The following is a 57,671-nucleotide window of genomic DNA, read 5'->3' on the forward strand; positions in this document are numbered from 1 at the left end:
ATTTTATAATGGCTTATTTCATAGAAGCGGAAGATTGCATAGCTTGCGGCGCATGTGAACCGGAATGCCCTGAGGGCGCTATTCATGAGACAGATGATGGCGTATACGCTATCGACCCGGATAAATGCACTGAGGATGCTAATTGCGTGGAAGTATGTCCGGTAGACTGCATACATCTGGCTGAATAAACAAATTCCGTATATTAACAATAGCGATAAACAGTTAACTGTTTATCGCTATTGTTTTAATCTCTAATTATTATTCATCTACTAATTGTGCTCTATCGTTAAAAAATGCCCTATAGCTCCATATAACGAATAAAATTACGCTCAATGACACGCTGCCTAATATGCCTAACATTATGGCTATCTGATATTCTATAGCTGTCAGAGGAGACGTGCCTGACAATATTTGCCCGGTCATCATACCGGGGAGAAATACTATGCCCATCCCCATCATTTGATTGACAGTGGGCAGTATAGCTGTTTCAAAGGCATTATCCCCTATTTGTTTGGCAGCCATTTTAGGCGTCGCACCCAGCATTAACGCCATTTCTACCTGCTCTTTTTTAGTGCGCATACCATCTAGCACACGGTCGGCACCAAGCGTTATACCGGTCATTGAATTACCTATTATCATGCCTCCTAGTGGTATGAAATACTGCGGATTATACCACGGTTTTACACGCACAACACCTAAAACGAAAAACAATAGGCTTCCCATAGTGCCTAATACCAGTGAAACCGCCATTATCTTTTTAAGACGAGGATTTAACTTAACCTTTATGCGCTGATACGCATTGTATACCGCGAACACCTCCATAACCGCAAGTGCTGCGAAAGTATATGCAGGATTGGCATGCTCGAATATATAGGCCAGTATATACCCTACAGCTATAAGTTGAATGGTCATGCGTATAGCCGATATAAGGATTTCTTTCTCACGCCCTATACGCCTGCTCCACACTATCCATACAACTATCAGTACGAATACATAAGCTGAAAGCATTTGCCATATACCAAGATCAATTATACCGCTCATCATATCGCACCTTCTTTCTGCTCCACATCGCTTACACGCCCTTTGTCTATGGTAATTATAACATCGCCATATCGCTGAGCTACTGACTTGCTATGCGTAACCATAACCACCGTCTTGCCGTTATCCTTAGCATAAGTCACGATATTGTTCACAACTAAATATTCCGTATCTTCATCCAACGCCGATGACGGCTCGTCCAGTAACAACACCTCCGGTTCCAATACCAATATCCTTGCCAGACATAAACGCTGTTTTTCTCCACCAGAAAATTTATCAATACTCTCATCCAGACCTTTATTTAAATGTACCAAATCCATCCAGCGCTTCAATACATCATCATTTACCATCGGTTTTTCGGAAAACATTAACCCTATTATTAGATTATAGCGGACGTTCCCATTAAATACTACAGGGTTTTGCGGAGCCATGACAACCTGCCGTCTTAAGCTTATAGGATTCATACTCTCTATATCCACGCCTTTGTAAAGTATCTGCCCGCTGTCCTGGCTTATAAGGTTATTCAAATGCCGAAGCAATGTGGTTTTACCGCTGCCGCTTTCGCCCACTATGCAAGTAATTTTTCTATCAGGAATATTAAGATACTCTACATTCAAAATGCTTTTATATTTTAAGTTTTTAATTTCAAACAATTCTATCCCCTCCGCAATATCCACATCACAGCCATCGTTTAAGCCAATCATACGACTTGCGTCCGCTAATCTGATGCCTACCCTCGAATATATCCCTATCCAACTTATCATCAGCCTTTAATAAAGTGTAAGCATCTTTAACGTGATTATAGGCAATATCCACCGCCTTGATAGGAAATATATCATCATGAGTACCGCTTTCAACTAGAAGCGGTCGCGGTGCTATCATGCAAGCTATATCATACATCTCGGCGTATTTCAAAATACCAGGTATATAATTACACTCACAATGGTTTACAGAGAGAATAGAATCCTTAAACGTACATAAATAACCGCTGATTATAGCAGCCTTTATGCGCTCATCAAGTGCCGACGTAAACAACGTCGTCGTCCCTCCCCCTGATATACCCATACATCCTATGCGCCTATCATCTACCTGCGGTAACATTTGAAGATAATCTATGCAGCGCATTATATCCCATACACGCATGCCCACCGCTGTTTTGCCTAGCATCTGTGCCCAAAAAGCCAGTTTGCGACAAGAGCTCGTGTTATAACCTTTTTCACTATCTTCAAGCTCGCGCCGTTCTCCAAAACCCATCTGATCTGGTACTATCACGACCATGCCCCTTCTTACTATCTCCAGTGCGAAATCTTTCTGATAACCATCAGGTACCGAACGTTCTGTGCCATCTTCCCATAATCCTACCAAATCATTTTTGCCGTATCCATGTCCATGCACGGCCACAACACCAGGTACTTTATCATTTACATTCTTAGGTAACAGTACATATGCAGACACGTCTATGTAAGGAGCGCTGTGAAACAGCACTTTTTCCCTTATATAGCCATTAAATTCTTTTTCCTCCAATACTTGTGGTTCCAATGGTACTCTATCCGGAAATTCTCCTATAAGTTCTATGATTTTATCCTTTAGCTGCACGCGCCATTTTTCGAAATCCGATAAGTTAGTTAGATCAAAGCCCATAGAGCACGCAGATGTATCATATAACCGTTCCAACGAGTACAAAGGCCTAAGCTCGTCCGTCATAATACTTTCCTTTCCATCTTTCGATTAAATATGTCACTTTACCAATGCAAATAACTTTGCCATTTCATCTAAACGCATAATAAAATCCTCATCGCCTTTTATTACACAACTATACATTTCTTATTTTTTCAATAAATCTCTCGGCATTAATTTCATTATCAAACCAAGTAGAGAACAAGATGCCTTTACCTCCCACTTCTCGCAATACATTTGGTATATTATCTTTATTATCAAATGATTGTAAAACTAAAAGTTTATTCTTGGCCAATATTTTCTTATACATTGGAAACCACTCCGGGGAATCGCATTGATAATTACCATCGCCAGGAACCCATTGGATACCGGTCAACTCTGGAATATCCAATAATATATCCAAATGAGGTATTTCTCCGGGGCCGTCAAGATGATAAATGCTATAATCCAACCACTCACATTGCTTTCTTAAATAAGGCGCCACAAATCTTTCAAACATTTTCGGAGATATCATTGCGGAAAAATCACATTGCAGAGGATACCATCTTTTAGGGCACCATATGCCCATCCATGCGGAAGTTCCATCCTGATATTTTTCTGTTATATTATATAAGTCGCTATAAACCTTAAACCATGCTTCAAGTATTTTTTCCGACATGTCAAATATCATGTTAGGCTCTTCTATCAAATCTACCAGAAGGTTCTGCGCCCCTCTAAAAGATGAAAGAACATCAAGAACCCCGCCTATATCCGTAGTTCCTACTATAAATTTATCCTTACCCCTTTTTGCAGAAAGCTCAGTTATATATTTAGTATATTTCCACCATTCATTATCCTCCTTAAATTCCAATGCTTCTACTTTTTCCCACGAACGTGGGCTCTCAAACCATGCCGTATTATTCTCTCGATCAAATTTAAGAAAGCCTGTAAAATATGATGCCAATGAACCGGGGCCTAAGTTCATCCAAATATTCGGAAATGCCTCGGCTCCAAAATATATATGTTGGCAACTTTCCTCAAAGATATCCAAAGCTTTCTCAGGGCAGCATTTATATTGTAAAAATTCCCACCCATTATAGCTCGTGTATCTTGTTCCTTCTTTAGGGCTAGTCACCTGCAACAACGGATAATCCAAATCTTTATTCCACCAAGCCTCGTATGCCTTCTTGACATTTCCCCAATCCTGCTTATATAACATATATTTTCCTCCTTATATCTAATTCTCCATATATACTTCGTCGGCTATGTTTTTATGTGCTTTACTCCCAACATACTTGAAAACATCATCTATATTTCCCGGTTCATCGGACAATTCGTATTTCTGCTTTAGCATCACTATGCGCCTAACCGATTGATCGATACGTTGTTGGCTTATACGACCATCATTAACGGCTTCAGATATAGCTTCAATAGCCTCTATCTGGTTTTTATAGGTGTGGCATACCAATATTATATCGGCACCAGCCTCTATGGCCTTTACAGCAGCATCGCCTATATTGTAATGTTTAACTATTGCGCCCATCTCCATGTCATCTGTGATAACCACGCCATCAAAGCCCATATCATCGCGCAACAGATTGGTTATAATCACAGACGATAACGAGGCTGGTAGGCCTGATTTATCTATTTCGGGTAATTTTATATGGGCCACCATCACTATATCGGCTCCCTGCTCTATGGCTTCGCCAAAAGGTAAAAGTTCAAATGACTTTAGTTGCTGCAAGCTTTTATATGATATCGGCAACTCCATGTGAGAATCCACAGTGGTATCGCCATGTCCTGGGAAATGTTTTGCTACCGGGATCACGCCCGCTGATTTTATACCTTTCATAGTAGCAATTCCCAATCGACCTACCGTATATGGATCCTTCCCGAAGGAACGGTCGCCTATTACAGTATTTTTAGGATTGCTGAATATATCCAGCACTGGCGCAAAATCAAGATTAAAACCGTAGGCCTTCATTTCACTGCCCAACACCGACCCTATTTTTTGAGACAATTCGGTAGAGTCCTTTTTGCCTATTGCCAAATTGGGCGGAAAATCCGTAGCTCTTCTCGGCAAGCGCGATATTCTTCCACCTTCGTGATCAGCAGATATAAAAAGAGGCAATCTGTTGTTTTTGTTAAGCGATTTCAGCTCATTGTTAAGCTGCACTAATTGCTTATCGCCTTGCACATTCCGATTAAACAGTATTACGCCTCCGATGTTACGATCTTTTATCATGGTTACGACTTGGGTATTAACTTTATACCCATCAAAGCCTATTATAAGCATTTGACCTATTTTCTCATCTAGCGACATGGTGGAGATAAGTGCTTGTATCTCATCTTCTTCCGTATTCGCCGGCGGTTCATTCTCATTGCTGCCGGAAGACTCGGTGCCATTATCAGATGAACCGGCATCACTGTCTTGATTCTGCACAGAATCAGTTCGTTTTTCAAGACCATCAGTTTGTGGTTCGAGTTCTTGCCCCAGCTGACCGGCCATATTACTTCCCTGCAACTCAGCCAGCTTACTTTTAATAACATCGACATTTGCAGCGGCAGCTATCGAAATTATAACCGCAAGTAGAATAATCAAGGCAATTATGCCCCCTGAAGGCTTTGGCTTTTTAGCATGTTTCCCTCGCATAACAATACTATACCTTTTCTAATAGCAAATACACTATAACATTAGTTTATCATCTATCAGCTCAAATACAAAAGCAGCAGACTTCTAATCATGCCTTTTAGGATTACAGAATTTTAATCCGGCCGCCAGTGGCTCGTTTATCACTGCCTTTATACCAATGGCCTCACCGCTCCATAGACCTTTCGATATTTCTCATAAATCTCCATATATCTTTCATGCATTTCAACTTTAGGCTCATATATCTTTGTCTTTTCTACCATATGCCACGCGGCATCTTCCAAATCTTTGGCGCTGTTCCTTTCCTCTTGGATCTGTATACAGCATAGCCATCGTTTACACTCACACACCTTAATTATCCTCTTACAAGTATATTTGTATTATATCATTATATATGGCATCGTCAAGCCATTGTCTTAAACCTTCAGGCATTTACGCAAGTTATCCTCGCCTGAACTGCGAAGGGGAAACGCCATAAGCTTCTCGAAACGCCTTGCTAAAATGAAATGGGCTGCAATAACCCAGCCGAAATGCTATTTCATTTATCGACAGAGGGGTGTTCTTCAATAATTCTTCCGCTGTATCAAGGCGAATGGATTCAATAAACTTTTTAGGCTGTTGCCCCACGATGCTTTTAAAAACCTCGCGGAACCGGCGTTCACTTAATCCGACCGCATCTGCCATAGCCTTTATCATAACATTATCACCGGGATTAGCTTTTATATAAGCGATGATATTTTCAATAGCCGCCTGATGCGGGCTTTTATGCCCGTTGTTGTTATACCAATTCACCATCCATCGATGAAGTAACAAACTGAATGTAGCGGAAGCTACCGATTTTGAGGCATAATTGTCCATACGAAGCATTTCCAGGCATACCTTGAAATGCCGTATTTCGTCATCAACAGCATCAAAGTATAGCAGCCTATTTAACGGCAATTCAAACGCGTCGTTTACAACAAACTCAAACCACCAAAAATCCCACATTTCATCGCTGCAGTAATATCGGCGTATATCCCTATGCTTGCAGAAAATCAACGTCCATGGCGTTACTGTTATTTCTTCGTAACCTTCGATTTTAATCTTGCCCTCCCCAGCCAACGTCCTCAAAGCAACCATATCATTTCCGCTAACACCAGATTTATAAACATCATAGGTTGGATCGGCATACAGTACATAAACAGTATTCAATGCTACAGACACTGTTGATGTAGGTTTATTCGTCTTGGAAAAATCAAAATCCATAGTATCCTCCCGGTTTCTTAATTTGCATCTTTATTATACAACATTATTGCCGTAATTTATATATTTTCGTCCGTATTTTGCATTTATTTTGCGTTAAATGTATGTTATATATATAATAGTTGAAAACCTGAGTTTTATTATGATGGAGGCAAAGCAACATGGAACAAGCAATTGTAGAAGATGGCATTCACGGTATGGTACCTAAAGAAAAAATGAGCGAAGGAGCGCGAAAGCTGCGGGATTTCTATGAAAAAAGGCCCGATGCGCCGATATATCAATGCGAATTCGGATTTTATTCTCTTGAGCATTGGATGAAGGAAGGGTATATAAACGATAATACCGATTTGAGCAAGCTTTTCGGCTACGATGAACCTGGGAATTTCAGCTTAGGCGGCCTTGGTTGGACTGAAGCGGCTTTTTGTCCTGCTTTTGAAGAAAAAATTATTGAAGATAGAGGTGATTACGAAGTAGTACAGGATTACGCAGGCCGCCATGTATTGTTCTTTAAGGGGCGAAGGGATGGTTTTATGCCCGAGTATTTGACTCATCCCGTAAAGGATATGAAAACATGGGAGGAAAATTGCAAATGGCGGTTAAACCCCGATACTCCCGGACGTTACGATGATCTTGAACAAAAAATGACCAAGGCCAAAGAATGTGCGGGTAAAGGAATGATCATAACGCAAAATGTAATTGGTGCCTATATGTATCTGCGCAGCCTGATGGGACCGGTAGACCTGCTTTATAAATTCTATGATCAGCCAGAATTGATCCATAGCTGTATGGAAACATGGTTTAATCTTGCTGACAGCATAATAGCAAAGCATCAGCAATACGTAACCATCGACGAGTTTTATATAGGTGAAGATATATGCTATAATCACGGACCATTGATTTCGCCGGATATGATAAAAGAGTATCTTTTCCCTTATTATCAACAGCTTATCTCAAATATAAAGGCACGGCAAATCGATAAAAACCGCCATCTGTATTTTCAAGTCGATACCGATGGATATGCTGCCTCCGTTATACCCCTCTACAAAGATATCGGAATGGATTACATGAGTCCTTTTGAAGTCGCCTCTGGATGCGATGTCATAGAGATTGGAAAGCAATATCCCGATTTACTCATCCGCGGAGGTATCGATAAGAGGGAGTTGGCACGAGGGAAAAATGCCATCGACAAGCTTGTAGACAGCATACTCCCCATTATGAAAAAAAGAGGTGGCTATATACCAACGTGCGACCACGGCGTTCCTGCAGAGGTCGATTTCAACGATTATATGCATTTTCGCAAGCGTATGTTGGAATTTGCCTGAACTATATGGGCCTTTCACAACTCAGATAGCGGAAGGCCCTTCGTTTATTTTTTATAGAATTTTGATAATTTTATATTTTTCTACTCCAAGCTCATCATATAATAACGCAGAAATACATTTATATATGACGTATATTTCACAATGCAATATAATATCTAATATTTAAGTGCACATCGGTGCTAGGGCGATTTATAGAACCGATACTCTACCAGTTTCCGGCTCCTATAATCAATAAACAAATATACAATGCTATTTTTATAACAACATTATTATATCAATGCCTTGTGAATAATTCATCAATCGTCCATTCATAATATAATAGCCTATTGACTTTCAAATAGCGTATTATATAATATAATTAGTTTTTACAAAAAGATGCTTACATCGATTTTGCAGGATTTAGATTATAAATATTCACTATGGAGGTGAAATAAATGTTTTGGATTATAGCAATTGTAGCTATAGTAGCTATAGTAGCAGCGATAATGTACGAGTATAAAACGATAAAACCCAAATACTCGGATGAAATGATAGAAAAAGAAAACGAAATGGATAAGGGATATGATAGCATATATTCTAGCAAAAAACGCATGGCATAAATTTGGATAAAAGCCCCCAAGGCCTCTTCTACTGTTGATTCTTGGGAGCTTTTTTATTACTGTATGCGATCCATGCCATCGATGCCGCAAATATAACCACCATGGCCGTAGCGGCATATAGCAATATGCGAAAGGCCGCGTCGGCGAAAAAGCCTTCATTAAATATATTTATTAGCGTATCAGTCGATGGGTCCAGTTGCCAAAGGTCGTTGTTGAAAAAAGTCAAATGAAAGTATACAAACCAGCGGTCAAAATCAGTAGCCAGAAGCAGAGCCACAATGGCTCCTAGTGCTAAAGGAATTCCGGCAGCCCAAGCCAACGCCCTTGCAATACCGTCTATACCTTTCGTATGCCCCCACAACCCTACGACAGCTATAGAAACAATACTTAAGATTGCGGCCCACAGCCGCAAAGCAAATCCGCTTTCAAACAGGCCGCGTACATCATCCATATGCATCAATTCTTTATCGTTGAATAGCAGCCTTTGCCGACCGTTCACCACAACCTGCATATTTAATTCGTCCTTCTGCAAGCTTAGATAATCTATGAATGCCTGCGCTACCTTGCTCAGTTGATCCCTATCCATGCCAGTAGCTTCCGCCCTGTCGTACTTCTCGAATTCTTTCATAAAAAAGCCTTGGTTAAATGCCACAAGCTGTACCGATGTAAGCACTATAGCTATAGGTAATGCTACAGCCAATATAATAGTAAAAACTACAGATATTGCTTTATTCATGTTTCCACTTCCTCTCTTTCGATTCATAGCCACGCTTGGTAATGGTCAACCTCCGGCCCATGCTCCCATTTCCCATAGAGTGGCACAATTTCCCATTGTCACAGCCTTTTTTGCCTGTGCGTGCGCCTGGCATCCATAAGCCGCGAGGCTATGTCCGCGGGCTGACCATTTTCCTGCTTGTTAGTCGCTGGCTGCTCATCAGCCGTCTGTTCGCCCGCTGTTGGCTGCTTATCAGCCACCCGCACGTCCACTGCAGACCGCTCATCCGATCGCTCATCGAGTTTTCGAGCGCCCTCGGCTGCCGGCTTAGACGGTGATACAAGCTTGACATCGATATGCGCCGGATTAACCGACTGCTCATCGGCTTGAGTGGGGCGGTATTTACGGCGCTCGGGCAGACTGGCCATCAGCGCAGCCCACAGCGCTTCTATCTTAAGGCGCCGCAGCGCTATATCCAATACGAACAGCAGCAGGGCCAGCGGCAGAAGATATGGAGCAAGCTCGGTCTGTTTCCATACCGGTTCCGAATCATCGGCAAAAACCTGCTCCGGTCTATCTATGATTCTGCCGCCGGTTTTGGCTACCACCTGTTCCAAAAGCCGCTTTGAGCTTTTATACCTTATATCGTATTCCGGGGAGTACGTAATGGCAAGCCCGCTGTCGACGGCGTTTATAACCTTGCCATCTTCCTGCTGCTGCGCCCTGACTAGATAAACGCCAGGTTCGTCTATATCGAAACTGCCGCTGTACTGCCCGGGGCGACTGGCCTGCAGCTCCACGCTCTGCTGTTTGCCGTCGGGAGCTATGACGACGGCGTCGGACTGCGTCGTTTTATCGGTTGTCAGCGTCAATTTCCCTTTGTCGCCATCGCGCTCCACCTGTATCAAACCCGCTGACTGTTCGTCCGACGGCAGTATGCTCGACACCGCGTTAAGCCAGAACTCGGCGCCTTTATCCCATGTCAGCCAATCCTGCGTCCATGCGCCGCGCAGATCGCTTGTCCACGCCACCACGTTGCCCAAACCGTACTGCCACTGCGCCAATACGGGATCTGAGCGGTCGCTGGACAATACCACGTTAGCCAATGGTTTCGGAGTGGTGGCCGTATAGCCGTGCAGCAGCGGAAAGCCCGATCGGAAATCAGCTATGATAGGCGAATAACCGGTTACAGTGGGATAAAAGGTACGGTTCTGCAGATAGCTTTGCGTGGCTAGATAGGTTTCCTTTGTAAGTATCTTGGGTATATTGCTGAATTCGTCGGTATAGTAATAACGTCCGTTGCCTATCTCAGCCAGGCGCGACAACAAGTTTTTGTCCGCGTCCATACCCACAGCCACCGATGAGAGCGTTATGCCGTCTTCGGCCATCCGGTGAGCAATACCGTCAAAGTCGCCGGTCGCTGACTGACCGTCGGTCAGCACAATTATATGCTTCAGCTTGGTATCGGCCTCCTCGAGCGCTTTATAGGCCAGGTCCAGCGCAGGGTACATATTGGTGCCACCGCCCGGCCTTATGGTACCTATGCTGTCCTGTATTTCGGCCAAATCGTCAGCCTGCCGCATGCCGACCACCCAAGACGCAGCATCGTCGAAACATATAACGCCCACCGAATCGGTGGGGCGGAGCGCCTCGGTAGATCGTATGGCTGCCTCTTTGGCCATCTCCAACTTGGTTATGCCGTACTGCCCATCGGTCATGCTGCCCGATTTATCGATGACCAGTACCAATCCCAATGAGGGTATATCGGCCTTCTTCGACAGGTCCATATCGACCGGCAGCATTTTCTCAAGCTGCGTGCCCATATAGCCGCCGAGCATATAGCTGTTATCGCCGCCGCTGACCAGCATCCCCCTGCCCAATACCTTGACGAAGGAATCTATGGCCGGCATCCTCTCCTCTCCGATATCGTCGAACGATACGTCGCACAGTATAAGGGCCTGAAACTTCCTCAGCTCCTCCAGATCCGATGGTAACGTATGAGGAGTGAACAAAGTCGTTTTTATATCGGCCGCCTCTAATATCTTTATAATCTCGCGGCCTTCGCCCTCCTGTCCTTCCACTATTCCCACCGTAGGAACGCCTTTTATATTAACATAAGCGTCCATCTGGTTGTTTTGAAGCACACCGTCCTTATCCGTCTGCAGTTCGGCCTCGTATGTTTTTATGCCGCTGGTATCAGCCTTGTCCTTAAATATAAACCTATTTTCGCCTTTCTGTATCTGCACATCCTGCTGCCCGATGAGTTGGCGATCAGCGTATAGCCTCAAAACAGCCGATGCATTGACCGTGCTGTCTATCGCCACGCTTATGTCGTAGCTTTGGCCTTCATAAAGCTCGGACGGTATATCCAATGATGTTATCTGCACCTCTTGTTCGGGCATGCTGTCCAGAAAAACGGCGTCCACGCGCACCCCCTGCTGTGCCAGCGCCATCGCCCGTTTTACGGCGTCGCCGGTATTTTGATTGCCGTCGGTCATGAGCACTATGCGTTTCCCGGCGTCGCCCGGCATTATGGCGCCGGCCGTCTGAAGGGCGCTGTCGATATCGGTATGATTGACATCGGGCGTGGTTTCCCACTGTCTGAAATTCATTTCGTCAGCTATAGACTGCTCCACCAAAGCGTTTTTGCCGAATGCCAACACGCCGGTTTTAAACCCCTCGGGCTTAAACTCCATCGATTGCTTTATGAAGTCAGCCATAGCATCCTTTGCTCCAGACATGCTGGCCGAGAGATCGGCTACGAACACCACGGCCGTTTCATCGCTGCGCACCTTCAGGCTGAATCCGGCCAAAGAGAGTATTATGAGCATCGTTATGACCATGCGTATGGCCGTGACATACCTGTCTTTTCTCGTACGGCGGCCATGCCGCGACGCCCATATTATAAAAGCCGCGACGGGCACCACCAGCAATAGCAGCCATGGGTTTATGAAATCAATAGCCACGTTGATATACCTGCCATTCTATGAGTACTAACAACAATGCGAGCCATGCCAGATAAGGCTTCAATTCGGTGCGCGATACAGGATTTGCGCCGGTTTGCTGAGATGGCGCTTGAGCATATGACTTACCATCCGCCGCAAGATCGGACTCCTGCTCCGTAGGTATGGTCACCGTAAAATACCCTTTGGCTGAGCCACCGTTCCACCGCTGCTCGACGGTGTACACGCCCACCTCATCGGCATAAGCGAAAGGAGCCGGCGGGAATGGCGGCGCCACTGCCACGGTTTTGCCCGACGGCGTTATGACGTTTACATTCTCGGCCTGCGGCAGCGGGTTTATGTCGACGTCGCTGCCTGCATAAATCTGCACATCGTTGTCCACGACCGGCGGCAGCATCCATGCCAACACATTTTGCATGAGTATGGGAAAATCCATCTTAAGAGGCATATCGCTGTCGTGAAGGTCAAACGCAAACGCCGCTATGCGCCTGCTATCCTGCTCACCCGCCAGCATGAGCGGATGGGTTTCATCGCCGAACAACACGTCGGCCCACGTCGGGACCTCTATATCCACGGCTTTAGCTATATGAAATTCTTCGGGCCGGACGTATTTCATAAGATCAGCATATGTCGACAGATCCCGGGCTTTAACGCCGCTCGGTTCATAAGAGGCGCCGACTTTCAACATATCATTTTCGCCCTTGGGATTGAATACTATGATATTGCCGTCTTTGGGCGTTTCTGCCGGCATATAGCCATCGAATATATACAGCCTGTAGCCGCTCATATCGCCCGCCTGATCATATGTTGTCTTAAATACCTCTATATCGTTTCTAAGGCTCAATGCCTTTTCCAAAAAGGCGTTACGCTGCGTGATCAGCAGCACCTTGGCTTTATCGGCGGCGCGTATGGCAGCCCATCCGGCGTTGTCGGCCATGAGGTCATCTTCATTCAATATGCGTATCTCTATGATGCCGGCGTTATCCGGTATATCGTTCCAATAAACATCGGCTGCCTCGCCTGCTGGTATGTTTACCTCTTTTACATCTATTGTCTTACCATCGGCCAGGCACTCCACCGACAGCGTCGCGTCGCCGCCGAAGTTGGCTACCTTGGACAACACAGCTATGCCGTCGTCGGCCGCGGTATAGCTGACGCCCGCTACCGCCCTGTTAATCGGATCGCCGCGTATGACCACCGACTGATACGCCTTATCGTCAAAGCCATACGGCTTGTCGCTGTATATATAAACGCGCGCATCCTTGCGCTCCTTTAGCATGGCCTGGGCCAGATATACGGCGTCATCCATATTATCGGCCGCGTTACCGGGTTTTAAGCCGTTGAGCGCATCCTTGAGCACTGCCCTGTCCGACGACCAATTGGCGGCTATGCGGGCCTTGCCGTCAACGGTTATGATGCTCATATGCTCCTTAGGCAACAAACCATCTATCAGCTTATCTATCTCCCCCTTGGCCTTGTCGAAGCGGCTAGGCTTGACATCGACGGCCCGCATGCTGGCCGATGCATCCAGTATGACCACATAATCGTAACCCTGAGCCTGCGATGCCAAATAAGGCCTGGCTATCATAAGCGTCATAACGGCCGCGGCCAAAAGCTGGAGCAGTAACAGCAGGTTTCTTTTAAAGCGCTGCCACGGCTGACTGGCCTGCACATCCTTCAAAGCCATCCTCCACAGAAAGGTGCTGGATACCTCCACGTCTTCATGCTGTTGCTTGAGCAGGTAAAGCAGTATTATAGCTGGAATGGACAGCCCGAATAACAGACCCCACGGGTTGATAAAGTTCATCTCACAACCCCCATTTTGAAAAGGTTGTCGAATATAACCCTGTCCACACCTGCCGCGCTGCTGACAGGGATATAATGCACGCCGTGCTCATAGCAAAACCGGCGGTTATCGTCGATAAAATCGTCCAAAGCCTTCCTATAAGCCGACAGCACGTCCTGTTTTATGGTGATATCACGGTATTCATAGCCCTCTATGTCCAGCAGCCGCACGCTGTCCTGCCACGGCGGCTCCAGTTCCTGAGGCGCCAGTATATGTATTATGGTAACATCCTGTTTTTTGTATTGCAGGTATTTTATCCCATCTTTGTAACCGTCTTCGGAAAAAAGGTCGGTCAATATGATGGATATGCCGCTTTTTGAGCCCAGCCCCTCATATGATTTTATAGCGCCCGACAGGCCGGTCTTGCCGTCAAAAGCGATATCGTCTATGAACCTGAGCGCGCGCCAAAAGGATTGTTTGCCCGAAAGGGCCTTCATGCTCGCCCGCGCCTTCTGATTCACCGCCGACACCGCCGCCCTGTCGAAATTGGACAGCGCGATATACACGAGGGCCGCGGCTATCTGCTTTGCGAAAAATCCCTTGTTGGGCTGCCCCCAGTCCATGGATTTGCTGCAATCGAGAAAGACGGTAACGACGGTCTCCCTCTCTTCGGTGAAAAGCTTGATAAAAAGCCTTTCAAAGCGCGCGTAAGCATTCCAGTCGATGCGCCGGAAATCATCGCCGGGTACGTATTCCTTATAATCCGAGAATTCCACCGAGCTACCTTTAGCGCCGGATTTGCGGTTACCACCGGCATCGCCTTTAACCAACATGTGCGCCGACAGCGATAAATGCTCAAGTTTATGTAGAAAATCCTGAGTCAAAAGCGTCTGAGCCACTGCGTCATCCCCTATTCGGCCAAAGCATTTATTATCTCGTCTATAATGCCGTCCGGCGTGCGGCCTTCGGCCAGGCCCTCGAAGTTCAGAAATATCCTATGGCGCAGTGCGGGATATGCCGTATACTTTATATCGTCGAACGACACGTTATAACGACCTTCCATAAGCGCACGGACCTTGGAAGCCGCTATTATAGCCTGAGCGCCGCGCGGACTGGATCCGTAGCGTACATAGCGTTTGGCGACATCCGGCGCCCCGTCTATCTCAGGGTGAGTGGCCAGCACCAGTCTTAGAGCGTAATCCTGTACGCCACGGGCTATGGGTACACGCCGGGCTATCTCCCTCAAATGCAGTATAACGTCGCCGTCGGCCGCCTTATTCGCGGTTATCTCATCGCCGGCAGTGGTCAGATCTATAATGGCGTGCAGCTCATCGAGGGAAGGAAAATCTACCAGCAGCTTGAAAAAGAAGCGGTCCAGTTGAGCCTCTGGCAACGGATAGGTGCCTTCCTGCTCCAACGGGTTCTGTGTGGCCAATACGAAATATGGCTCGGGCAAGCCGCGCGTCTGCCCGGCCACCGTCACGCTATGCTCCTGCATGGCCTCCAGAAGCGCGCTTTGCGTCTTGGGCGTGGCACGGTTTATCTCATCGGCCAGCACTATATTGGCGAATACCGGCCCGGCTTGAAAACTGAATCTGTTATTGCCCTGTTCGTCCTTCACTATGACATTGGTGCCGGTTATATCGGCCGGCATGAGATCGGGCGTAAACTGGATACGGTTAAAGCTCAGGTCCAGCACGTGGCCCAGCGTCTTGACCAGCCTGGTCTTGCCTAGGCCGGGCACGCCCTCCAGCAAAACATTGCCGCCGGCTATAACGGTCATGAGCACCTGGCGTATTATGTCGCGCTGGCCTATGATCTCCTTGGATATCTCGCTCTCTATGGATCTCACCTTATCGGCGAAAGATTCTATCATCTCGGCACTTATATCGTCCATCATGTACCCCTTTCATATCTGATCTGTAATTCAGGCATAAAGCTTTCGGCGTCCATCGTTGATTCACATGAGGCTTAACATATATCCGGAGCGGGCTTTTGAAGCGTAGGACCACAGCAATCTCTGATTGCGTTGTGGTTCAGCTTCACAGCCGTAGCGAAGGATATATGTTAAGCCGCCTCACTCTACCAGCGAACTGAAATATTGCCTGACGATTTCGCGCATATTGGGCGGTATCGCGCCGCGCTCCATGCTCTCCATCGCCTGACTCTGATAATCGCCGAACACCTCGTTATACGGCATAAAGCCGTCGAGGCTGCCCACGCCGCTGCCCGCGTCGATTTGCTGGCTGCCACCGCTATCTGAAGGTTTATCGGCTATATGGCTGGTCTCTCCACCGTCACCCAGTCGCGTCGGATCATATATGCGCTCGTGTTCTGTATATGAATCGGCGTCACCTTCGGGTTTGTTCACGCTGCCGCCCGATGCGCCGCTGTCGTTATAGCCTGCATCCTGGCTTGTGTGGCCGCCGCCTATACCGCTGCCGCCTCCCGAACCGTTGCCCGAGCTATTGCTGTCCGAACCGGAACCACCACCTGAACCGCTGCCCGAACCTTTATTATTCGAGTCACTGCCCGCGTTTCCATCGGACCCGCCTTGCCCCTGCGAACCGCTGTCTTGAGAACCTTGGCTGCCCGATGATGCCATTTGCGTATCGCCTTGGCCCGCCGCCTGGGCTATATGCCCTTTCATCTGCTGAAGCATATATTGTATATCAGCCGGATCCCCCGATATTCCCTGGGCCATCTGCGTAAGCTGACCCTGCAGCCCGTCCAATGCGGCCGCGGATAAACCTGTGCCGCCTGCAATATCCGATGCTATGGCGTCGGCGGCGTTTTGTAGTCCGCCCTTGAGCTGTAGATCTTTTGCTGCGGCTGCGGCATCGGCCAATGCTTTTTGCAGATCGGCTGCGGCGTCTTTGTCCAACCCTTGCCCTAGCACGCTTTTCAGCTTCTCTATCTCCGACTCGATAGCCTCGGCGTCCCGACGCTCTATAGCGTCCGCCAACGCTTTGGAAGCGGCGCTTTTACCCAAGCTCTGGGCAACGGATTGCATTTCATTCGCCCTTGCCTGCTCGAGCTGTTCCTTGAGTGCATCCTCAGTTTTAGATATCTCCTTCATAGCCTCTTTATAATCCGACCGCTTTTTGAGGTCTTGCTTCAACTTTTCCAACAGCTCGGCTATATCCTGCTTCTGCTCATCGCTTATCTGTACCTCATGTGCCAATTCATCCTCCGCTTTATCTATATCGGCCAAACCTTTGTCGATAGCCTCCTGAACGCGCACCCTTTCGCGTATAACTCTGTCCTGCGGATTCGGTATCAGCATGAGGGCGATCAACAGCGCTGTTGCGGCAGCAGCTGCATACAGTCGGCGTTTGGACACCATCAATAAAGGTATCGATTTTGGATCGAACTGATTCAGGCGCTTTATAGTATCTTGACGTTGAAGTATTGCAAAAACATCATTCCTGCCACTCAGCTCGTAAGATGTTATAACACGCTGCTGCAAACCGCGATCATCGATCTCATAAGCCACCTTGGTCAAAGATGGCTTGAATATCATGCCTAGTGCCATAAACACAGCTAAGACGGCTGCGCCACCGAGCAGTATATATAAATTCAATTCCATTATGGGGTAAAAAAACGACGCGATAACCCATATCACAGTCTGGACAAGCGCTGCTACAAAGCCCAGAAAAACATAATTTACGAAATTCCTGAGCGATATCCTCCTGCGCAGCGGCAATATAGCTCTGTAAATATCGCCGTCAATAGCCGCTCTCATACCAGCCATCTCAATTCATACCTGCATCGGCGCTATGACATTTTGACGAATGCATCTTCAATACCCGCACCGGCTTTACAACCCATGCGCTTATTAGCAGCAGAATAATCGCTATGACCGATATAACAACAGAATTGGTACCCCATATGCCCAGCTTTTGCACCATCCAAGACAGACTGCCTGTCATCGTAACGCTGGTATTATACATAGCAGATGATACTCCTAACATAGGAAACAGTCCCACTCCGCCGACACCTCCAGATTGTCGTCCCAGCAGGTCGAACAAACCGACCGCCGGGTTTAAGTAAAATGGAAATGGTATGTACACACCGCTGAAATGTTGATTTTTGCTTGCAAACCCTGACATCATATATGCGCTGAGCAATACGGTGATTATACCGAGGGCAAATATAACGATATATGCTGCCACTGTAGCCGTTACAGTTTTTTTAAATAGCACCGAACAAAATATGCCTATACTGCCCACTGCGAAAGCCGTTATAAGATAAAATGCAAAGAGCGTGACGATATCCATCGGCGCTATACCCCCGAATAAGAATACCAGGCTGAAAAGCGGTATCGACGCTATGGTCAGAAGCAACACGAAGCTCATGGACGACAGCATCTTGCCTAAAACTATGGCAAGGGACGACAACGGTGTGCACAACAGCAGATCCAGCGTCTGCTTCTCGCGCTCTCCGCTTATGGAGCCGGCCGTCTGCGCAGGTATAAGTATGATTATGAGCATAAATTGTATAACCGCCAAAATCGTATACAACTGTAATCCGAGATTGCGGCTGATATTCACACCTCCATAATGCGATAGTGTCTGCATGTTGGTTTGGAAAAACAGATAGGCTATTGCCAGCATAACGGCCAGGTAACCCACCAGCATAAGCACTGTACGCCAGCTCCTCATGCGTATCTTCAATTCGCTGACCAGCACCGGGTTATTAAACCATTTCTTCATCCTGAGTCACCTCCATAAATACCTTCTCTAAATTGCCATCGGTTTTGCTAAACGATATTACAGGCACATCGTTGGCCACAAGGGTTTTTAAAAGCGGCCATAGGTCCTCGTCCTTACCTTTATACCCGATCTCCAACATATCGTCCTCCTGAAATATGTCGCTGACCAATGGCTGCTGCTTAAGTACGCCTACAGCCTTGTCTATATCGCCCAGCAATTTTATCTTCACCGTAATTTTACCCGATACTGTTTGCATTATATTCTTTACATCGCCGCTCACCACCAACCTGCCATGCTCTATAATGCCTATGCTGTCGCACATCTCGGATAATTCAGACAGTATATGGGAGCTTATCAATATGGTCTTGCCCATATTTTTAAGCTCCTTGAGAATATTCTTCAATTCCACGCGCGCTCGCGGGTCCATGCCTGACGCCGGCTCATCGAGTATCAGCAATTCAGGGTCGTGCATGAGGCTGCGCGCAAGGCAAAGGCGCTGTTTCATGCCGCGTGACAACGAATCCACATAATTGTCGCGCTTATTGGCCAAATCCACAAGATCGAGTAACCCCTCTGCGGTCTTTTGCCTTTCTTTATAAGGAATGCCATATGAAGCACCATAAAAATCCAAATACTCCATGGCTTTCAGGTTATCGTATACTCCGAAGAAATCCGGCATATAGCCTATCTTGCGGCGTACTTTTATAGGCTCCTCCATCACATCGAATCCCGCGACCCTAACGCTGCCCGACGTAGGCGCCAGTAATGTGGCGGCTATCCTCATGGTGGTTGTCTTACCCGCACCATTCGGGCCAACAAATCCAAATACATGCCCGCGCTCCACGATCATGCTAAGATGATCGACGGCTACAAATCTACCGTAACGCTTTACAAGATCCTCGACGACAAGCATCAGCGCTTCCTCCCTTCTATGGTTATGGTAGGCATCTGTATTTCCACGCCATACATAGAATCAACGGCTACCTCTATAACCCCGCCATCGTTTATAAAGCGGTTAACCGCATCGCCTTCTATATCTATAGAGCCCGACGATGTTGAGCTGACGGATAAACCTTCGCCCGATTCCACGTAATCCTTTTTATCGTTATCGTATATAAACAGTTTAATAGCCGAGCCCTGTCCCTTGTTCATCACCGGCACGTTTATATGGATTTTATCTATGTCGACATCCTTAAATCGCCTTATATCAAACCCAAATATTACCCTTCCACGCTCTATAAATACAGTTGTATTTATGCCGTTGTCATTCATCGCAACGCTACCGGACTTGTCATAGTCAATATACGCATTTATAACACCGGGCGGTACGCTTACTATTCCATCCCTTTCAAAATCCACATTTAAACCACCCGTTATTACACCCGTATGATAAGCAGTAGTCGGTATTTCACCGTTAACCTTTATATCATCGGTTATTTTTTGCTCTATAAATGCAAATACTTTGAGAAAATCCCCGTCGGCTGAAATGTTCGATCCTATAGGAGTTGGATATGAGGCTGCAACAGTTGGCCCATTCGTCATTGTATACGGGCCATTAAAACCTGGTATAGCGATATTCTCAACGATACTCCTTCTATTCATCGCTTCCCTTTGTTCATCCGTAAGGTCTCCGGGGTTTCCATTGCGATACGGATCCGGATATAGTTTATCCAGCATGTTATAAAGTGCATTTTGATTGGATGAAATATAAAGCGGCATCTGTATAGATACATCCTTGGTTTCGCCCGATGCTACATTGCCTATTATCTGATAAGCATAGGGCGTAAAGATGACCATATCCTCTACCGGATAAGACAGGCCATTTGATATAATCCCCAATATCTTGCCGTCTCGGTAATAAAGATCGGCCTTAAAGCCGCTAAATTGAGGTATTACCTCTTTCATGGAAAATGTCTTCATAGTCCATACGTTTGCGTTATACAGCTCCATATATGCCGGATCGCCCTGCACGACTTTAGCCTGTACTATGCGCGCTGCATCTCCGCTTTGCGAATTGGAAGGTTGCGCATATGGGTCAAACGCGTTGTTACCGTTTATTGCTAATAACACATCTTTCTCAGCGCTGACAGTATAATCGCCCTTGCGCGGCATAAATACGCCGACGTAGTTATCGACATCGGCTGCATTTCCATCACCTTTTACATTTATAACCGATATAGTGTTGGATATGACCTCATCGCCTTTAACCGTATACCCCGCAGCATATATACCGCCGGAGAAAACCAGCACCAACAAAGGTATGGTAAACCACATCCATTCCCGTTTATCGAAACGCTTTAATGCAAAATAATTTATAGGCCCTATGACGGCAAGATATATTAAAAGCAATACCATCAAACCGTTTATAGACGGAATATCCATAGCCTTTATATTCTGAAGTGCTTGAAGAATACCCTGGTACTTATTTTGCTTAATCGGTATCTGTAAATCCGGGCTGCGCATATATGTCGCCTTTTGTGCATCGAGTTGCTCTGCGAGAAGATTATCCCACAACGCTTGGCTGCCTGCCCAACCGGTTATGGGCTCAATGCCCAAATCAAAAGCCGATATGAAAATATAACCCGCACCACTTCGCTGTTTTGCGATAATACAATTATCTCCCTCCTTAACCACTTCGTCGGCTCCGTCCATCTCAATATCCATCAATTGAAACGGCACGTCGCTATGATTTTTCACGCCCGAAACAACATCCAGAGCTGGTATTTCAACTACGCTCACTATTTCGCCTGTCTTTAACGGTATTACTTTATTAGTAAATCCGCTCAGCACTTTTTGACCGCTTGGGCCGGTGCCTATTATCAACAGCCCTCCGCCATCTATCCACGCATTCAAAGCATCGATCTGTCTTTGCGACAGCATGCCTGTATCAAAATCATTTATGACCAGTACAGCGAAATTATCGAGTACCTCTTTGCGATCAGGAAAGCTTTCGGCATTTAAGTGAATGGTTTCATGATATGTAAACAGGCCATTGTTGCCCGGTTTCTGCCACCAGTAATTTAAGGCGTCTTTATCATCGGTTAATACACCCATAAGATACTGATTATCGGTCATGGGATACAGGTTCTTTACTTCTATCTGCTTTATCGCTTTATCTTGCTGCATAAGGCGAACCTGCATGCCACGTTGAACAGTGGAAAATTGAACATAGAACGTGATACGCTTTTTTGAGCCTTGTGGTATTACGGCTTTGGTGGAAAACGCTACAGCCGTACCGTCCTGTTGAACGGCATCGGCCTCCAGCCACCCGTCGATATCATGCCCTTTATTCTCTATATTCACCACCACTGGCGTCCATTGTTGTATATTGAAATGGCCGTCGAATCCAACTTCAACTTCCATGATCACCTCATCGCCATCGGCATACGCTACGAGCGGTAATGTTAAGAACGCTAAGATCATTACAATAACTATTAGGAAACTAAAACAGCTCTTTTTGCTCACAAAACATCCTCCCAACAATTTGTATTCCATTATTAAGACTCATCATAGTTGAAAAAGGTTTTTCTTTCGGCATAAAAATTTTCCACTCCTATGCTGTTAACCATTATACCATGCTATATATCGGAATTGGTTACAAAAGTTTTACATTTGTATTAAGCAATTTAAAGCGCAAAAGGGCAAGCATACGCTTTTAAGCATATACCTTGCCCTTTTAAGTCCGCTTATATCAAGCAGCATTACATAGCTTTTGTATAACGATCAGCCACGCTGCTGGCTCCTACCGAATCAGGTTTTATTTGAGCGCACATACCGCACCCGGTTATCATGCTGACCACCTCTTTTATGATTTCGCGCGTCTTACCGTTTTTGCCCACATCCAAATGTATCTCCACATTCAGACTGCCTAAACCGCGCGCATCGAGCATCTCCATTATAAGATTGGCCACTTCGAGGCTGTAATTGGCCTCCATAAATATGCGCTGTTTGAACGAAGGTATGCGAGCTTGATAAAATCTTCTATAAAAGTAGCGCCCACCCTTACCTTCGCGGTATATTATTATAGCGGTAACAAAGCACACATCTGCATGGACCTGTGAATCGGTTCCTATCATCAACCTATAGTCGCTTTCCTCATCGGATATCACATACTCCATGATATCATCGCACAAAGCATCTAAATCCATCCTGCCCTTAGTCGGGCTTATGAAATTCACCTGTCGCATCATCTTCTTCTATTTTAGAATTTCGCTATTATTTTATCACTTATTCTCATAAAAATCATTAAGAAAATGTTAAATATACATTATCTCTGTATAGTAAACTCATATGGATTTTTACTATCTACGTGCGGAAGCACTTGATCTTCGACTTTTACATCGGCACCTGGTGGAAATCCCAATCTTACGGTCAGCTTATTGGCTGCATCTGCCGTATGTGTTCCTCCGGCTTCCAATGTACCCTCCCATACTCTTTTACCATCAGCCGTTATCCTGACCCAGCATCGACCAGTAGCCGAGACGGTAACGCTAAACCGCTCTTTATCGGTCACTATGGTATAAACGGCGCTGTTGGCCTTTTGCTCCAACAACGTCAACTGCGCTTGTGGAGGCTGTTCGGGTTCAGGTTCAGGCTGTGGCTCCGACTGAGGCGCAGACTCAGATTCGGATTGAGGTTCAGGCGTTTGATCTACCACCGGCGGCTGCGATGTATCAGGGCTTTGACCGGTATCCGGCTGCCACACAAATACAAAATAAAAAATTATAGTAATGGCAACTATTCCAATTAAAGCAACTAACCACCAACCGGTACCAGCAGAATCCGATGTATCTTCCAGCAGTGTGGTATCAGTCTTGCTGTCCAAATGCTGCTCTTCGCGGTCAGTACTATTATCGGCACGTTCCCTCAATAGCCGGTCGAATTGCCTTATAAGATAATCTCCATCCACTCCTACCGCCTCAGCATAACTCCTTATATACCCTCTGGTATACACTGTACCGGGTAGAAGATCCCACTGCCCTTCTTCTATCGCCCTTAAGTATCTCGGCATTATTTTGGTAATCTCGTGTACGTCCTGTATGGTCATATTTTTGTTTATTCGAGCCTGTTTTAAGATTTCTCCGATTTCATCCATTATTTATTCCAGGTCGAAACTCAATCGCATGCGATCGAAAACGCCTTCCCTCCTTCCAAGCTTATATTTAGATTTTAATACATTTCTACAATATTTTCAAATATATTTGGATAACAATTTTATTTGCATAATTATTCATTATGATGTATAATTATACGAAAATAGATGTGGGGTGAAATGACTGTGGATTTAAGCGAAATAATTGCTGCGGATAAACGCTATTATATGAATACATTTGGCGAGAGGATGCCGGTAGCTTTTGATCATGGAGAAGGTTGTGTACTATACGATAAAAACAGCAAAGCATACATCGATTTTGTAGCCGGTATAGCCGTTAATGCCTTGGGATATGCGCATCCTGCCCTGATCGATGCTGTAACCGAACAGGCCAAGAAGCTTATACATTGTTCCAGCCTTTATTATATAGAAAGCCAAGCAAAGCTGGCTCAAATACTTGCCGAAAATACATGTGGCGACAGGGTATTTTTTGGCAATAGCGGTGCCGAAGCCAACGAAGGGGCTATAAAGTTGGCTCGAAAGTATTTCTACAATCAAGGACAAGAGCGCTATGAGATAATAACGGCCAAAGCGTCGTTCCATGGCCGCACACTGGCTACATTGGCAGCTACTGGACAGGATAAATATCATAAACCGTTTGAACCGATGCCTGCTGGATTTATAAATATACCGTTTAATGACTTGGAAGCCGTTGAATCGGCTATATCGCCTACAACAGCCGCTATCATGGTAGAACCGGTACAAGGCGAGGGTGGGGTATTTGTGGCCGATAACGGCTATATGAAAGGCCTGCGCAAGCTATGCGACGAGAATGATTTATTGCTAATATTCGATGAGATACAGACTGGTCTTGGCCGCACCGGCAAATTTTTCGCTTATGAGCATTATGGCATAGAACCTGATATATTTACATCGGCCAAAGCGTTGGGCGGCGGTATACCACTGGGTGCTGTAATGGCTAAGGAGCAAGTGGCAGCAGCTTTTGAACCTGGCGATCACGGTTCGACTTTTGGCGGAGGACCTTTAGCATGTGCGGCTGGCATGGCAGTAGTGCAAACTATACTGGATGAACAGCTAAGCGACTATGCTGCCCAAACAGGTCAATACTTCTTCGATTGTTTGAAACAATTACAGGCCGAATATGGTTTTATAACCGATGTACGTGGCAAGGGCCTTATGCTGGGCATGGAGCTCGATCAAAGCATAAACGGTAAGGATATCGTTAAAGCCGCCTTTTGTAACGGTTTCCTTATAAATTGCGCCGGCCATAACACGCTGCGTTTTATACCACCGCTCATAATTACAAAAAATGAAATTGACATGTTGATAGAAATGTTAGATAATATTTTGAAGGCATATTTATAAGGGCTATGATAGCCCTTTATTTTTAAGCCCTGAAAGGAGCGATATCGCATTGGAGAATAAAAAAGCCATACTGGTTTTAGAAGACGGCAGTTATTTTGAAGGCGAGGCCTTCGGTAGGACCGGTCAAGCCCATGGCGAAGTGGTATTTAATACATGCATGACCGGTTACGAGGAGGTTTTGACCGACCCTTCGTATAAAGGACAAATGGTGGTCATGACCTACCCCCTTATAGGCAACTACGGTATGAATGAAGAAGATGTTGAATCCTATAAACCCCATGTAGAGGGTTTTATAATAAAAGAACTGTGCGATTATCCTAGCAACTGGCGCTGCACAATACATCCGGTCCAGTACTTCGAACGTTGGGGCATAATGGGGATCCATCGCGTCGATACTCGCCAGATAACGCAGCACATACGGAATTTTGGCAGCATGTACGGCGTTATATCAACCGAAAGTTTCGACGTCCAAGCGTTAGCCGAAACAGCCAGAAATATCGGCACTGTAAAGCGAGATCTGGTGGATATGGTATCCGTAAAGAAAACCAGGCATATAGAAGGCCCGGGACATCGTGTAGTCGTAATGGATATGGGCATGAAAGAGAATATAGCACGTTCGCTCGTCAAACGCGGATGCGATGTATATGTGGTGCCATGCCATACTTCGGCCAAAGAAATACTGGATCTAAACCCCGAAGGCATATTGATATCCAATGGCCCTGGTGACCCTCAAGATATACCCTATGCTATAGAGACCATACGAAACCTTATCGGCAAAAAGCCTATAATGGGCATATGCCTCGGGCATCAGTTGCTAGGACTGGCGTTAGGTGGCCAGACCTATAAGTTGAAATTCGGCCATCATGGCGGCAATCATCCGGTCAAGGATTTCAACAAAGGTCGCGTATACATCACATCGCAGAATCACAATTATGCCTTGCGCGACGATTTCTGTAAACAAGCCACCGTAACCCATATAAATCTGAACGATAACACCGTTGAGGGTTTTGTGCACAATGAATACCCAATAATAAGCGTACAGTATCATCCCGAAGCCAGCCCCGGTCCACACGATTCAGCCTATATGTTCGACGAGTTCGTGGGCATGATGGCCTGAGCTTATACGTTTTCCCGCTACCGGTTCGGCATATATGTTTTGCTACGCCTGGGAAACTGAACCATAACGTAATCATAGACCGGAGGCTATTCAGCTACCTCACAGGCTTGGTAACTGATTAGCCTCCGGCTCATATGCTTTGGATATCGGTGAAACTAAGGCTCGTTTCGCGAATTTCCACAGCGTCGATAACCTCTCGCTATCTGGTGATTTAAGTGCGATATCGGTTCATTCATGGTTTCGACCGTAAGAACATGAGGCGCTGAATAGTCACTGTTTGGGTTTGGAAGCCAGCCTTACTCCCACATCCTGTTTCTTTCCATCGCTCACAGTTTCTATCTTTACAGTATCGCCTATGTTTTTGCTATATATGGCCCTGCGCAAAGCCAACATGGTATTGACCTGCTTGTCATCTATCGAAAGTATTATGTCGCCTTGCTTTATACCCGCTTTATCTGCCGGGCTGCCTCTGTCAACATCTATGACATACACGCCCTGCTCCAGCTTAGGACCATTCTGTATAAAGTTAGCTATTTCCCTATCATATGCAAATATGCCTATATACGGCGCTGTAAATGTACCGGTGGCAATAACCCTTTCTACTATAGGTTTGGCTATATTTATCGGTATGGCAAAGCCCATACCCTCTGCGGTGGCTACTTTAACCGTGTTTATACCCACTACCTGAGCTTTGGCGTTGATTAAAGGCCCTCCACTGTTACCGGGATTTATAGACGCATCGGTTTGTATAAGGTCCTCCATAAAATTTGTGGCGCCATCAGCCTCTACCTGCAGCGTACGGTCCAAGGCGCTTATTATACCCGATGTAACGGTATGTTGGAACTGCAGGCCCAAAGGCGTTCCTATGGCTATAGCCGGTTCTCCCACTTTTAGCGTATCAGAATCACCAAACGCCGCATTTATATATCCGCTGCCATCTATCTTCACTATCGCGAGATCCAATACCGGATCAGTCCACAATGTTCTGCCTTCCATTGTACGTCCATCGTTTAACACAACGTTTATGCTTTTCGCTTCGCCGCCCGCCACATGATCATTGGTCAATATATAACCGTCGCTATCGACGATAACGCCTGAGCCGACACCTTGTACCATCTGTTGCGCTCTGCCGAACATGTCGGTTTCTGTCACCCTTGTAGTGGATATACCCACCACTGCCGGCGCTGCCTTTCGCACTATAGGGGTTACCCCATCCAAAGCATTATCGTCATCTGCCGATGCTTCTTCCTGAGCTGTGGACTGCGGGCGCTGCACCGGTGACTTATTATACCCCATCCATAGGGTAAATACTATGAAACTGAGCGCTACTGATACCAGCGCTGTAATGAATATAGTCATCCTTTTGCTTTTTAACATGACAAAGCCCTGCCTTTTATCGTATTTTATCATATATAGTTTGCTCTATAATATGGCTTCAATTCTCAGCACGACAAAAAAATCTTTAGCCGTTTTTTTGCAGCTTGACATGATATAACGGCTGGGATAGAATAATAAAGATATTTTTGTTTGTGGGAGGAGTTTATGCCGACTAAATATATATTTATAACTGGCGGCGTGGTATCGTCGCTGGGCAAGGGCATTACCGCTGCCAGTTTGGGCAGATTGCTTAAAAATCGAGGGCTTAATGTAGTAATTCAAAAATTTGATCCATATATAAATATAGACCCCGGTACCATGAGTCCGTATCAGCACGGCGAGGTATTTGTAACCGAAGACGGTGCCGAAACCGATCTGGATCTAGGCCATTATGAGAGATTTATAGACGTCAATCTATCTCATAACAGCAATGTTACAGCCGGCACCATATACTGGACGGTTATAAATAACGAGCGCCGTGGTGACTATCTTGGCGGCACCGTACAGGTCATACCGCATATAACCGACGAGATAAAAGAACGTGTGTACAAGGTAGGCAGAGATAATTCTCCGGACGTGGTTATAACTGAAATCGGCGGTACGGTGGGTGATATAGAAAGCCTGCCTTTTTTAGAAGCTATACGCCAGATTAGGAGCGATATAGGCCATGAAAATTCATTGTTCATACACGTTACACTGGTACCATATCTGGGAAGAACAGGCGAGTTAAAGACCAAACCGACGCAACATAGCGTCAAAGAACTGCGCAGTATAGGCATACAACCCGATATAATCGTATGTCGCTCGGAGAAAGAACTGTCACAGGATTTGAAGGATAAAATAGCCTTATTCTGCAACCTCAAGAGCGATCACGTTATCCAAAACCCCGATTTAGATCATATATACGATGTGCCGCTTTTTTTAGAAAAAGAAGGATTGGCCGATGTGGTTATAAAGGACTTAGGTATAAAATGTCAGCCCTCGGATATGACCGAGTGGCAACATATGGTAAATAAGCTTCATAATTTATCTGATGAAATTACAATAGGTCTAGTGGGTAAATATATCGAACTGCACGATGCATATCTAAGCATAGTGGAATCTTTATGCCACGGCGGCATAGCCAACGGCGTTAAAGTAAATATAAAATGGGTTCATGCCGAATCAGTCGATGACCAAACAGCAAAACAATTGTTGGCGGATGTAGACGGCATATTGGTGCCAGGCGGTTTCGGCGATCGCGGCATAGACGGCAAGATAATAGCCATACAATACGCAAGAGAAAATAAAGTGCCGTACCTCGGCATATGCCTCGGCATGCAGACGGCTGTTGTAGAATTTGCCAGAAATGTTGCGGGATTAAAAGGAGCGCATAGCACAGAATTCGATCCGTCCACGCCATATCCCGTTATAGACCTTATGCCGGAGCAGAAGCAAATAGCTGATAAGGGCGGCACCATGCGCCTAGGGGCCTACCCATGCAACCTGAAAACCGGTACGCTGTCTGCAAAAGCGTACGGGCAGTCTATGATAAGCGAACGCCACAGGCATCGTTATGAATTCAATAATACATTCAGAGAGATACTGCAACAGCACGGCATGGTTATAGCTGGTACGTCGCCGGATAACCGCTTAGTAGAGATAATAGAGCTTAAAGATCACCCCTGGTTCGTAGCCGTACAATTCCATCCCGAGTTTAAATCACGGCCAAATAGAGCCCATCCCCTCTTTAGGGATTTTGTGAAGGCTGCTGTACACAATAGATAGAGGTGTATTGGTTTTGGTATATGTATCAACATTGGCTGGCATACTAGCCGCCATTGCTATCTATCTTTTATATAAACAGCGTCAGTGGAATAAAGAGGTTGAACGGATAGCCCAGGCAGTATCCGAGCACAGAGCTGACCAACCGCTGGAACTGCCTATAAGCAGTTCACAATCCCTGCAGCTCTTAATCTATGCTATAGAACGCTGGCATAAGGATATAGGGCATCGACAGCAGGAAATGTTGGAAAATAACGAAAGGCTTAGGGCAATATTCGCTAATGCCACAGTAGGCTTGATCGCCGTCAATGAGCGCTTACATATCGAGGCCGTCAATCATATGGCTTGCAAAATGTTCGATATAGACGCCGAGGGCGCAAAGGGACGTTATATATTGGAATCTATACGCAATCCACATTTGGAATCACTTGTGCGTTATGTGGTCGTAAATGGCGAACCTTTGTCTTCCGATATAGAGCTTTCGACGGGCAATGAGCTTATACTTAGGGTATCCATATCACCCCTTAAAGTGGATAACCGCGTAAATGGCGCTGTTATATCGCTGGAAGATATTACCGAGTTAAAACGTCTGGATCAGGTTAAGGCTGAACTAGTAGCCAACATGTCGCACGAAATAAAGACGCCTCTCACTTCGATAAAAGGTTTTGCAGAAACATTGTTGGATGGAGCCATGGACGATCGTGAAACATGTAGGCGATTTTTGACTATCATCGACTCAGAAGCCGATCGCATGAGCCGCCTTATAAACGACAGCCTCACCCTGTCGCGCCTAGAAAGTCAGGATCGCAATATCTCTATAGAACCGATCAATTTGCATGAACTCATAGTCAATATACTTGATATGGTGGATTCCTCGGCTAAAACCAAAAATATTGATGTAACATTTTATGATCAGGCCACCGACATGAAAATAGACGGCAATGAAGACAGGATGCACCAGCTCATGCTCAACCTCATAGACAATGCTATCAAGTATACTCCCTCGGGCGGAAAGGTAACAATAACGATTAAAGATGAAGGCGAAGACGCTTTTATAAGTGTAAAAGACACCGGCATAGGCATAGCAAAAGAGCATATGCCAAGACTGTTCGAGCGTTTCTATCGCGTGGATAAAGGCCGTTCCCGCAACATGGGAGGCACTGGCCTCGGTCTAGCAATAGTCAAGCATGTGGTAATGTCCATGAATGGTACCATAGATGTGAATAGTGAGCTAGGCAGGGGTACCGAATTTATAGTACGCCTGCCCAAGCACTATTCTGCACATCCATCCGATCCAGTTGCCGATTAGTTATTGTTGTCATCCGGGGGCAGATCAAACGGCTGGGGTGGATTTTGTTCATCATCTATTGGCTGTATGTTTACCGTCCCATCCTCTATAGGCTGCAAATCGGTATTCCCAGGACGGAAGTTATGATATATTATGAATAGATATGCCATTAAAACTGCAGATAAATAAGAGTTTATAAGAGTCCCTAGTATGCTCATATAATTGACTACAGAAATATCCTTAATAGAATTGCCCGTAATGACGGCATAGAGATAATTTGCTCCCAAATTTATACCAATTATTATCGCATTTATAAGTAATACAGCACCGATCAGGCTCCAAAAATGATGTGAAACCGCTTTTGCACCCCTTCGCAGCCCTTCGAATACCCCTACATCGTCTATGACCATGGCCGGCTGCCATAACATAATGAATATAGCCCCTATGAGCACACCTATAGCTATCACCACTATAGCTATTACTCCACCTATACCTATATTAGCAGCTTGTTCCATTGCTGCCGGATCATTTACCAAATTAGCAAATGCCGAGCCGGCAAGCAAGGCCACCAATATAATACTTATTACTACTGTTACCGCTATGACCATAGCTGCAAGAAGCAATAATTGTCCGACAAAACGCCAGAAATACCGCTTTATGCCCTGTATAAAGCTTGAAACCCCAGCCTGCCCGTTCAATAAGGCCTGTTTTATCATACCGGCCTGACCCGTTTGCATTAATAAGATTACTATGACCATAACCAATCCGTATAAAGCCAATGACCCCATTATATCGCCCATCATTTCAATAGCTACATTTGGGTCAACTACTGTACTGATATTGCTCACACTCTGCATATACTCGTTAGATATAAAAAGCGATATAAGCCCTGTTACTAACACCGGTACTATCAATACGAGATTTTTGGAAACCAATCTAAAGGCCTTTTTTAAATACATTAACAAACCCCTTCCCATTGTTTTGTATTAGACAACAATTATAATTGCTGCCTATATATATTATATATGGTAAAAACCTATTTGGCAATAATCAGCAAAGGCGTTCAGGCGCATCTATATTTAATATATATAATCCATTGGCCAACACTACGCGTGCAGCCTCTAATAAACCCAATCGTGCGTACATAAGGTCGTTATTATTTATACGCACACGGCATTCATCGTAAAACTTATGAAATAGATCAGCAACATCCACGAGATAATCAGTTAAAATGGCCGGCTGCCTGCACTGAGCTGCCAGTCTTACTTTATGAGGCAAATCAGGCAAGCAGCGCATTAACGCCTGCTCGGCAGGATGGCGCAACATAGAAAAATCTATCTCCTCGGGCGGCATCAATGCCAATCTGTTCGGATCCATATGCCTCAATATGCTGCAAATGCGCGCATATGCATATTGTACCTCAAAAAGGCTATCGTCGTCTTCCTTATCTCTCGAACTGCTGAGCAAGAAACGCAGCGCATCCCTGCCAATATTCTCTAATAAGTGGCTATAATCTGGAGATACCAAATATTCCATATGCTCGAGTTCACATCCCAAACAGATCATAGCCTCGCGCACCGTTTCAAATGTATCGGCCGATGCTCTATCCCCTATTTCTATTATCAGGTCATACCCTTCTTTGAATATCTTCCTTCGATAATAGGCCATACGCATAGCAATATTTGTAAATCTGCCTTCTTTTAGAATCAATGCACCATGCGTATCTGTCGTAAACCACATATCATCACCTTCATGCCTTACATAACCCATAATATCCAGTTCTTCTATAGTTTCTTGCAAGTCTGAATCATACAACTGTTGCTCGTAAAACCATGATGAAAGCACTACGCCATACAGTCTCAAGTTAACTATCTCATCATTAATCTCTCGCATACTCTTATGACTATTCACATAACACTCCCTTAAGACCTCATATCCTGCCGTCTCTAATATATTGGCAACGCAATCCCCCCATACGATAGAATACATATCTATATCTGGAAAACCTATTAAAACCTTACGGTTGTCGCCTATGTCCACCCTACCGTATTCATCTCTTTCCTTTAATATCAATGTCAGCACATCGTAGAACCATTTCGGTTTTAGAAATATATTTATAAAACCGGAGCCTGCTATTTCCATACGGTCTATGTATGTGCCAGATATATCGGCATGCTCCAGCAAGGTTCGCGCTATATAATCAGAAGGCCTGGCCGTTAGCCGCACCATTTCTATAGGCATATTTGTGTAAAAATCCCCGTATTTTATATCGCGAGTCTTATTCACTTTTACCTCGTATGCATTTCGACATGTTATACTTCCATCGGATCGAGCAGCAGTTAAAGCCCTGTTCAGCACTGCTATTATCTGTTCGGTTATATACTGTATAGGGTCTGCCATCGTCAATACCTTTCTATATCTATCTTACTGGCACATGATATATGGCACTCAAGGAAGCTGCTGCCTATCTTCTTGAATCTCTCCCCATCATCGCTGGCAAAATAACGGTATCGAGGATGTTTAGCCCCATCGTTCAATATATCCATTTGCAGCAAAGTGCGCTTCAATATTAAAGCTGTTTTCTCGGCCGGATTTATTAACTTCACACCTGTCCCCACGGCCCTTCTTATGGTATTCGCCATCAACGGGTAATGCGTACAGCCCATAAGCAGTGTATCTATGCCCGTGTCTTCAAAAAAAGACAGGTACTCGCGTGCAGCCATATATGCTATCTCACTGTCCTGCAATCCCTCTTCGACCAAAGGCACGAATAAAGGGCATGGCTTTGCAAACGTTTCTATGCTATCATCCAACAGCTTTATAGCCCTCTCATAAGCACCGCTATTTATGGTGCCCTCGGTACCTATGACACCTATGCGCTTATTTTTTGTGGCATGAACCGCTGCTATGGCACCGCCTTCTATTACGCCGAGTATCGGCACATCGAATTGTTGTTGTGCGACCTCCAGACTAATAGCGCTGGCAGTATTGCAGGCCAACACAACCGCCTTTATTCCCTGGCTCATAAGAAATCGCACTGACTGTAATGTGAATTTTATAACCGTATCGCGTGAGCGCGTGCCATAAGGCACGCGTGCCGTATCGCCGAAATATACTATATCCTCCGCAGGCAATTGTTTCATGATCTCTTTTACCACAGTCAATCCACCTACGCCTGAATCAAAAACACCTATAGGTCTGTTATCCAATTTAATATTCCCTTCTCTTAGAATAGTTGTTTAATAACCTGAGCGCTGCAGTCGATATCGCTCAAAAGCCAGCTCGATAAGACGGTCTATCAATTTATCGTAAGGCAGGCTGCTGGCATCCCATAATTTAGGATACATGCTTATTTTAGTAAAACCCGGTATGGTATTCACTTCGTTAAGGTATATTGTATTATCGCTTTTTTTAACCAAGAAATCCACGCGAGCCATGCCGGCGCAATCCAAAGCCCTATAAGCCTCGACGGCCATCCTGCGTACCTCTTCCATGACATCAATAGGTAAATCGGCAGGTATAACCAATCCGGACTTGCCTTCATCAAAATATTTGGCATTATAATCATAAAATTCATTGCACGGTACGATCTGGCCTACAGTTGACGCCTCCGGATAATCGTTGCCGAGCACAGCACATTCTATTTCATGCCCGTCGATAAATTCCTCCACAAGTATCTTACGGTCGTATTTACCCGCTAATTCTATAGCCTCCATCAGTTCATCCCGGTTATGAGCTTTGGTAATACCCACGCTGGAACCCATATTGGCAGGTTTAACGAAACATGGATAACCCAACTTTGTCTCAGCTACTGATACAAATACCTTAGGGGTGACCTTAAAATGTTCATAAATAGTGCTGGTATACTCAGCCACTCTTAATCCATGGCGTAAAAACACTTCCTTGGAGAGTACCTTGTCCATGGCCAGCGACGATGCCAACACGCCGCAACCCACATATGGAATATCGGCCAATTCCAATAGCCCCTGTACTGTACCATCCTCTCCATGAGGCCCATGCAACACAGGAAATACAGCATCCACGGGTATAAAAGTGCAGTCGCGCTTTATATCTATAAATCCCTTATATGATGGATCCGGTGCGAGCACAACAGGCCGAGCTGATATTTGCCATCTATTTTCTTCTATATCTTCTAAAGCGCCTTCATATAACATCCAGCGCCCTTCTTTCGTTATGCCTATCATAATCGGCTCGTATTTATCTTTATCCATATTGCGAAGTACAGATACGGCCGACATAAGCGACACCTCATGCTCCCCCGAACGGCCGCCGAATAACACCGCTATCTTCTTCTTATTCAAATCGCTTCCCCTTTCTATAACTTATATAACATCATTATTGTACCACATTACAATGATATTTTCCTAATGGCATTTAAGAACCTTCGATTCGTAATATAGTAAGTTTAGCGCATGCAATGATATAAAGCCTACACCCGCTACACGCTTGACATATATACCTCGCTACGGCTGTGAAGCTGGACCACTACGCAATCAAAGATTGCTGTGGTCCTACGCTTCAAAAGCCCGCTCGGCATATATGTCAAGCCTTATGCCACGTAATGATTGCGTACTTACAATTCGTTTCGCTTGAGCAAGCTAACGCCGGCAATTCGCTACGCGATAGCCTAAAGCCTTCGCAGGACAAGAACGCTTCTTGTACGCTTAGCTGCTCCCGGCTTCAGGCTATTTGCTTACGCGGCTGGTCGGGCATACATGCCCGACCTACGCTTGCTCTGCGCTGCACTCATTGAGTACGTCTACGCAATATTTCAAGGCGCTCTCCGGCTTTATATCATTTGCATCGCTTTATATCCCCATTTAAGTCATATATTACGAATCGCAGTCAAGAACCAATATAATTTGCTATTTATCATTTTTAGATATAAAATTATATAAGAAATCATTACGGAGGAAATAAACATGTACGTGTCAAAGAGACATTTATTTCTGATAAATATAACACTTTTCTTAGCAATAGTATTAGTGTCAAGCGGATGTGATGCGCAATCGAAACCTGAAAAAATCGCACAGCATTTTTTATCTTTGTGGCAAAATCAGCAGTATGCCGATATGTATGAGCTGTTGACCACTGATGCCAAGGTATCTGTTGATAAGCAAGCCTTTGTAGAACGGTATAAAAATATTTTCAACGGAATTGGCCTGCAGTCTATGGAATACAAAATAGATACTCCGTCTATCTCATACGCCGACAAAAATACAGCATTGATTCCAGTGGATATTACATTCCAAACCTCTACAGTAGGCAGTATGGCTTTTTCATATAAGATACAATTAAGTAGAAATAATAAAATATGGGGTATAGAATGGGATTCAACCCTAATACTACCTAAATTGGCTGCAAATTATAAGGTGAAGGTATCGCGGCAACAGCCTGAACGAGGCATTATTTTTGACAGAAATGGCACGCCTCTGGCCACACAGGGCGAAGTACTATCTATAGGAGTGGTAACCGGTAAAATAAAAGATGAGTCGTTCTTACAGCAACAATTATCACAGTTACTGTTCATGCAGCCTGAAGAAATAAAAGCTAAATATACTCAGTCATGGGTCAAGCCGGACTTATTTGTACCCATACGTTTGCTCCCTGCCGATACATCGGATGATATAAAGCAAAAATTATTAACTATACCGGGCGTCATGATATCTAAAGCAACAGATCGCGTCTATCCATATAAATCAGCTATGGCCCAATTAATAGGATACGTTGGTGATGTCTCGCAGGAAGAGCTGGCTAAACCGGAAAATAAAGGACTCAAAGCAGGTGACAAAATAGGCAAAAGTGGCCTGGAAGCTGCTTTTAACAAGGTATTATCAGGTATCCCCGGATTTACTATAAGCATTGTGGATGAACAAGGAAATGAAAAATACAAAGTCGGCCAACGCTCTAAACAAAATGCATCTGATATATATACGACTATAGACATAGAACTTCAGCAACAATTAGAAAAAGCCATGGCTGACAAAAAAGGTGCTGCAGTAATAATGAAACCTAAAAGCGGAGAAATTTTAGCCATAACCAGCCACCCCAATTTTGATCCCAATATGTTTTCTCTGGGTATGAGCTCTGAGCAATGGAAAACTATAAACGAAGATCCTCAAAAGCCACTGCTTAATCGGGCCATACGTTCATCATACCCTCCTGGTTCTACTTTTAAGCCTATAACAGCTGTGGCAGGTTTAGATAGCGGTATCATCGACCCTAATGAAACTATAGATACCTCATTGGGCAAATGGCAGGCATCAAGCTTATGGGGTAATTATTATGTAACTCGTGTGGAAAGGCCCGGTAAACCAGCCATCAATATGCACGATGCCATGATATGGTCAGATAATATATATTTCGCGCAAATAGCGCTAAGGATGGGTAAAAATACAATACTGGATTATGCTAAACGATTTGGTTTTGGCCAAAGCATACCGTTTCCTTTATCTGTAACTAAGCCGGTATTATCGTCCGATGGCAATATAAAAGACGATATATCATTAGCTGACTCAGGTTATGGACAGGGAGAGATTATAACAACGCCTTTGCATATGTCCATGGTATATTCAGCTTTTGCCAACGGTGGTATGTTGCCTAAACCTCTGATAGTATCACGGATACAGGATGAAGACGGTAACATTATAGAACAGAACTCCCCTGCTGTATGGCTATCTACCGGCATTAAACCTCAAACTTTATCAACTATTACGCTATTCCTCCAAGACGTTATAGAGCAACCGACCGGCACCGGACATGCAGCTAAATTGTCAGGCGTATCATTGGCCGGCAAAACAGGTACGGCTGAGATCAGCAGCGACAAGAGCAAGCCTCCTATCGGGTGGTTTATCTCCTATGGACCGACCGACAATCCTCAAGCCGTAATAGCTGTAAGCATAGAAGATGCTTCTTCAGGCAGTCATGACGCCTTACCAGTAGCAAAAACGCTATGGCAATATATTCTAAATGATAACGGTTGACCTATCCGTAAAAATGCCTTGCAAATAAGGCTAAACAGGAGTAAAGTATATGGAGTAAAGTACATATGGAAATCTTTGAAATCGGTGAGGAGGAGTTTTTTATGTCGGATACTGTTATTGCTGCCCAATTATATACTGTTCGGGAGTTTACTAAGACCTCTGAGGATATAGCTAAGACCATGAAGAAGGTACGGGAAATAGGTTATAAAGCTGTACAACTTTCTGCTCTAGGTCCTATCGATGTGAACGAGCTCAAAAAGATACTCGATGCAGAGGGCCTTACGGCCTGTGCTTCTCACGTATCTTTAGAAGAAGCCCGTAATCAAACAGACAAAGTCATAGAGGAACATAAGATACTTGGCTGCAAATATGTAGCCATAGCAGCATTGCCGAGTGATTACCGCAGTGCGGAAGGATATAATCGATTTGCAAAGGAAGCTGCTGAGATCGGAAAGAAGTTTGCCGCTGCAGGGCTGGTACTCGGCTATCATAATCACAGCTTTGAACTGGAAAAATTCGATGGCAAGACTGGCTTGGATATAATCTATGGGGAGAGCGATCCCCAGTATTTAACCGGCGAAATAGATACTTATTGGATACAGCATGGTGGTGCCGAGCCGGCAGCCTGGATAAGAAAGCTCAAAGGCCGCATGCCTCTGGTCCACTTCAAGGATATGGGCATCGTAAACGGGCAACAAGCCATGTTTGAGGTGGGAGAAGGCAATCTCAATTGGCCTTCCATATTGGATGCCTGTAAAGAAACAGGCGTGCTATGGTACATAGTGGAACAGGATATATGCAGGCGTGATCCGTTCGAAAGCTTGACTATAAGCTTGCGTAACATGCAGGCGATGGGCCTTAAATAATATATTTGGCCGATGTGACATCACATCGGCCGCTTCTTTATATGGGTTTAAAGGTACGGTACCTGCTTTCCCTTCCTTTGAGATATTTTTCCGCATCTAAGTCCATTTCTGCAAATCGCTTCCATTCCTGCGCACGTTCTTTATTACCCATAAATTACTATCCCCTCTTGCCCTATTTGATGTTCAATCGTTGGAGCAGCTTTGCGCTGTTTATCCAAACTGCCAGCACCTCATATTACTGCCATAATTTCTTCTTCGGTCAGCCCATAATTATTTTAACACATCTCATTGCACCTAGACCATCAACTATCGATTGCCCTATATCGGCCATACACTGCCTCTTTATTTTATCCTCCGTCAACATCTTTATAACATGCTTCATATCGGCTAGGTCCGCCCTATCTCCCCATCCCAGGTTCACTGCACAACCAGCTTTGGCCATACCCTCCGCTCCTGCCACCTGGTTATCGGCCTGTATCAAAGTTATGGCGGGTACACCACATGCAGCCAATTCATACAGCGTTGAACCTGCAGCTGATATAGCCAGATCTGCTTTAAACATGAGCTCAGCCATATCATCCACATCGTACAAAAGATTTACATTGGACGTACGCGAAACTTCCATTTCAACAGCATCTTTGTCATTAGAAGCTGCTCCCATCACGACATCAATAGCTATATCACCCCCTATTCCCCGCAATGCCCTTAAGATTTTCGCAGTAAGGCCCATTAAATCGCTACCGCCCATGGTAATCAGTATGCGCTCCACATTATCATTCACACATCGCTTTGGCAGGTTACGGAATTCCTGGCGCATAAGCAAATACTGCGGTCCAAGTAAAAACTTCGTATTGCCATATAGCGATCTGTACTCCATATCCGGCGCATATATATTGCCGTTTATCACTATATCAGATGGAAAGGTAAAGCAGTTCAAGTCATCTATGGTTAGAAGCTCATCGACCATCTTTTTTGTCTCTATCAGATAAGCCTGGTCTGCTCCATAGTGATCTACTACCAACGCATCTATAGCATATTGATGTATTATCTTGCTTAATTGTTCTAATTCATTATTAAGAGCATCATGGCTTTCTATCGGTATAACGTTAATACCACTGCCTAAACGCATCTTCAGCACAGCTTCTACGCTCGAATCATGCCGCGTTATAAAGCATACGTTGCAGCCTTTATCCCGCAGCGCTTGAGCCAAAGCCATGCAGCGCATGATATGCCCCATGCCTATATTATATCCGCCGTCAGCACGAATAGCTATGTTCATAAGAGTCATCCTTATATTAGATCCGCTGATGTATGGAAGCATTAATAGCAAGCAATGATGGATTTTTATCAAGAAAATTCACTATATCAGCTGCTCGTATAAAGCTATCCGGTTTATAAATGTTTTCAAATATAGATACCACTAATTTAAAATCTTCCATCGTATCTACGCAAAACCGGTATTGCGGCCGCGTTAAGTGAGGTGGCGCTTTTTTACAGCATATTGAAAAATATTGCGGCTGCCTGTACATTATCAGCGTAACATGTTCCCTATATTTGCCGTTACCGCCGGCTCGCTCATTAGCACGCTTTAATGCTTCAAAAGTGAAAATTTCTGCATCCAAACCTCGCGGATACGTATCCGGTACATCTAAGCGCATGTAATCGCAATTGCATTGTTTAAATTCCGTTATCAGTTGATCAACTATGTATGGATCTATAAGGGGACAATCACCCGTTACGCGCACAATTATGTCTCCATGAAATCTTTGCGAGGCTTGTACATATCGGCTGAGCACATCATTTTCGCTGCCGGCACAAGCGTCTATATCATATTGCTGTGCTACATCAAGCAGTATTCTATCATCTTCTTTCGCAGAAGTTGCTAACACTATACCATCCAAATGCTTACATTTTTTTAAACGCTCGATGACGTGAGCTATCACCGGTTTGCCGCAAATATCCATCATTACCTTGCCGGGCAAACGTTCAGAACCCATACGCGCCTGTATAACGCATAAGACTTTCGCTTTGTTTTTATTCATACCTTTCACCTTTTATATCTTATCCCACGTAATCGGGTCATTTTTCTTTATATCCATTTTGGCTGCCCTACCTATTACTATATCAATGTATTTAGGTTTAAGGCCGATACCAGGTCGCAATATGGCAAGCATATCAGCAGTTATAACCGTTCCATTGGGTATATCCACTTTAGCAAAGATACTTCTTCTCCCGCGCCTATAGTGTATCTCTTCACTGGGAGTATGCTTTTTTATAGGTCTGCCTATTGCGGATTCAATCTGGCGTATCCCTGTTACCATATCGCTAAGTTCATCCGGCTCTATAGCAAAACGGTGATCTGGTCCTTTCAAATTTCTGTCCAATGTAAAGTGCTTTTCTATGACACAGGCTCCTCTGGCTACAGCAGCTAATGGCACGCTTATGCTGAGCGTATGATCGGAATAACCCACCGGCACTTGAAATGCCTGTCGCATCGTATCCATAGCAGCCAGATTAACCTCATCATAAGGCATCGGATAGCTTATACCGCAGTGCAGCAGTATTACTTGATCATTGCCTTGGCTATATATTGCTTCCAACGCTTCTTCTATTTCTCCAAGATCAGCCATACCCGTCGACAAAATTACCGGTTTCCCCTTCTTTGCTATATATTTTAAAAATGGTAAATCCACCATTTCAAAGGAGGCGACTTTATATGCCTCTACGCCAAGAGTCTCCAATTCATCCACAGCATCATAATCAAAAGGAGTAGATAAAAATATTATGCCCTTCTCATCAGCATATAGCTTTAGTTCGGCCTGCCATTGCCTAGGCAATTCCAGTCCCTTATACAATTGGTAGAGCGTAGGCACTCCCTGGTACTCATCTCCCAATTTTACCACATCATCGTCCGTATCCGCAGCTATTTTTTCTGCGGTAAACGTTTGAAACTTAACGGCGTCTGCCCCGGCATTCGCAGCAATGTCTATGAGTTTCTTCGCCTGCTGCAAATCTCCATCGTGATTGCTGCCAGCTTCAGCTATCACAAATGTTGGTTGTTCGGACCCGATTGTCTTATCGCCCATTTTTATAATATTCATTATATCCTATCCTTTCTCATCTGAGCATATTGTATATTTCCATCAAATTGCTTACCGTTTCTTCAGCCTCATGCTGTTCGTCAATAAAATAACCACTATACTCGCCATACCCTCTATTAATGCGCATAGTATGCCAACCGAGCTTCTTGGCTGCTATAAAGTCCTTATTAGGATTATCGCCTATATATAAGCAATTACACGGGTTCACGCTCAGCTTTTCAGTTATGAATTTATAAGGCAATTCACTGGGTTTAACCCAAGCCTCGCCATATTCATCCGTTACTAATATTATATCAAAATAACGCGCTAAATCGAGCGCTTTTATTTTATTCCGCTGCACAGTTGCCAGTCCATCCGTAATGACACCGAGTACATAATTGCCATAAACCCTATTTATAAATTGAACGGCGTCATCATATAAATCGATAATGGGTTCATGGTTTCTATATACATCTACCATAACAGATACCAGAGATAGGTCTATGTTGTTTCTCCCCAGATATTTATCGAAAACAAACGCCCTTCCGTAGCTGTCCAAAATATGCTTCATTTCACAAAAGGCCTCGCAGCTATCAATGCCGTATATGGATAAATAATCGGCTGCAGCTTTAAGGCCGCTTAATACAAACTGTCTTTCGGGATACAACGTGTCATCGAGATCACATACGATGCACTTTATATTACTTAGCTTTTTCATAAAAGTTCATCGCCTTTTTTATAAATCGAATTTATATAACGTAATATATATAGATTATCCTGAAAATCGCCTATACGTGGATTTATTTTTTCTCCCGATAACATCTTCGCCAGAAGATCGGGATAGTTCACTCCTGCTTCAATTGCAAGAGGTACGCCACCTCCAAAGCGCGGATTTATTTCAATGAAAAATATATTGTCGTTTTTATCTATTATACACTGTATGGTTAAAGGCCCTATAGCTTTTAATTTTTCCGCCACTTCAGTCGTCGCCTTGATTATCCGCCAATCCTTCACCGTACGTCCCTTGCTTATCTCTCCATCCTTTACTTCTATGCGCTCCCTCGGCACAGTGGATATGACTTGCCCTTCCATATCGCACAGTACGTCCACTGTATATTCCGTGCCATCTATAAATTCTTGAACAATAGGGCATGGCACATATTCTATAAAAAACCGCAATTGACGCTCATCTGTTATCCTGTAAGCATAACGACTTCCCATACCATTTCTCGGCTTTATAAAGAGCGGAAATTCGGTTTTTCTATATTCGATTTCTTCAGGTAGTATTGTAGCAGGTGTATTTACCCCATTTTGCTGAAAAAATAAAAAAGTATTATATTTGTCCTGACATATACTTATTACTTCCTCTGACGAAAGCAACAATCGGCAACCAGCATCCTCGAATCGCCGTCTATTTTGCAGCAATACATTGAACTCTCCCTCGTGAAGCGGAATCAACAATGATACCCCTTCATTTCGACATATATCTAATAAAACATCCACATAACCAGCATCATTAAAATTTGGCACTTTGAAAAATTTATGGCACATATATGCTGCGGGTGCTAAAGCGGATACATCAACGCCTATGACATATATACCATCCTTATTGGTAAAAAATCGGATTAACTCTGTTCTTCTACCCACCGATGAAAATAATACTATCAAATCACTCATCCCTTTGTTCATGGACACTTTTTGCATATATTAGGTATTTCTCCCCTGCTCATCTGTTCTCTAAAAAGATTATAATTTTCGCCATACCATATAGAAGAAAAACTGTCCGTGTAAATATTTCCAAAATTAACCAATAAAGGGTCCATTCGCAAACAACAAGGAGTAACGTATCCGTCATATGTTATATATACGCCCCTTTTAGGCCACCAGCATGATGGAGCTTTAGCTTGTGAGTCAGAAAACGAATAATTAATGTTGTCTTTTTTACAGTAATCCTTGATAAATCCGCTCGCATATGATTCTAAAGATTCATCTGCGATTTTCATATTATTAATTTCTTCAGCTTGGGCTTTATATTTGTCAGTAACACAATCGATGCCAATAGTATCTGCTGCATATACAAATCTGATTTTGTTTACTTCTAAGCTTTTACCGAAATCAATTATACCTTTAATTTCATTTATATTATACTTTGTTAGAACAGTAGTTAAAGATATAGCAGTACTAACAGCTAAACTTTTCTTTTTGTTGTATAATAAGTTTACATTATCTATGACTAAATCAAAATTAGCTCCTCCACGAAGATATTCGAAGCTCTCTTTGGTAACTGCATCCAATGATATTACTATCTCATCGAAAACATTTAAAAATCTATTCAGATCGATTTTATTAAATAATGTTGCATTAGTTACCGTACGAACAACTATACCATTGCTTTTAATAAATTCAGCCATATCAAGGAGGGTTGGGGCCAATAGCGGTTCTCCCAATCCAATCAAACTTATATCATTAAGAGTAGGTATTTCCTTAAGTATATGTTTAAGTTGCTCGATTCCCATATAACCTCTTCGTTCCTTAGATAACAACTTATTTACACAGCTTTTACAATTAAGGTTGCAGACTGTCGTAGGCTCAATATGTGCATGTTTCACTGGTAATTTTTCTTCCATTTAGTTTATACTCCTTTATTCTTAAATATCCCCTTTTACAGCATCAATCACGTATTCTACGTCTTCGTCGCTCATCTTCGGGTAGAGCGGTATGGTTATTATCCTCTCATATAGGTTTTCCGCGTTTTGGCACAGGCCTTTGCGATAGCCCATCCGCCTGTAATACGGGTGATAGTATACGGGTATATAATGCACGTTTACGCCTATGCCCCTTTGTTGCAAGGCTATATATGCTTTTTTTCTGCTCATACCGAGATACTCGGGTTTTAGCTGCAATATATACAGATGCCATGCCGATTGCGCCTCTTTGATCTGGTATGGCGTTATAATCCATTCCATATCGGCGAAGGCTTTGTCATATCTGTCGGCAATTTCTCTTCTCCTGCTTAGGAATCTGTCTATTTTCTTCAACTGGCTGATGCCAAGGGCTGCTTGTATGTCGGTCATGCGATAGTTATAGCCGAGGAATTGTTGTTCGTAATACCATGGCCCGTCGTCATGTTCTAATATTTCTCTGTCCCTCGTTATGCCGTGGTTTCGGAATTGTATGAGTTTTTTATACAGGTTCTCATCGTCGGTGGTTATCATGCCGCCTTCGCCTGTAGTAATGTGTTTGACCGGATGAAAGCTGAAGCATGTCATATCGGATATCCCGCCTATTTTTTTGCTTTTGTATGTGGCGCCTAATGCATGTGCGGCATCTTCTATGACGATTAGATGATGTTCTTTTGCTATATCGTTTATGGCGTCCATATCGCAGGGCTGGCCTGTAAAGTGTACAGGTATTATGGCTTTTGTTTTTGGTGTTATGTGCTTTTCTATTTCTTTTGGATCGATATTGTATGTATGTGGGTCTATGTCGGCAAATACGGGGCGCCCTCCGCAATAGATTATGCAGTTGGCCGAAGCGGCAAATGTCATAGGCGTGGTTATAACCTCGTCGCCTTCTTTTATGCCTGCGGCAAAGCATGCGGCGTGCAAGGCCGCCGTGCCGCTGGATACGGCAACGGCGTATCTGGCTCCTACGTATTGGGCGAATGCTTGTTCAAATTCGTTTATTTTGGGTCCGGTGGTAAGGTAGTCGCTTTTTAATGTTTCCGACACGGCTTGCATGTCGTCGTCTTCTATCCACTGTGTGGCATATGGTATATGTTTTACATTTGTTTTTTTATCCATTGTCTTGTCCTCTCTATGCCTTTTTCCAACGTAATCTCCGGCTGCCAGTCGAGGAGCTTTTTTGCTTTTGTGTAGTCGCATAAGAGTTTTTGTATCTCGCTTTGCGGGTGTATATGCGGTACATGTTTTATGCGTTTTTTATCCGGGCATATAATTGCAGCCAAATCGTTTACGGATATATCCCTGCCTGTGCCGGCGTTTATGATATGGCCGTTTGCTTTGTCGGAGTATCCTGTCTGCACCACGAATCGTGCGCAGTCTTCGACATAGAGCAGATCCCTTGTCTGGGTACCGTCTCCGTATATGTTCAGCGTTTGGTTTTCCAGGTCGCGTTTTATGAATATGGCTACCACTCCGCCTTCTCCGCTGCTTTTTTGAAACGGGCCGTATGTGTTGAACGGTCGTATCACTGTTGTCGGCAGGTTATAGGCATACCAGTATGATAGCACCATATTTTCTCCGGCTATTTTGGCTCCGGCATATGGTGAGGCGGGTTTTGTGGGATGGTGTTCATCTATTGCTTTGCCGGATGATGCGTTGGCTTTGTCGTACACCATGCACGTGCTCATGAAGACCATCTTTGTATGGTGTTTGCGGCACTGTTCTAGTATGTTGAAGGTACCCACCGCGTCGTTATGGAATGTGGCGGCAGGGTCGTCTATGCTGTCCTGCACGTTTATGCTGGCGGCCAAGTGGTAGCATATATCAAAAGGCTGCTGAAATATATCTTCCAACAGCTTTGTATCTTTTATATCGCCTTCTGCAAAGGCTTTCAGGTGGTTATCGCCGGCGAATTCTGCTATATTGTTTCTTGATCCGTTGGACAGGTTATCCAGTATCCATACGTCATGGCCGTCTTCTAAGAGGCGTTTGGCCACCCAGCGGCCTATGAACCCGGCCCCTCCTGTCAATAGTACGTTCATATAAGTTCCTCCTGCTGCAATAGTCGGTATAGTTCTTCTTTGGTTAAGGGCTTTTTGTTTTCTGAGGAATAATCTTTGCTATAAACCTTCACGACGCCGTCATAATGCGTGCCGTTGTCGTGTGTAACCGGCGGTATGATGAACATACCCTCTGTTTCCCATGCCCTTTCGGCTTCTGCCTCGCTCATAAGCTCTTCGTACATCTTTTCACCCGGTCTCAAACCGGTTACCTCTGTTTTTATATCATCTGCCGGCACAGCCAGTTTACTGCTTTCAGTTTCTATTATAACGCTTGCCAGATCGCTTAGCAACACCGTCGGCATCTTGAGCACGAATATCTCGCCGCCCATGGCCATGGACGCGGCTTTGAGCGTCAGATCGACTGCCTGAGACAGGCTCATCATAAAGCGCGTCATGTCGGTATGGGTCAATGTAATGTGCCGCTGCTGTGCTATCTGCTGCTGAAATAATGGTATGACCGACCCGCGTGAGCCCATGACGTTGCCGAAACGCACTGCGCAAAATATAGGCCTGTCGCCGCCTTTATGGTAATCGGCGGCGGATATAAGCCTCTCGGCAAGGAGTTTTGTGGCACCCATGGTATTGGTAGGGCTTACGGCTTTGTCGCTGCTGGTGTATATTACGCGTTCGACGCCGTTTTCTATGGCTGTTTCTATGACGTTCTGTGTGCCCAGCACATTGGTCTTAACCGCCTCGAAAGGGTTGTATTCGCATGCGGGTACGTGCTTTAACGCGGCGGCATCGAAGACTATGTCTATTCCTTTCATTGCCCGATAAAGACGTTCTTTATCGCGCACATCGCCCAAAAGATAGCGGACGTTTGTATATGCGGCAAGCTCCTGTTGCATGACGAACTGTTTGTACTCATCGCGGCTGAATATGCGGACAACGTGAGGATTATGCTCTTTGAGAAGCTTTTTTACTATGCCGTCGCCTATGGTACCTGTGCCACCGATTACAAGAATACTTTTGTTATCAAAGATCGACTGCATATGATTCATCATTCTCTTTCATTTGTTTTATCTTACGTATGCAATTCTCCAGATGCGGTAAGCTATGCTTTATTGCGGTCTCCAATCCCTCATACAACACTTTGGAACGGTTGGCTATGCGCATGCCCATCTCGATTTCTTTTTCATCTTCTTTCGGATTAAAACCCTCCATCACCTTAAATGTTATCAATTCGGAAATCGACGATATAAGTGCCAAATGTTCCTTTTTTCCTTTTATCCTGTCGTCTATCTCGTCCAACCGCTTCAATATACGGTTTACATCATTATTAGCTCCGTATCTATATACATCAAGCAGTTTCTCAGACAGCCTAACCCCATTCCTGCTCCAGCGTTTTATATCCCTCAACGCAGTTAATCCTTCTCCCAATTCATCGATTATCTGCAACAGTTTCTCCTGCGATAAAGATTCATGCTCTGTTATCAACTCATTTATTTTACAGGTTGTTTCTATATCTTCATTGCAATATTGGTCTATGGCGTCCCTGAAAGTCATTATCTTTGTGCCATGGATTTTGGCGCCGCCTTCGGTAGCGTCTATAATCGTGACATCATCGTCAAGACCCATGATAGTATTTTCAAACCATGTCAGAAACGATAGAAAAGATGAACTGGTCGGTACCAACTGCCCGTCAATTCCGTCAACATATTTATACTTTTTCCCATCAATTTGAATCCGATCTTTTTCATAAGTAGTCCCGTCAGCATGTGTCCTGCCATCATCAGAATACGCTAAGTCCTGGCCTATCAATATGATAGGATTGGCCTTCATATTTGTTGCCAGGCTGAACGCTACATTGGCCACCGACGGGCCGGACATAATCATGCCTATTTGCGTATCTAATTTTTCCTGCAGCCATAAACTCATCGGATCAAATATACCCATGATAAACCGCGGCCCTACCCATTCCTCTACTATGCCCGGGTGGAGCGTAAAGCTATATATGAGCGGGATATTACATCTTATATCCTTAAAATGCACATAATTTGGATATCCTCCGTCTACCGATATGACCGCGTGCGGCATAATATCATGCTTTAACAAAGCCTTTAACGCCGTACCAACGCATAGTATAAAGGCTTTATCTTTTATCTCTTTGAGTAGGTGAATATTCTTATTGAGCGACGGTCCCGCCGACACTATTACCACAGGTCGCCCTGAAAATTTATGCATTAGCTGACTTACAGGTATGCTCTGCAGCGCATACGGCAAATTGGCGAAGAAATTATCCTGCCATTGGGCAGCAAAATGCAAGAGCGTGTTGCGGTTTATGACTTTTGCATTTATTACATCCCTTATAGCATCGGTAAAATCTTTATAATGCCGGTTGAATATGCGACTGTACGGACCAAAGTCTATAAATATGCAGTGCTCCATTTTATTATATGGTATATATTGGGATAATAAGAATGTTATACCTTTTTGATCATCAGCTACGGAGATAAAAACGCGTTCATCGTCCAATAACTGCCTTACACGATCCGTTTCAATCGCATGAAGAAATATATTTGCCGAAGGCTCTACTATAAGCAAACGGTTTTCACCACCCATATGCATGAGAAGTTGCTCGAGATGATATCCCAAGCCCAAACCATACACTATAACCACACTGTCCGGCTCTAGGTTGACATTATCAGCCCAGCGTTCAGCCTCTTTTATAGGGTCATATGAGCTGTGTATAAATATCTTTTTGCTTTCGCTTTCATATTGAAGCGTATCGCCGCCCAGTTTAGCCGGCAATATATTCAATCTATAACCATCATCTTGCGATGTATCTTTCAATTTTGTATATATCTTAGGATATTTTTCTTTTAACCATTGGCCAATATCCATCGGCTATTATCCTCTCAAACATATCTTTATATTATTCAGCCACTGCATCAAAGTCGGCTTTATCTCATAAGCCAGGACGTCACAGATCAGCGTATAATCGCGATTCTTCAATGCCTCGGCCATGGCTTCCAAAGGCTCGCCCAACGCATGCGGATCAATGCTCGTACTGCCACTCCAAAAAGGCATAGTAAGGTTTATAGCATCGTTCACCCATTCAAGACCATCTAATACAGCATCGAATAAAGCCATGGCCTGCTTTTCACTGCCAGCTTGCAATCTATCGACCAACTCATCTACACCCTCTATCAGCCTAGGCAGGTACTCTATAGTTTGTTCCAATGTATCGTTCATTAAATGCTTCTGTTCGTCCATGTTCATTTGCCTTTCTTAAAAAATAGGACCCCTTAATATTTTTCTTCCTTATATCTTCATATCTTCTTATCGAATAAAATCCCTATAAATTTCTCAATCCGCGCTTCTATATCCAAAAGTATTTGAGGCGGTATCTCAGCAACAACCTTATTCGACCCTTTCTCTATCACCTGCACCATAAGTTTGCCTGTTTCTTCGTGTACCGTAAACTTCAAGCTCCTGTTCAGCATCGATATGGCTTTATTCATATCCTCAATGCCTTTTTCCACTTCTTGCCTGGTCAATTTCCAAGGCGCGCCCCTCTCCCCCATACTATCGCTTTGACTATCCGCAATGCGCACATCTTCCGCAGGTAAGCCTCCGGAAGGCGGCCAAACACTTGAATTGCCTGACACTGCCATGATATCGTTCACCAGTTATCACCTTCCTTTTTAAAAGAGCCGGCCGATAGCCGGCCGGCTCCTATGCCACAAAAAGATAAACCTTTATTGCAACAGTTGCAATACTGTCTGCGGTTTGGCATTGGCCTGCGCCAGCATAGCGGTACCGGCCTGTGCCAATATGTTTGTCCGGGTAAACTCCATCATCTCTTTAGCCATATCGACGTCGCGTATGCGGGACTCAGCGGCCTGCAGGTTCTCAGCCGACGTATCGAGGTTGGCCACAGTATGCTCAAGGCGGTTCTGATAAGCACCGAGCTTAGCACGTTCTGTAGAAACTTGATCGATAGCACTGTCAAGAACGCTTAGATAAGCACTTATAGACACAGCAGTACTTGCAGCCTCAACATCTATATCATCAACTTTTACACTACTTGCACCCAAAGCGGTGGCATGCATATCTTTGATCGTCAATTCTATTGTTTGGCTACTATTTGCGCCTATCTGGAACACAAGACCAGTTGTCGCCAAACTCCCATTTAACAGGGTCTTCGTGTTAAACTGGGTTGTGCTGGCTATCCTGTCGATTTCTTTCTGAAGCTCGGTTATCTCTTGCTGTATCTGAGTCCTATCTTCACTTGTATTAGTATCATTAGCCGCTTGAACAACCAACTCCCTCATCCTTTGCAAAATACTATGGGTCTCGTTCAAGCCACCTTCTGCCGTCTGTATGAGCGATATACCATCCTGAGCATTCCTTGAAGCTTGTGCAAGTCCCCTGATCTGTCCGCGCATCTTCTCGGATATAGCTAAACCTGCCGCGTCGTCGCCCGCTCTGTTTATACGTAGTCCAGACGATAACTTCTCCAATGCCTTGGCGCCGGCATTATTGGTCACGGTCAATTGCCTGTAGGCGTTCATCGCCATTACATTATGGTTTATAATCATTGGAAAACTCCTCCTTGAAATTTTTATTCGGCATCCATGCCTTTATTCAAGTGTTATTTTAAATGTTATTGCAACAACTGCAGTACCGTCTGCGGTTTGGCATTGGCCTGCGCCAGCATGGCGGTACCGGCCTGCGCCAATATATTCGTCCTGGTGAATTCCATCATCTCTTTAGCCATATCGACGTCGCGTATACGAGACTCTGCAGCCTGTAAGTTCTCGGCCGATGTGTCAAGGTTAGCTATGGTGTGCTCAAGGCGGTTCTGGTAAGCACCGAGCTTAGCACGTTCTGTAGAAACATCATTTATAGCGTCATCAATGATTTGAATATAACCGCTTATTGTGCTGGCACCATAAGAACCAACTGATATTGCAGACGCATCTACTCCTAAAGCCGCAGCAGTCATTGTAGCTATTGCCAAACTGATAACTTGACCACTATTTGCACCTATTTGGAAGATAAGTTCTGAGCCGCTCGCTATAGTACCATCCAACAAATTCTTTGTATTAAACTGCGTTGTGCTGGCTATCCTGTCGATTTCTTTCTGAAGCTCACTTATCTCTTGCTGTATCTGTTCTCTATCTTTATTTGTGTTAGTATCATTAGCCGCCTGAACAACCAACTCCCTCATCCTTTGTAATATGCTATGGACCTCGTTCAGGCCACCTTCTGCGGTCTGTATGAGGGATATACCATCCTGAGCATTCCTTGAAGCTTGTGCAAGTCCCCTGATCTGTCCGCGCATCTTCTCGGATATAGCTAAACCTGCCGCGTCGTCGCCCGCTCTGTTTATACGTAGTCCAGACGATAACTTCTCCAATGCCTTGGAACCGGCATTGTTAGTCACGGTCAATTGCCTGTAGGCGTTCATCGCCATTACATTATGGTTTATAATCATTGGAAAACTCCTCCTTGAAATTTTTATTAGGCATCCATGCCTTTGTTTCAGCATATCCTCATTATGCCGCCCGTACGCTGCGACATAATGAGAATTTGCTTTCAAGCATTATATCGGAATGTACATAATAGAACTTTAGAGAAAATTAATAATGATTTTTAAGTTTCACAACATCAACATGTATAAGCAAAGGCTACAATTTTACTCCACTTTTCTCACATTATACCCCATATATACCTTCTTACCGCAGAATACTATGGCCAGTTTCACAGCCTCTTTTATATCGTAAGAAGCCAACTCATCGGCGTAATCTATCGCAGCTATCTGCTCTAGAGCCCGCTGCGCATTCTCTTCCAGCGTTTTGCCTTTATCGCTCCTCAACGTCTTGAATTCTATCACCACGCCCTTCTTGCTCGCATCCTTCGGTATTATCATGATATCCGGTACCTTCAGCTCGCATCTCGTGCGTCCTTCTACGATCCGGGTATTTCGCGGCCTCAGGTAACCGCTCACCAATAGCAGGTCCCATAATACTCCTTCGCCTATGATATCCTCGCCCATTATAGCTTTATTATATTCTCTATTTACCTCTACCGCAAGACGTAGAAACGGGTTATATTCAAGTGATAACCAAAAGTAACATTTATGCCGATATATAATATAAAGTCATATTGGGAGTGATTGTGTATGAAAATAGATAATTCGCTCATAACTTTAAGCGGACGCCATTATGAAAACAAGGTTTCAACACGCTACGAAAGCATGAGCTTTCGATTTAGCAGGCCGTCGGACCGCACGGAAATTTTGCGTCAACCGTCGGACATGATCCACATCTCTAATCATACGGCTTCTGAAAAGGCTGGCACCAGCAATACCGTATCGTTCGAACTAACCCCTGAAGATAAACAGAAAATACAGTTACTAGAAAAACTGATTTATCTGTTAACCGGGAAAAGGATCAAATTTCGTATGCTGGAAATTCGCGGAAGTAAAGGCGGCAATAGTAACGATATACAATCCGCGACATCCGACGGTGCGTCGCAAACGACAAATACGGTTGGATGGAGTTTTATCTACGATTACAAAGAAACGTACTCCGAAAATGAACAATTATCATTTAACGCCAGTGGCGTTGTCACTACCAAAGACGGAATGAAAATTAATATAAACATAAATGTCAATATGAACAGAAGTTTCTATAGTGAAAGAGCGATAAATATAAGAGCAGGGGATGCTGCAAAAGATCCCTTAGTAATTAATTTCGATGGCCTTGGAGCACAACTCGGCCAAAAGAATTTCGTATTTGATATCGATGCCGATGGAACTACCGACCAATTGCATCAGTTAATGAAAGGAAGCGGCTTTTTGGCTAGAGACATAAACGGAAACGGCATCATCGACGACGGCCGCGAGCTCTTTGGTCCCACAACCGGCGACGGTTTTCAGGAGCTTACTCAATTCGATGATGATGCTAATGGCTGGATCGATGAAAACGATGATGTTTTCGATAAATTAAGGATATGGGAAATCGACAGCGACGGGCATCATATTCTTACCGCTCTGGGGCAAAAAGGTATCGGCGCTATATATCTGGGCAACTTAGATCTCCCGTTCGCGCTAAAAGATTCTTCCAATAACCTACATGGGAAAATCAAGAGCACGGGAATCATGCTTAAAGAAGACGGGACCTCCGGCATAGTTCAGCAAATCGATATGGTTGTATAAAAGGCCCATTGACATATTTACTGCCGCTCTATGCCTTCGTTGAATTCTACCAATATAACGTCCTGGCCTATTTTCTTTATCTTCTCCCACGGTATTATGTATTCTTTGCTCTTGCCGAAAACATTGAATTTATTGTTGCCCGGCACTATTATGGCTGTTATGCGACCGGCCTCCAGATCAAATTCCATATCCACAATAGGTCCCAGTCTCTTGCCATCCAACACGTTTACTACTTCTTTCTGACGAATATCAGAAGATTTATCCATATAAGATCATCTCCATAGCATAGTATTCTCTTTCATTATATGCTGGAGTAAATAAAAAAGTGCACCGTGTGGCGCACTTTTTAAATGTATTTTCTCATATGACTCAATGCGGATTTCTCCAGCCTGGAAACCTGTGCCTGAGATATCCCTATCTCCTCGGCTACCTCCATCTGAGTCCTTCCTTGAAAGAAACGCATGGCCAATATGGTCTTTTCCCTTTCGCTGAGCTTCTGCATGGCCTCCTTCAATGCTATGGTTTCCAGCCAGTTATCATCCTGATTTTTATCATCGCTCACCTGATCCATAACATATATGGCATCCCCGCCGTCATGATATACCGGCTCAAATAGAGATATGGGGTCTTGTATAGCGTCCATGGCAAATACCACTTCTTCAGCAGGCAGCTCCATAGCTTTTGCTATTTCTTCCACCGTTGGCTCTTTGCCATTTTGGGCCACGAGCTGTTCCCTTACCTGTAACGCTTTGTATGCTGTATCTCTAAGCGAACGACTCACCCTGATAGAATTATTATCCCTCAAATAGCGCCTTATTTCACCTATGATCATCGGTACGGCATAGGTTGAGAATTTCACATTTTGACCGAGATCAAAATTATCTATGGCCTTGATCAGACCTATGCAGCCAACCTGAAATAAATCGTCCACATGTTCGCCGCGATTGTTAAATCTTTGGATAATGCTTAGCACCAGCCTCAAATTACCCCTTATGAATTCCTCTCTGGCGGCTTTATCCCCTTCTTTTATGCGTTTAAGCAGATCTTTCATCTGCTTATCGGTAAGGACCGGTAATTTAGATGTATTTACGCCACATATCTCGACCTTATTTATTACCATATGCCTTCCTCCACAATAAACTTACGTTAGCCTAGATTTCATTATAACCGGCATATGGTTTTTTTATACTGAGAAATGATACCAGTATTATATCATATGAACTATTTCTTTTTTCAATCTTTTTATGATCCGCTTTTCCAATCTGGATATATACGATTGCGATATACCCAACATGTCCGCCACCTCTTTTTGAGTTTTTTCCACACCATCGTCCAAACCGAATCTAAGTTGCATAATCCTTTGCTCGCGTGAGGATAGCTTGTTGAGAGCTATGTTGAGCAATTGCTTATCCACCTCATCCTCTATGATGTTATAAACGAGGTCTACCTCCGTGCCCAGCACGTCGGACAGCAACAGCTCGTTGCCGTCCCAATCGGTATTCAGCGGTTCATCTATGGATACCTCAGTTTTATTGAACCGGCAGTTTCTGCGCAAATACATAAGTATCTCATTTTCTATGCACCGCGAGGCATATGTGGCAAGTTTTATCTTTTTATCTGGGTCAAAGGTATTGACGGCTTTTATAAGGCCTATAGTACCTATCGATATAAGGTCCTCAACAGGTATGCCGGTATTCTCAAAGCGCCTGGCTATGTATACTACCAAACGCAGATTTCGCTCTATGAGAATGCTTTTAACGCTCTCGTCCCCGTCGCTGAGCCTCTTCATTATATCTTGCTCTTCATCAGCCGACAATGGGGGCGGTAAAGCCTCGTTGTTGTTGATATAAAATACATACTGGTCTTGCTGCAAGCCTACCCTCGTCAAAAAACGCGACAGCCATAGTTTAATCAAACGTATATTCATAATACCCTCTCCTTCTAGATTATTAAACCTGGGTTTAACAGCATAGTATAGGCATCGTCCTGCGAAAGCCTGCTGTTGCATATTCCTATGATGATTTCTTTGGATTCTATAGTTTGCTCAGGCGTAAAGACTTTTATATAATCCGGTCTGAAACCAACCATCATGCCATTTGATTGTCCGATGGAGTTAAACGGTATCAACCTAAAACGGAGCATACACGGCGATTCGTTCAAGGCTTCCATTATCGCTCCTATATCCGCCTCGTTGCCTGCTTGTATAATCGATGCCAGAGCGTCGGGTAATAATTCTTTTATACATGAAAGCTCAGCTATCACCACCGGATAGTTGGATATCGGGTCATGGAGCACGTTGCCAGTGTCAAGCATGGCATTGGCTTTGACAACCTTGCCGTCAAGCGCTACCTCCGCAGACATCATCAAACGCTTTCTATCCAAACGCGCCCGCATATATCTCCAACAATATCCTGTTATTATATAAGCGAATACAGCGGCTATTATCATAGTAACGACAGGGTACCCGTGTATATAAAATCCTCCGTTGGCCAGCATAAAATTTTGATTGGTAAAATATAATATTCCGAAAGCCACACCCCCAAACAAAAAGGTTACCATATAGAAGACGGCGCTCAATCTTAAAAAATCCCTCCACCGCTCTATATGAAAGCCCAATAATATCATCATAGCCGATAATACTAATTTGAATGATATATTATTCAAAAAGTAAAGCGTCGGCCAAAAGCTTCCTATAACATAAAGCGCCCCTATAGCGGCTGCTGCCGCCAACCTCCATGGATTGGCATTACAACCGCTCAGGCGATCGACAATCCATAGGATTATAAAGTTCATAATAAAATTATCGAAAAACAATAAATCTACATATATGGTCATAAGATCTCCCCCAAGACGACCTCATATACAAGCATTGTCCTTTAAAAAATTATATTCGCTTGTACCAACTTTTATGATTATACAATAGGTAAGAACAAAAAAATGTAGAAATGTAGTGCTCAAATGAAATTTTATATGGCATGAAGTGGCAGGCAACCTGCCACTTCATTATGAAATGTCTATGCGATTGGCTGAGGATACATACTTGTATTTATGGCCCAAAATGGTGACCAGCGGCTCAATCGATGCTTTAGCTATATTATTCGCTACTTGTGGCTGTACCTGTGCGGTAATATCACGGCCATTATAATATACCTTTACACCTGGGCGTATGGGTTGTTGCGATTCGTTTATGCCAAAATATTTAAATACGGCCTTGGCGATGGAATCAGCTAATTGTTGTCTGAAATCGGCTTGCTTTAATAATGCCTCCTCCCTCACATTGGTATGGAAGGCGCACTCTATTATGACAGCCGGCATGGACGTCTCGCGTATAATATAATAATAGTCCCTGCCATTGCTGGCTTTTCTGGTCTTTATACCGCGATTGCGCAATTTTAGATCCAACGATATTTGATTGACCAAATAGGATGCCAATTTGTTTCCGGTAGTGGTAAACAGCGAATAAAAAGCCTCCACACCATTGGCTTGAGGGTTGGTAGCCGCGTTTGTATGAATGGATATCAATGCGTCGGCGCCGGATTTATTGGCTATAGCTATACGCTGCACAGGCGTCACTGTTTTATCGGTATCTCTGGTCATTGTAACTTTTATGCCTGCCTGCTGCAATTTGTAGCTAAGACGCAGCGCTATATCCAATACGCCGTCAGCCTCTATATAGCCGGTAGGCCCCCTATTATATCTATCGGAGCCTCCGTGTCCCGGATCAATACATATATGCATAAGCCCTCTCCTTCTTTTTCGTTCTTATGCATAGTATGTATTCAAAAAGCACAATGTTATATATGTTATATTATCTATTTCTGCTGCGCCTTAAAAAGGCTGGTATGTCAAGCTCGTCGTAATCGATGCTTATACCTGCGGCGGCTTCTTTAGTTGCAGCCTTATTTTTATCCCTGGAAGGCTCAGCCGCTTTCCTTTCGGCCTTTTCAAAGCCGGTAGCTATAACGGTGATGCGCACTTCGTCCTGCAGGCTGTCATCTATGACCGCTCCGAATATGATATTGGCCTCCTCGTCGGCAGCCTCGGCTACTAATTCGGCCGCTTCATTGACCTCGAACAAGCCGAGGTTTTTGGACCC

The 57,671-nt window shown here is 44.4% G+C and carries 54 protein-coding genes (1 of these 54 running past the window's edge); 10 read left to right on the forward strand and 44 right to left on the reverse strand.

Annotated elements, in window-relative coordinates; all coding sequences use genetic code 11:
• Positions 1-8 precede the first annotated feature (8 nt).
• A complete protein-coding gene (locus tag MAHAU_RS07650; protein WP_013781147.1) occupies positions 9-188 on the forward strand; it encodes a 4Fe-4S binding protein in 180 nt (59 codons plus the stop codon).
• Between the two features lie 70 nt (positions 189-258).
• On the opposite strand, the gene MAHAU_RS07655 is transcribed toward MAHAU_RS07650, so the two are convergent.
• The 7 genes from MAHAU_RS07655 to MAHAU_RS07685 form a co-directional block, all read right to left on the reverse strand.
• A complete protein-coding gene (locus MAHAU_RS07655) occupies positions 259-1,041 on the reverse strand; it encodes an ABC transporter permease (RefSeq protein WP_041643958.1) in 783 nt (260 codons plus the stop codon).
• Positions 1,041-1,742 carry an ABC transporter ATP-binding protein gene (locus MAHAU_RS07660; RefSeq protein WP_013781149.1) on the reverse strand — a complete coding sequence of 234 codons (702 nt, stop codon included), beginning with the start codon at positions 1,740-1,742 and terminating at the stop codon, positions 1,041-1,043. Before MAHAU_RS07660 ends, MAHAU_RS07655 begins: the two co-directional genes overlap by 1 nt.
• On the reverse strand, positions 1,717-2,742 hold the full coding sequence (locus tag MAHAU_RS07665; protein ID WP_013781150.1) for an alpha/beta hydrolase family protein: 1,026 nt from the start codon (positions 2,740-2,742) through the stop codon (positions 1,717-1,719). Before MAHAU_RS07665 ends, MAHAU_RS07660 begins: the two co-directional genes overlap by 26 nt.
• Positions 2,743-2,851: 109 nt before the next feature.
• Positions 2,852-3,913, reverse strand: a complete 1,062-nt coding sequence (locus tag MAHAU_RS07670; protein WP_013781151.1) for a uroporphyrinogen decarboxylase/cobalamine-independent methonine synthase family protein — start codon at positions 3,911-3,913, stop codon at positions 2,852-2,854.
• 18 nt (positions 3,914-3,931) lie between these two features.
• Positions 3,932-5,296 carry a beta-N-acetylhexosaminidase gene (nagZ, locus tag MAHAU_RS07675; protein WP_216086229.1) on the reverse strand — a complete coding sequence of 455 codons (1,365 nt, stop codon included), beginning with the start codon at positions 5,294-5,296 and terminating at the stop codon, positions 3,932-3,934.
• Positions 5,297-5,496: 200 nt separating this feature from the next.
• Positions 5,497-5,694 carry a hypothetical protein gene (locus MAHAU_RS07680; RefSeq protein WP_041643960.1) on the reverse strand — a complete coding sequence of 66 codons (198 nt, stop codon included), beginning with the start codon at positions 5,692-5,694 and terminating at the stop codon, positions 5,497-5,499.
• A gap of 91 nt (positions 5,695-5,785) precedes the next feature.
• On the reverse strand, positions 5,786-6,589 hold the full coding sequence (locus tag MAHAU_RS07685) for a helix-turn-helix transcriptional regulator (protein ID WP_013781153.1): 804 nt from the start codon (positions 6,587-6,589) through the stop codon (positions 5,786-5,788).
• 158 nt (positions 6,590-6,747) lie between these two features.
• Between MAHAU_RS07685 and MAHAU_RS07690 the strand changes: the two genes are divergently transcribed.
• On the forward strand, positions 6,748-7,908 hold the full coding sequence (locus tag MAHAU_RS07690) for a uroporphyrinogen decarboxylase family protein (RefSeq protein ID WP_013781154.1): 1,161 nt from the start codon (positions 6,748-6,750) through the stop codon (positions 7,906-7,908).
• Between the two features lie 434 nt (positions 7,909-8,342).
• Positions 8,343-8,507 (forward strand): hypothetical protein, encoded by a 165-nt coding sequence (locus MAHAU_RS15750; protein ID WP_013781155.1) that lies wholly within the window; start codon positions 8,343-8,345, stop codon positions 8,505-8,507.
• A 28-nt stretch (positions 8,508-8,535) separates the two neighbouring features.
• On the opposite strand, the gene MAHAU_RS07695 is transcribed toward MAHAU_RS15750, so the two are convergent.
• From MAHAU_RS07695 to MAHAU_RS07745, 11 genes are all read right to left on the reverse strand, one after another.
• Complete coding sequence (locus tag MAHAU_RS07695; RefSeq protein WP_013781156.1) at positions 8,536-9,243, reverse strand: TIGR01906 family membrane protein; 708 nt, start codon at positions 9,241-9,243, stop codon at positions 8,536-8,538.
• Positions 9,244-9,341: 98 nt separating this feature from the next.
• The gene (locus MAHAU_RS07700; protein WP_013781157.1) at positions 9,342-12,188 is read right to left on the reverse strand and encodes a VWA domain-containing protein; all 2,847 of its coding nucleotides are present in this window, start codon (positions 12,186-12,188) and stop codon (positions 9,342-9,344) included.
• On the reverse strand, positions 12,178-13,992 hold the full coding sequence (locus MAHAU_RS07705; protein ID WP_013781158.1) for a VWA domain-containing protein: 1,815 nt from the start codon (positions 13,990-13,992) through the stop codon (positions 12,178-12,180). The genes MAHAU_RS07700 and MAHAU_RS07705 overlap by 11 nt, the downstream gene beginning before the upstream one ends.
• A complete protein-coding gene (locus MAHAU_RS07710) occupies positions 13,989-14,870 on the reverse strand; it encodes a DUF58 domain-containing protein (protein ID WP_013781159.1) in 882 nt (293 codons plus the stop codon). The genes MAHAU_RS07705 and MAHAU_RS07710 overlap by 4 nt, the downstream gene beginning before the upstream one ends.
• A gap of 11 nt (positions 14,871-14,881) precedes the next feature.
• Positions 14,882-15,871 carry an AAA family ATPase gene (locus MAHAU_RS07715; protein ID WP_013781160.1) on the reverse strand — a complete coding sequence of 330 codons (990 nt, stop codon included), beginning with the start codon at positions 15,869-15,871 and terminating at the stop codon, positions 14,882-14,884.
• Positions 15,872-16,048: 177 nt separating this feature from the next.
• Entirely contained in the window at positions 16,049-17,725 is a 1,677-nt protein-coding gene (locus tag MAHAU_RS07720; RefSeq protein ID WP_041643962.1) for a hypothetical protein, read from the reverse strand.
• Position 17,726: 1 nt separating this feature from the next.
• Complete coding sequence (locus MAHAU_RS15030; RefSeq protein WP_013781162.1) at positions 17,727-18,686, reverse strand: ABC transporter permease; 960 nt, start codon at positions 18,684-18,686, stop codon at positions 17,727-17,729.
• The gene (locus MAHAU_RS07730) at positions 18,670-19,599 is read right to left on the reverse strand and encodes an ABC transporter ATP-binding protein (protein ID WP_013781163.1); all 930 of its coding nucleotides are present in this window, start codon (positions 19,597-19,599) and stop codon (positions 18,670-18,672) included. The genes MAHAU_RS15030 and MAHAU_RS07730 overlap by 17 nt, the downstream gene beginning before the upstream one ends.
• Positions 19,599-22,151 carry a hypothetical protein gene (locus MAHAU_RS07735; RefSeq protein WP_013781164.1) on the reverse strand — a complete coding sequence of 851 codons (2,553 nt, stop codon included), beginning with the start codon at positions 22,149-22,151 and terminating at the stop codon, positions 19,599-19,601. Before MAHAU_RS07735 ends, MAHAU_RS07730 begins: the two co-directional genes overlap by 1 nt.
• Positions 22,152-22,387: 236 nt before the next feature.
• On the reverse strand, positions 22,388-22,864 hold the full coding sequence (locus MAHAU_RS07740) for a ribonuclease H-like YkuK family protein (protein ID WP_041644470.1): 477 nt from the start codon (positions 22,862-22,864) through the stop codon (positions 22,388-22,390).
• 89 nt (positions 22,865-22,953) lie between these two features.
• Positions 22,954-23,781: a helix-turn-helix domain-containing protein gene (locus MAHAU_RS07745; RefSeq protein ID WP_013781167.1), complete on the reverse strand. Its 828-nt coding sequence runs from the start codon at positions 23,779-23,781 to the stop codon at positions 22,954-22,956.
• A 183-nt stretch (positions 23,782-23,964) separates the two neighbouring features.
• On the opposite strand from MAHAU_RS07745, the gene MAHAU_RS07750 reads away from it, so the two are divergent.
• Positions 23,965-25,164 (forward strand): aspartate aminotransferase family protein, encoded by a 1,200-nt coding sequence (locus tag MAHAU_RS07750; RefSeq protein ID WP_041644471.1) that lies wholly within the window; start codon positions 23,965-23,967, stop codon positions 25,162-25,164.
• Positions 25,165-25,213: 49 nt separating this feature from the next.
• Entirely contained in the window at positions 25,214-26,281 is a 1,068-nt protein-coding gene (gene carA / locus MAHAU_RS07755; RefSeq protein WP_013781169.1) for a glutamine-hydrolyzing carbamoyl-phosphate synthase small subunit, read from the forward strand.
• A gap of 270 nt (positions 26,282-26,551) precedes the next feature.
• Here carA and MAHAU_RS07760 read toward each other — a convergent pair whose 3' ends face one another.
• The gene (locus MAHAU_RS07760; RefSeq protein WP_041644472.1) at positions 26,552-27,658 is read right to left on the reverse strand and encodes a S1C family serine protease; all 1,107 of its coding nucleotides are present in this window, start codon (positions 27,656-27,658) and stop codon (positions 26,552-26,554) included.
• Between the two features lie 165 nt (positions 27,659-27,823).
• On the opposite strand from MAHAU_RS07760, the gene MAHAU_RS07765 reads away from it, so the two are divergent.
• Positions 27,824-29,425: a CTP synthase gene (locus MAHAU_RS07765; protein ID WP_013781171.1), complete on the forward strand. Its 1,602-nt coding sequence runs from the start codon at positions 27,824-27,826 to the stop codon at positions 29,423-29,425.
• 13 nt (positions 29,426-29,438) lie between these two features.
• Positions 29,439-30,731, forward strand: a complete 1,293-nt coding sequence (pnpS, locus tag MAHAU_RS07770) for a two-component system histidine kinase PnpS (RefSeq protein ID WP_013781172.1) — start codon at positions 29,439-29,441, stop codon at positions 30,729-30,731.
• Here the strand turns inward: pnpS and MAHAU_RS07775 are convergent.
• The 4 genes from MAHAU_RS07775 to MAHAU_RS07790 form a co-directional block, all read right to left on the reverse strand.
• Positions 30,728-31,669, reverse strand: coding sequence for a DUF7847 domain-containing protein (locus MAHAU_RS07775; protein WP_013781173.1), 942 nt, complete (start codon positions 31,667-31,669; stop codon positions 30,728-30,730). The genes pnpS and MAHAU_RS07775 overlap by 4 nt on opposite strands.
• A 91-nt stretch (positions 31,670-31,760) precedes the next feature.
• The gene (locus tag MAHAU_RS07780; RefSeq protein ID WP_013781174.1) at positions 31,761-33,110 is read right to left on the reverse strand and encodes a DALR anticodon-binding domain-containing protein; all 1,350 of its coding nucleotides are present in this window, start codon (positions 33,108-33,110) and stop codon (positions 31,761-31,763) included.
• A gap of 2 nt (positions 33,111-33,112) precedes the next feature.
• Positions 33,113-33,919 (reverse strand): glutamate racemase, encoded by an 807-nt coding sequence (gene murI / locus MAHAU_RS07785; protein ID WP_013781175.1) that lies wholly within the window; start codon positions 33,917-33,919, stop codon positions 33,113-33,115.
• Between the two features lie 30 nt (positions 33,920-33,949).
• Positions 33,950-34,969 carry a D-alanine--D-alanine ligase family protein gene (locus MAHAU_RS07790; RefSeq protein ID WP_483466650.1) on the reverse strand — a complete coding sequence of 340 codons (1,020 nt, stop codon included), beginning with the start codon at positions 34,967-34,969 and terminating at the stop codon, positions 33,950-33,952.
• A 684-nt stretch (positions 34,970-35,653) separates the two neighbouring features.
• On the opposite strand from MAHAU_RS07790, the gene MAHAU_RS07795 reads away from it, so the two are divergent.
• Both MAHAU_RS07795 and MAHAU_RS07800 read left to right on the forward strand, forming a co-directional pair.
• Positions 35,654-37,714: a penicillin-binding transpeptidase domain-containing protein gene (locus tag MAHAU_RS07795; protein WP_013781177.1), complete on the forward strand. Its 2,061-nt coding sequence runs from the start codon at positions 35,654-35,656 to the stop codon at positions 37,712-37,714.
• A 101-nt stretch (positions 37,715-37,815) separates the two neighbouring features.
• A complete protein-coding gene (locus MAHAU_RS07800; protein ID WP_041643966.1) occupies positions 37,816-38,580 on the forward strand; it encodes a sugar phosphate isomerase/epimerase family protein in 765 nt (254 codons plus the stop codon).
• 259 nt (positions 38,581-38,839) lie between these two features.
• On the opposite strand, the gene pseG is transcribed toward MAHAU_RS07800, so the two are convergent.
• From pseG to MAHAU_RS07875, 15 genes are all read right to left on the reverse strand, one after another.
• The gene (gene pseG / locus MAHAU_RS07805) at positions 38,840-39,859 is read right to left on the reverse strand and encodes a UDP-2,4-diacetamido-2,4,6-trideoxy-beta-L-altropyranose hydrolase (protein ID WP_013781180.1); all 1,020 of its coding nucleotides are present in this window, start codon (positions 39,857-39,859) and stop codon (positions 38,840-38,842) included.
• Positions 39,860-39,875: 16 nt separating this feature from the next.
• Positions 39,876-40,622 (reverse strand): cytidylyltransferase domain-containing protein, encoded by a 747-nt coding sequence (locus tag MAHAU_RS07810; RefSeq protein WP_013781181.1) that lies wholly within the window; start codon positions 40,620-40,622, stop codon positions 39,876-39,878.
• A gap of 12 nt (positions 40,623-40,634) precedes the next feature.
• Positions 40,635-41,681, reverse strand: coding sequence for a pseudaminic acid synthase (gene pseI / locus MAHAU_RS07815; RefSeq protein ID WP_013781182.1), 1,047 nt, complete (start codon positions 41,679-41,681; stop codon positions 40,635-40,637).
• Positions 41,682-41,697: 16 nt separating this feature from the next.
• Positions 41,698-42,378, reverse strand: a complete 681-nt coding sequence (locus MAHAU_RS07820) for an HAD family hydrolase (protein WP_013781183.1) — start codon at positions 42,376-42,378, stop codon at positions 41,698-41,700.
• Complete coding sequence (locus MAHAU_RS07825; RefSeq protein ID WP_013781184.1) at positions 42,375-43,364, reverse strand: ATP-grasp domain-containing protein; 990 nt, start codon at positions 43,362-43,364, stop codon at positions 42,375-42,377. Before MAHAU_RS07825 ends, MAHAU_RS07820 begins: the two co-directional genes overlap by 4 nt.
• Positions 43,346-44,287, reverse strand: a complete 942-nt coding sequence (locus MAHAU_RS07830) for a radical SAM protein (RefSeq protein ID WP_013781185.1) — start codon at positions 44,285-44,287, stop codon at positions 43,346-43,348. The genes MAHAU_RS07825 and MAHAU_RS07830 overlap by 19 nt, the downstream gene beginning before the upstream one ends.
• Before the next feature lie 21 nt (positions 44,288-44,308).
• Positions 44,309-45,463 carry a UDP-4-amino-4,6-dideoxy-N-acetyl-beta-L-altrosamine transaminase gene (pseC, locus tag MAHAU_RS07835; RefSeq protein WP_013781186.1) on the reverse strand — a complete coding sequence of 385 codons (1,155 nt, stop codon included), beginning with the start codon at positions 45,461-45,463 and terminating at the stop codon, positions 44,309-44,311.
• Positions 45,442-46,386, reverse strand: a complete 945-nt coding sequence (locus MAHAU_RS07840; protein WP_013781187.1) for a dTDP-glucose 4,6-dehydratase — start codon at positions 46,384-46,386, stop codon at positions 45,442-45,444. The genes pseC and MAHAU_RS07840 overlap by 22 nt, the downstream gene beginning before the upstream one ends.
• A complete protein-coding gene (locus tag MAHAU_RS07845; protein WP_013781188.1) occupies positions 46,383-47,399 on the reverse strand; it encodes a polysaccharide biosynthesis protein in 1,017 nt (338 codons plus the stop codon). The genes MAHAU_RS07840 and MAHAU_RS07845 overlap by 4 nt, the downstream gene beginning before the upstream one ends.
• On the reverse strand, positions 47,383-49,251 hold the full coding sequence (locus MAHAU_RS07850; protein ID WP_013781189.1) for a motility associated factor glycosyltransferase family protein: 1,869 nt from the start codon (positions 49,249-49,251) through the stop codon (positions 47,383-47,385). Before MAHAU_RS07850 ends, MAHAU_RS07845 begins: the two co-directional genes overlap by 17 nt.
• Positions 49,252-49,257: 6 nt before the next feature.
• The gene (locus MAHAU_RS07855) at positions 49,258-49,623 is read right to left on the reverse strand and encodes a DUF8042 domain-containing protein (RefSeq protein ID WP_013781190.1); all 366 of its coding nucleotides are present in this window, start codon (positions 49,621-49,623) and stop codon (positions 49,258-49,260) included.
• Positions 49,624-49,679: 56 nt separating this feature from the next.
• Positions 49,680-50,036: a flagellar protein FlaG gene (locus tag MAHAU_RS15035; RefSeq protein ID WP_013781191.1), complete on the reverse strand. Its 357-nt coding sequence runs from the start codon at positions 50,034-50,036 to the stop codon at positions 49,680-49,682.
• A gap of 72 nt (positions 50,037-50,108) precedes the next feature.
• The gene (gene hag, locus MAHAU_RS07865) at positions 50,109-50,951 is read right to left on the reverse strand and encodes a flagellin Hag (RefSeq protein WP_013781192.1); all 843 of its coding nucleotides are present in this window, start codon (positions 50,949-50,951) and stop codon (positions 50,109-50,111) included.
• Positions 50,952-51,016: 65 nt separating this feature from the next.
• On the reverse strand, positions 51,017-51,850 hold the full coding sequence (gene hag, locus MAHAU_RS07870) for a flagellin Hag (RefSeq protein WP_013781193.1): 834 nt from the start codon (positions 51,848-51,850) through the stop codon (positions 51,017-51,019).
• A gap of 201 nt (positions 51,851-52,051) precedes the next feature.
• Positions 52,052-52,411, reverse strand: coding sequence for a PD-(D/E)XK nuclease domain-containing protein (locus MAHAU_RS07875; RefSeq protein ID WP_041643972.1), 360 nt, complete (start codon positions 52,409-52,411; stop codon positions 52,052-52,054).
• Positions 52,412-52,537: 126 nt separating this feature from the next.
• Here MAHAU_RS07875 and MAHAU_RS07880 point away from each other — a divergent pair, with 126 nt between their 5' ends.
• Positions 52,538-53,575, forward strand: coding sequence for a hypothetical protein (locus tag MAHAU_RS07880; protein WP_013781194.1), 1,038 nt, complete (start codon positions 52,538-52,540; stop codon positions 53,573-53,575).
• A gap of 17 nt (positions 53,576-53,592) precedes the next feature.
• Here MAHAU_RS07880 and MAHAU_RS07885 read toward each other — a convergent pair whose 3' ends face one another.
• The 6 genes from MAHAU_RS07885 to ftsZ form a co-directional block, all read right to left on the reverse strand.
• Positions 53,593-53,841 carry a YlmC/YmxH family sporulation protein gene (locus MAHAU_RS07885; protein ID WP_013781195.1) on the reverse strand — a complete coding sequence of 83 codons (249 nt, stop codon included), beginning with the start codon at positions 53,839-53,841 and terminating at the stop codon, positions 53,593-53,595.
• A gap of 80 nt (positions 53,842-53,921) precedes the next feature.
• Positions 53,922-54,695, reverse strand: a complete 774-nt coding sequence (gene sigG / locus MAHAU_RS07890; protein WP_013781196.1) for an RNA polymerase sporulation sigma factor SigG — start codon at positions 54,693-54,695, stop codon at positions 53,922-53,924.
• Positions 54,696-54,782: 87 nt separating this feature from the next.
• Positions 54,783-55,502 carry an RNA polymerase sporulation sigma factor SigE gene (sigE, locus tag MAHAU_RS07895; protein WP_013781197.1) on the reverse strand — a complete coding sequence of 240 codons (720 nt, stop codon included), beginning with the start codon at positions 55,500-55,502 and terminating at the stop codon, positions 54,783-54,785.
• Positions 55,503-55,516: 14 nt separating this feature from the next.
• On the reverse strand, positions 55,517-56,410 hold the full coding sequence (gene spoIIGA / locus MAHAU_RS07900; RefSeq protein ID WP_013781198.1) for a sigma-E processing peptidase SpoIIGA: 894 nt from the start codon (positions 56,408-56,410) through the stop codon (positions 55,517-55,519).
• Positions 56,411-56,578: 168 nt separating this feature from the next.
• Entirely contained in the window at positions 56,579-57,313 is a 735-nt protein-coding gene (locus MAHAU_RS07905) for an N-acetylmuramoyl-L-alanine amidase family protein (RefSeq protein WP_013781199.1), read from the reverse strand.
• Positions 57,314-57,383: 70 nt separating this feature from the next.
• Positions 57,384-57,671, reverse strand: partial view of a cell division protein FtsZ gene (gene ftsZ / locus MAHAU_RS07910; RefSeq protein WP_013781200.1) — the 3' end only. Its footprint extends 795 nt past the window's final position; only the last 288 of its 1,083 coding nucleotides appear in the window; its start codon lies off the right edge, out of view; the stop codon is at positions 57,384-57,386.

Source organism: Mahella australiensis 50-1 BON (genome assembly GCF_000213255.1).
Classification (GTDB): Bacteria; Bacillota; Clostridia; order Mahellales; family Mahellaceae; genus Mahella; species Mahella australiensis.

Bases quoted from the DNA above. Each gene is read 5' to 3' on its own strand.
- MAHAU_RS07650 (WP_013781147.1), top strand. From the start codon at position 9: ATGGCTTATTTCATAGAAGCGGAAGATTGCATAGCTTGCGGCGCATGT.
- MAHAU_RS07655 (WP_041643958.1), bottom strand. From the start codon at position 1,041: ATGAGCGGTATAATTGATCTTGGTATATGGCAAATGCTTTCAGCTTAT.
- MAHAU_RS07660 (WP_013781149.1), bottom strand. From the start codon at position 1,742: ATGATTGGCTTAAACGATGGCTGTGATGTGGATATTGCGGAGGGGATA.
- MAHAU_RS07665 (WP_013781150.1), bottom strand. From the start codon at position 2,742: ATGACGGACGAGCTTAGGCCTTTGTACTCGTTGGAACGGTTATATGAT.
- MAHAU_RS07670 (WP_013781151.1), bottom strand. From the start codon at position 3,913: ATGTTATATAAGCAGGATTGGGGAAATGTCAAGAAGGCATACGAGGCT.
- MAHAU_RS07685 (WP_013781153.1), bottom strand. From the start codon at position 6,589: ATGGATTTTGATTTTTCCAAGACGAATAAACCTACATCAACAGTGTCT.
- MAHAU_RS07690 (WP_013781154.1), top strand. From the start codon at position 6,748: ATGGAACAAGCAATTGTAGAAGATGGCATTCACGGTATGGTACCTAAA.
- MAHAU_RS15750 (WP_013781155.1), top strand. From the start codon at position 8,343: ATGTTTTGGATTATAGCAATTGTAGCTATAGTAGCTATAGTAGCAGCG.
- MAHAU_RS07695 (WP_013781156.1), bottom strand. From the start codon at position 9,243: ATGAATAAAGCAATATCTGTAGTTTTTACTATTATATTGGCTGTAGCA.
- MAHAU_RS07705 (WP_013781158.1), bottom strand. From the start codon at position 13,992: ATGAACTTTATCAACCCGTGGGGTCTGTTATTCGGGCTGTCCATTCCA.
- MAHAU_RS07715 (WP_013781160.1), bottom strand. From the start codon at position 15,871: ATGATGGACGATATAAGTGCCGAGATGATAGAATCTTTCGCCGATAAG.
- MAHAU_RS07720 (WP_041643962.1), bottom strand. From the start codon at position 17,725: ATGGCTGGTATGAGAGCGGCTATTGACGGCGATATTTACAGAGCTATA.
- MAHAU_RS15030 (WP_013781162.1), bottom strand. From the start codon at position 18,686: ATGAAGAAATGGTTTAATAACCCGGTGCTGGTCAGCGAATTGAAGATA.
- MAHAU_RS07730 (WP_013781163.1), bottom strand. From the start codon at position 19,599: ATGCTTGTCGTCGAGGATCTTGTAAAGCGTTACGGTAGATTTGTAGCC.
- MAHAU_RS07745 (WP_013781167.1), bottom strand. From the start codon at position 23,781: ATGGATGAAATCGGAGAAATCTTAAAACAGGCTCGAATAAACAAAAAT.
- MAHAU_RS07760 (WP_041644472.1), bottom strand. From the start codon at position 27,658: ATGTTAAAAAGCAAAAGGATGACTATATTCATTACAGCGCTGGTATCA.
- MAHAU_RS07765 (WP_013781171.1), top strand. From the start codon at position 27,824: ATGCCGACTAAATATATATTTATAACTGGCGGCGTGGTATCGTCGCTG.
- MAHAU_RS07775 (WP_013781173.1), bottom strand. From the start codon at position 31,669: ATGTATTTAAAAAAGGCCTTTAGATTGGTTTCCAAAAATCTCGTATTG.
- MAHAU_RS07780 (WP_013781174.1), bottom strand. From the start codon at position 33,110: ATGGCAGACCCTATACAGTATATAACCGAACAGATAATAGCAGTGCTG.
- MAHAU_RS07790 (WP_483466650.1), bottom strand. From the start codon at position 34,969: ATGTCGGCCGTATCTGTACTTCGCAATATGGATAAAGATAAATACGAG.
- MAHAU_RS07795 (WP_013781177.1), top strand. From the start codon at position 35,654: ATGTACGTGTCAAAGAGACATTTATTTCTGATAAATATAACACTTTTC.
- MAHAU_RS07800 (WP_041643966.1), top strand. From the start codon at position 37,816: ATGTCGGATACTGTTATTGCTGCCCAATTATATACTGTTCGGGAGTTT.
- pseG (WP_013781180.1), bottom strand. From the start codon at position 39,859: ATGAACATAGCTATTCGTGCTGACGGCGGATATAATATAGGCATGGGG.
- MAHAU_RS07810 (WP_013781181.1), bottom strand. From the start codon at position 40,622: ATGAATAAAAACAAAGCGAAAGTCTTATGCGTTATACAGGCGCGTATG.
- pseI (WP_013781182.1), bottom strand. From the start codon at position 41,681: ATGAATATTATAAAAATGGGCGATAAGACAATCGGGTCCGAACAACCA.
- MAHAU_RS07820 (WP_013781183.1), bottom strand. From the start codon at position 42,378: ATGAAAAAGCTAAGTAATATAAAGTGCATCGTATGTGATCTCGATGAC.
- MAHAU_RS07825 (WP_013781184.1), bottom strand. From the start codon at position 43,364: ATGCAAAAAGTGTCCATGAACAAAGGGATGAGTGATTTGATAGTATTA.
- MAHAU_RS07830 (WP_013781185.1), bottom strand. From the start codon at position 44,287: ATGGAAGAAAAATTACCAGTGAAACATGCACATATTGAGCCTACGACA.
- pseC (WP_013781186.1), bottom strand. From the start codon at position 45,463: ATGGATAAAAAAACAAATGTAAAACATATACCATATGCCACACAGTGG.
- MAHAU_RS07840 (WP_013781187.1), bottom strand. From the start codon at position 46,386: ATGAACGTACTATTGACAGGAGGGGCCGGGTTCATAGGCCGCTGGGTG.
- MAHAU_RS07845 (WP_013781188.1), bottom strand. From the start codon at position 47,399: ATGCAGTCGATCTTTGATAACAAAAGTATTCTTGTAATCGGTGGCACA.
- MAHAU_RS07850 (WP_013781189.1), bottom strand. From the start codon at position 49,251: ATGGATATTGGCCAATGGTTAAAAGAAAAATATCCTAAGATATATACA.
- MAHAU_RS07855 (WP_013781190.1), bottom strand. From the start codon at position 49,623: ATGGACGAACAGAAGCATTTAATGAACGATACATTGGAACAAACTATA.
- hag (WP_013781192.1), bottom strand. From the start codon at position 50,951: ATGATTATAAACCATAATGTAATGGCGATGAACGCCTACAGGCAATTG.
- hag (WP_013781193.1), bottom strand. From the start codon at position 51,850: ATGATTATAAACCATAATGTAATGGCGATGAACGCCTACAGGCAATTG.
- MAHAU_RS07875 (WP_041643972.1), bottom strand. From the start codon at position 52,411: ATGGGCGAGGATATCATAGGCGAAGGAGTATTATGGGACCTGCTATTG.
- MAHAU_RS07880 (WP_013781194.1), top strand. From the start codon at position 52,538: ATGAAAATAGATAATTCGCTCATAACTTTAAGCGGACGCCATTATGAA.
- MAHAU_RS07885 (WP_013781195.1), bottom strand. From the start codon at position 53,841: ATGGATAAATCTTCTGATATTCGTCAGAAAGAAGTAGTAAACGTGTTG.
- sigG (WP_013781196.1), bottom strand. From the start codon at position 54,695: ATGGTAATAAATAAGGTCGAGATATGTGGCGTAAATACATCTAAATTA.
- sigE (WP_013781197.1), bottom strand. From the start codon at position 55,502: ATGAATATACGTTTGATTAAACTATGGCTGTCGCGTTTTTTGACGAGG.
- spoIIGA (WP_013781198.1), bottom strand. From the start codon at position 56,410: ATGACCATATATGTAGATTTATTGTTTTTCGATAATTTTATTATGAAC.
- MAHAU_RS07905 (WP_013781199.1), bottom strand. From the start codon at position 57,313: ATGCATATATGTATTGATCCGGGACACGGAGGCTCCGATAGATATAAT.